This window comes from Corynebacterium meridianum (genome assembly GCF_016342265.1).
GTDB classification, from domain to species: domain Bacteria; phylum Actinomycetota; class Actinomycetes; order Mycobacteriales; family Mycobacteriaceae; genus Corynebacterium; species Corynebacterium meridianum.
This window is the reverse complement of record NZ_JAEIOS010000015.1, coordinates 345,101-394,946: the sequence shown is the minus strand read 5'-3', so window position 1 is coordinate 394,946 and position 49,846 is coordinate 345,101. Positions and strand designations below refer to the sequence as shown.

The 49,846-nt window shown below is 67.0% G+C and carries 40 protein-coding genes and 1 pseudogene (1 of these 41 only partly in view); 11 read left to right on the top strand and 30 right to left on the bottom strand.

All coding sequences use genetic code 11. The features are described 5' to 3' along the window. Positions 1-560: pseudogene (locus JDV75_RS12060) on the bottom strand (hypothetical protein); the annotation flags it as partial. Between JDV75_RS12060 and JDV75_RS11730 the strand changes: the two are divergent. Next, on the top strand, positions 553-819 hold the full coding sequence (locus tag JDV75_RS11730; protein WP_198739415.1) for a hypothetical protein: 267 nt from the start codon (positions 553-555) through the stop codon (positions 817-819). The pseudogene JDV75_RS12060 and the gene JDV75_RS11730 overlap by 8 nt on opposite strands. 6 nt (positions 820-825) lie before the next feature. Further along, positions 826-1,728, top strand: a complete 903-nt coding sequence (locus JDV75_RS11725) for a hypothetical protein (RefSeq protein ID WP_198739414.1) — start codon at positions 826-828, stop codon at positions 1,726-1,728. A 1,531-nt stretch (positions 1,729-3,259) separates the two neighbouring features. On the opposite strand, the gene JDV75_RS11720 is transcribed toward JDV75_RS11725, so the two are convergent. Beyond that, the gene (locus tag JDV75_RS11720) at positions 3,260-4,786 is read right to left on the bottom strand and encodes an acetyl-CoA hydrolase/transferase family protein (protein ID WP_198739413.1); all 1,527 of its coding nucleotides are present in this window, start codon (positions 4,784-4,786) and stop codon (positions 3,260-3,262) included. Positions 4,787-5,116: 330 nt separating this feature from the next. On the opposite strand from JDV75_RS11720, the gene dusB reads away from it, so the two are divergent. After that, on the top strand, positions 5,117-6,280 hold the full coding sequence (gene dusB, locus JDV75_RS11715; protein WP_336244339.1) for a tRNA dihydrouridine synthase DusB: 1,164 nt from the start codon (positions 5,117-5,119) through the stop codon (positions 6,278-6,280). An 85-nt stretch (positions 6,281-6,365) separates the two neighbouring features. Then, a complete protein-coding gene (gene phoU, locus JDV75_RS11710) occupies positions 6,366-7,103 on the top strand; it encodes a phosphate signaling complex protein PhoU (RefSeq protein WP_198739412.1) in 738 nt (245 codons plus the stop codon). Between the two features lie 91 nt (positions 7,104-7,194). Here the strand turns inward: phoU and pstB are convergent, their stop codons facing one another. From pstB to mshD, 5 genes are all read right to left on the bottom strand, one after another. Further along, complete coding sequence (gene pstB / locus JDV75_RS11705; RefSeq protein ID WP_198739411.1) at positions 7,195-7,971, bottom strand: phosphate ABC transporter ATP-binding protein PstB; 777 nt, start codon at positions 7,969-7,971, stop codon at positions 7,195-7,197. 60 nt (positions 7,972-8,031) lie between these two features. Further along, positions 8,032-8,967 (bottom strand): phosphate ABC transporter permease PstA, encoded by a 936-nt coding sequence (pstA, locus tag JDV75_RS11700; RefSeq protein ID WP_198739410.1) that lies wholly within the window; start codon positions 8,965-8,967, stop codon positions 8,032-8,034. Continuing rightward, a complete protein-coding gene (pstC, locus tag JDV75_RS11695) occupies positions 8,967-10,034 on the bottom strand; it encodes a phosphate ABC transporter permease subunit PstC (RefSeq protein WP_198739409.1) in 1,068 nt (355 codons plus the stop codon). Before pstC ends, pstA begins: the two co-directional genes overlap by 1 nt. Positions 10,035-10,110: 76 nt before the next feature. Next, the gene (gene pstS / locus JDV75_RS11690) at positions 10,111-11,223 is read right to left on the bottom strand and encodes a phosphate ABC transporter substrate-binding protein PstS (protein WP_198739461.1); all 1,113 of its coding nucleotides are present in this window, start codon (positions 11,221-11,223) and stop codon (positions 10,111-10,113) included. A gap of 276 nt (positions 11,224-11,499) precedes the next feature. Beyond that, a complete protein-coding gene (gene mshD, locus JDV75_RS11685; RefSeq protein ID WP_198739408.1) occupies positions 11,500-12,441 on the bottom strand; it encodes a mycothiol synthase in 942 nt (313 codons plus the stop codon). A gap of 55 nt (positions 12,442-12,496) precedes the next feature. Here mshD and JDV75_RS11680 point away from each other — a divergent pair, with 55 nt between their 5' ends. Next, positions 12,497-13,276, top strand: a complete 780-nt coding sequence (locus JDV75_RS11680; RefSeq protein ID WP_198739407.1) for an LmeA family phospholipid-binding protein — start codon at positions 12,497-12,499, stop codon at positions 13,274-13,276. A 52-nt stretch (positions 13,277-13,328) separates the two neighbouring features. Further along, the gene (locus JDV75_RS11675; protein WP_198739406.1) at positions 13,329-14,030 is read left to right on the top strand and encodes a heme-binding beta-barrel domain-containing protein; all 702 of its coding nucleotides are present in this window, start codon (positions 13,329-13,331) and stop codon (positions 14,028-14,030) included. 7 nt (positions 14,031-14,037) lie between these two features. On the opposite strand, the gene JDV75_RS11670 is transcribed toward JDV75_RS11675, so the two are convergent. After that, entirely contained in the window at positions 14,038-14,940 is a 903-nt protein-coding gene (locus JDV75_RS11670; RefSeq protein WP_198739405.1) for an aminodeoxychorismate lyase, read from the bottom strand. Between the two features lie 75 nt (positions 14,941-15,015). Here JDV75_RS11670 and ygfZ point away from each other — a divergent pair, with 75 nt between their 5' ends. Further along, positions 15,016-16,119 carry a CAF17-like 4Fe-4S cluster assembly/insertion protein YgfZ gene (gene ygfZ, locus JDV75_RS11665; RefSeq protein WP_248097552.1) on the top strand — a complete coding sequence of 368 codons (1,104 nt, stop codon included), beginning with the start codon at positions 15,016-15,018 and terminating at the stop codon, positions 16,117-16,119. A 227-nt stretch (positions 16,120-16,346) separates the two neighbouring features. Further along, the gene (locus JDV75_RS11660) at positions 16,347-16,568 is read left to right on the top strand and encodes a DUF3073 domain-containing protein (protein ID WP_198739403.1); all 222 of its coding nucleotides are present in this window, start codon (positions 16,347-16,349) and stop codon (positions 16,566-16,568) included. A gap of 246 nt (positions 16,569-16,814) precedes the next feature. Here JDV75_RS11660 and purM read toward each other — a convergent pair whose 3' ends face one another. From purM to JDV75_RS11645, 3 genes are all read right to left on the bottom strand, one after another. Next, positions 16,815-17,879: a phosphoribosylformylglycinamidine cyclo-ligase gene (gene purM, locus JDV75_RS11655; protein WP_198739402.1), complete on the bottom strand. Its 1,065-nt coding sequence runs from the start codon at positions 17,877-17,879 to the stop codon at positions 16,815-16,817. A 146-nt stretch (positions 17,880-18,025) separates the two neighbouring features. Then, the gene (purF, locus tag JDV75_RS11650; protein WP_198739460.1) at positions 18,026-19,543 is read right to left on the bottom strand and encodes an amidophosphoribosyltransferase; all 1,518 of its coding nucleotides are present in this window, start codon (positions 19,541-19,543) and stop codon (positions 18,026-18,028) included. An 88-nt stretch (positions 19,544-19,631) separates the two neighbouring features. Then, positions 19,632-20,039, bottom strand: a complete 408-nt coding sequence (locus JDV75_RS11645; protein ID WP_198739401.1) for a sterol carrier family protein — start codon at positions 20,037-20,039, stop codon at positions 19,632-19,634. A gap of 141 nt (positions 20,040-20,180) precedes the next feature. Here JDV75_RS11645 and JDV75_RS11640 point away from each other — a divergent pair, with 141 nt between their 5' ends. Next, positions 20,181-21,146 (top strand): acyl-CoA thioesterase, encoded by a 966-nt coding sequence (locus JDV75_RS11640; RefSeq protein WP_198739400.1) that lies wholly within the window; start codon positions 20,181-20,183, stop codon positions 21,144-21,146. 16 nt (positions 21,147-21,162) lie between these two features. Here JDV75_RS11640 and trhA read toward each other — a convergent pair whose 3' ends face one another. Together trhA and JDV75_RS11630 are read right to left on the bottom strand one after the other, a co-directional pair. After that, on the bottom strand, positions 21,163-21,846 hold the full coding sequence (gene trhA, locus JDV75_RS11635; RefSeq protein WP_232958534.1) for a PAQR family membrane homeostasis protein TrhA: 684 nt from the start codon (positions 21,844-21,846) through the stop codon (positions 21,163-21,165). A 267-nt stretch (positions 21,847-22,113) separates the two neighbouring features. After that, entirely contained in the window at positions 22,114-22,824 is a 711-nt protein-coding gene (locus JDV75_RS11630) for a DUF2334 domain-containing protein (protein WP_198739398.1), read from the bottom strand. Between the two features lie 146 nt (positions 22,825-22,970). On the opposite strand from JDV75_RS11630, the gene JDV75_RS11625 reads away from it, so the two are divergent. Beyond that, entirely contained in the window at positions 22,971-23,258 is a 288-nt protein-coding gene (locus JDV75_RS11625; protein ID WP_198739397.1) for a hypothetical protein, read from the top strand. On the opposite strand, the gene JDV75_RS11620 is transcribed toward JDV75_RS11625, so the two are convergent. The 10 genes from JDV75_RS11620 to JDV75_RS11575 form a co-directional block, all read right to left on the bottom strand. After that, positions 23,255-24,568 (bottom strand): DUF2254 domain-containing protein, encoded by a 1,314-nt coding sequence (locus JDV75_RS11620; RefSeq protein WP_198739396.1) that lies wholly within the window; start codon positions 24,566-24,568, stop codon positions 23,255-23,257. The genes JDV75_RS11625 and JDV75_RS11620 overlap by 4 nt on opposite strands. A 152-nt stretch (positions 24,569-24,720) precedes the next feature. Next, complete coding sequence (purL, locus tag JDV75_RS11615; protein ID WP_198739395.1) at positions 24,721-27,054, bottom strand: phosphoribosylformylglycinamidine synthase subunit PurL; 2,334 nt, start codon at positions 27,052-27,054, stop codon at positions 24,721-24,723. Between the two features lie 37 nt (positions 27,055-27,091). Next, positions 27,092-27,763 carry a phosphoribosylformylglycinamidine synthase subunit PurQ gene (gene purQ / locus JDV75_RS11610; RefSeq protein ID WP_198739394.1) on the bottom strand — a complete coding sequence of 224 codons (672 nt, stop codon included), beginning with the start codon at positions 27,761-27,763 and terminating at the stop codon, positions 27,092-27,094. Positions 27,764-27,768: 5 nt separating this feature from the next. Continuing rightward, the gene (gene purS, locus JDV75_RS11605) at positions 27,769-28,008 is read right to left on the bottom strand and encodes a phosphoribosylformylglycinamidine synthase subunit PurS (RefSeq protein WP_198739393.1); all 240 of its coding nucleotides are present in this window, start codon (positions 28,006-28,008) and stop codon (positions 27,769-27,771) included. A gap of 243 nt (positions 28,009-28,251) precedes the next feature. Beyond that, positions 28,252-32,877 (bottom strand): hypothetical protein, encoded by a 4,626-nt coding sequence (locus tag JDV75_RS11600; RefSeq protein WP_198739392.1) that lies wholly within the window; start codon positions 32,875-32,877, stop codon positions 28,252-28,254. Positions 32,878-32,881: 4 nt separating this feature from the next. Further along, positions 32,882-33,754 carry a DUF4132 domain-containing protein gene (locus tag JDV75_RS11595; protein WP_198739391.1) on the bottom strand — a complete coding sequence of 291 codons (873 nt, stop codon included), beginning with the start codon at positions 33,752-33,754 and terminating at the stop codon, positions 32,882-32,884. Between the two features lie 146 nt (positions 33,755-33,900). Beyond that, entirely contained in the window at positions 33,901-35,691 is a 1,791-nt protein-coding gene (locus JDV75_RS11590) for an alkaline phosphatase D family protein (protein ID WP_198739390.1), read from the bottom strand. Positions 35,692-35,968: 277 nt separating this feature from the next. Continuing rightward, on the bottom strand, positions 35,969-36,448 hold the full coding sequence (locus tag JDV75_RS11585; protein WP_198739389.1) for a glutathione peroxidase: 480 nt from the start codon (positions 36,446-36,448) through the stop codon (positions 35,969-35,971). Between the two features lie 11 nt (positions 36,449-36,459). After that, positions 36,460-37,905 carry a cation:dicarboxylate symporter family transporter gene (locus JDV75_RS11580; protein WP_198739388.1) on the bottom strand — a complete coding sequence of 482 codons (1,446 nt, stop codon included), beginning with the start codon at positions 37,903-37,905 and terminating at the stop codon, positions 36,460-36,462. 324 nt (positions 37,906-38,229) lie between these two features. Beyond that, entirely contained in the window at positions 38,230-40,389 is a 2,160-nt protein-coding gene (locus tag JDV75_RS11575) for a S9 family peptidase (protein WP_198739387.1), read from the bottom strand. Between the two features lie 412 nt (positions 40,390-40,801). Between JDV75_RS11575 and JDV75_RS11570 the strand changes: the two genes are divergently transcribed. After that, entirely contained in the window at positions 40,802-42,496 is a 1,695-nt protein-coding gene (locus tag JDV75_RS11570) for an SLC13 family permease (RefSeq protein ID WP_198739386.1), read from the top strand. Positions 42,497-42,584: 88 nt separating this feature from the next. On the opposite strand, the gene JDV75_RS12055 is transcribed toward JDV75_RS11570, so the two are convergent. From JDV75_RS12055 to purB, 7 genes are all read right to left on the bottom strand, one after another. Further along, the gene (locus JDV75_RS12055; protein ID WP_232958474.1) at positions 42,585-42,800 is read right to left on the bottom strand and encodes an ABC transporter ATP-binding protein; all 216 of its coding nucleotides are present in this window, start codon (positions 42,798-42,800) and stop codon (positions 42,585-42,587) included. A gap of 87 nt (positions 42,801-42,887) precedes the next feature. After that, a complete protein-coding gene (locus JDV75_RS12050) occupies positions 42,888-43,091 on the bottom strand; it encodes a hypothetical protein (protein ID WP_232958473.1) in 204 nt (67 codons plus the stop codon). A 2-nt stretch (positions 43,092-43,093) separates the two neighbouring features. Beyond that, positions 43,094-43,387 (bottom strand): ATP-binding cassette domain-containing protein, encoded by a 294-nt coding sequence (locus JDV75_RS12045; RefSeq protein WP_232958472.1) that lies wholly within the window; start codon positions 43,385-43,387, stop codon positions 43,094-43,096. A gap of 384 nt (positions 43,388-43,771) precedes the next feature. Continuing rightward, positions 43,772-44,665, bottom strand: coding sequence for a phosphoribosylaminoimidazolesuccinocarboxamide synthase (locus tag JDV75_RS11560; RefSeq protein WP_198739385.1), 894 nt, complete (start codon positions 44,663-44,665; stop codon positions 43,772-43,774). Positions 44,666-44,676: 11 nt separating this feature from the next. Next, positions 44,677-47,127: a phosphatidylglycerol lysyltransferase domain-containing protein gene (locus JDV75_RS12265; protein ID WP_198739384.1), complete on the bottom strand. Its 2,451-nt coding sequence runs from the start codon at positions 47,125-47,127 to the stop codon at positions 44,677-44,679. 44 nt (positions 47,128-47,171) lie between these two features. Next, complete coding sequence (locus JDV75_RS11550) at positions 47,172-48,437, bottom strand: alpha/beta hydrolase (protein ID WP_198739383.1); 1,266 nt, start codon at positions 48,435-48,437, stop codon at positions 47,172-47,174. A gap of 81 nt (positions 48,438-48,518) precedes the next feature. Beyond that, positions 48,519-49,846, bottom strand: partial view of an adenylosuccinate lyase gene (gene purB / locus JDV75_RS11545; RefSeq protein ID WP_198739382.1) — the 3' portion only. It continues 103 nt past the right edge of the window; only the last 1,328 of its 1,431 coding nucleotides appear in the window; its start codon lies beyond the right edge, outside the window; it ends in the stop codon at positions 48,519-48,521.

The window sequence follows — 49,846 nt, the reverse complement described above, 5'->3', positions numbered from 1 at the left end:
CCGTAATCACAATCAACCGTGGAACCGTTGTCGTTACCGGAACCATTCGAACCATCCTGACCCGAAGAACCACCCGGCAGGCAATCACTCGAACCATTCGAACCATTGGAACCGTTACCGGAACCATTCGAACCATTGGAACCGCTCGCACCGTTGCCGGAACCAGTCACACCGGACAGACCCGACGAACCAAACACACCGGTCGAACCGTAGTCACAATCAACCGCGGAACCGTTGTCGTTACCGGAACCATTCGAACCATCCTGACCCGAAGAACCACCCGGCAGGCAATCACTCGAGCTACTTCCGAACAATCCACCCAGCCCGAGGGAGCCGAGAATGTTCGAGGACCCGTAGACACACCTGTCAGAGCTACCGGAGTTGGAACCAAACGCACCCGAAAGTCCTGAAGAACCAAGCGCGGCAGAACCGAGTCCGGCAGAGCCAGCTGCACCAGCTGAACCGGCGTTATCAGAGGAACCGAGCCCGTTCGAGGACCCGGAGGAACCGACAACCTGAGTCGTAGTCGCCTCAGTGGTCGTTCCACTGGTGATGGTCACCGTTGCACCCGGCACCGTCGTCGTAGCCGACGTAGCCGGAGCCGTGGTCGTCACAGTCTCGGAAGGAACCGTGGTGACCTCAGTGGTACCCGGGGCCGTAGTCGTCACGGTTGTACCAGGCGCCGTCGTGATGTTGGTCGCCGTAGTGGTCTCCGTCGTAGACGCGGTGACAGTCGTCGCCGTACCTTCCGTGGTCGTTTCCGTCTCAGTCTCCGTAGCCGGAGTCTCCGTGACGGTCGTCTTCACAATGACGGTCTGAGTGCCGGTGGTCGGGGTGACAGTCGTGGTCTCGGTCATCGTCGCAGTCGTCGGAGTAACCGGAGTGGTCGTAACCGTCATCGTCGCCGGAGGCGCCGTCGTGGTTTCAGTCACCGTGGTGACGGGAGCCGTCGTACCCGGAGCCGTCGTCGTCTCAGTCTCCGTCGCAGTCGTACCCGGAGCCGTCGTCGTCTCAGTCTCCGTCGCAGTCGTACCCGGAGCCGTCGTCGTCTCAGTCTCCGTCGCAGTCGTACCCGAAGCCGTCGTCGTCTCAGTCTCCGTCGCAGTCGTACCCGAAGCCGTCGTCGTCTCAGTCTCCGTCGCAGTCGTACCCGAAGCCGTCGTCGTCGCAGTCGTGGTAGCAGTCACCGTGGTCGAAGGAACCGTGGTCGTTGCCGTCGTACCCGGAGCAGTCGTCGTCACGGTGGTACCCGGAGCAGTCGTCGTCTCAGTGGCAGTCGTACCCGGAGCAGTCGTCGTCTCCGTGGCAGTCGTACCCGGAGCGGTCGTCGTCACCGTCGTACCAGGAACAGTGCTACCCGGAACAGTGGTCGTCACAGTCGTACCGGGAGCGGTCGTACCGGGGGCGGTACTGGTTTCAGTAACCGTCGTACCCGGCAACGTCGTCTTCTCAGTCGAGGTCAACGTCGTCGTCGCAACAGGGGTCACCGTCGTCGTCGCCGTCGGCGGAACCGACGTCGTCGTCTCAGTCACCGTCTCAGTCGTCGCAGACGGAGTCGTCGTCGCAGTCACCGTCACCGTCGACGGAGTCGTCGTCTCAGTCACCGTCACCGTCGACGCCGGCGGCGTCGTGGTCACGGTCTTCGTCTCCGTCGCAGTCGTCGTCGTACCACTGTGCTCAGTCGTCGTCGAACCAGTACTAGCAGTCGACGTCGTAGTGGTGCTCTGAGTCGTCGTCGTCGGAGTTACCACAGTCGACGTCGTCGGAGGACCCTCAAACCAAACTACTATGAAGTTCTGCCATCCGGGCCCCGTTGTCGTACCGTTTTGATTGTTTCCCGATCCATTCGTCGGCGACCAAACAAAATACTGAATCTTAATGTTCGTTGGCTCGTTCCCACTTGCGATCGCGTTATTGACAATCTTACGAAGCTTGTTCTCAATATCTCTTGCAGCACTATATTGAGGCCCATCGAGATGGTCGTCTTTCAGAGTCTTCTCGTAAGTGCCGTCTTTCAGCTCACCAAAACGCCATACCACAAGCTGGGTGCCAATCTCTTTCTGCTTTAGATCACCCGGAAACGTCTCCTCATCTAGGAGCGGATGGGACTGACCCTCCTGAAGAGCTTTACCGAGAGCGGCTGCTAGGGCCACCTTACGCATCTGTTCAGACGAAATCCGACCAAGAGGAACGTCTGACCCAATGTCGGCATAGTCAAAAACTGAACTGACGTAGTTGTTTTTGTTCCGAGTAATCTCGTCATGTGGATTCGCGGGGAAGCTGTAGTCTGTATCGACACAGTAAACGATTTTATTTTCTGAACCACTCTTCTCCACAGCACGGAACTTAATCCTCGCATTATCGTCCTGGAGGACGCTGAACTGGCTACCGCCACCACCTTGCGCTCTCGCGGTTGCCGGTGCGACGACGACAGCTGTCGCGATAAGGAATATCGCGAACAGCACCGCCCCCGCCCGGCTCAGTTGTCTTATCATTGGTTCCTCTCGATTCATGAACGGTTGAGCCGTAGGGCTCCTGTTTACGTCGACCCACCAGGTACGGGCCCGACAGGCCAGCCACGAGACAGATCTATGTGATGATCGTAACCGCACCGATACCTGATTGAAACCGACTACCCCCTGATTCCTTAAGGTTTATCACATCTTTCAACCCTTCACCGGATCCACCGCCCGCCACCAGCGGCTTCGTCCGACAGACCCTACCGAGCCGCACATCAGCGTATCTACCCCCCACCCCCGTACATGCTCTACCGACACCATCCCGACATCGACGGGGCACCACCCCGACCGGCCAATAATCAGCCTTCACCTGCGGGCATGGTGCGAAATCTGAAATAGAACTTCCCCACCCGACACTGCCTCTTTTAAACTAGCTCGACTATACCGTCGCAAGTTTCGTCAGCAATCAAAATTACCGTATGTGAATTGCTTTATTTTTAGCCTAGACATCTTCAGATCTACTTCCTAAAAAGATCATTCTTTACGACGGCTGGTAGCCGATCACATTTTTATTACTCCCTTAAGCTTCGGTCGTGACATCTGTTGCCTGCGCACGCCCCGAATTCAAGTCGTCGGTCCGTTGAGGACCTGACCATCCACGGTCCTCGGTAGGCCCCACAGGCACGCGAAAGCGCCCCCTGTGCCCATCAGATGATCGATGGGGCCCGGAGGACGCTTAGGTTTTCCCCGTCTGCGGCAGCCGGAGAGCCTGAACCGGCCCTACGCCCGCGGATGGGGTGCTACTTCTTGGAGGTCTTCTTCATGGAGCCGGTTTCCAGGAAACGCTGGTGGAAGCTCAGAGCCTCGGAGAGGACGTGCGGGGTGTGCATCATCTTCTTCTCCTTGGCCAGGTGCAGCGCCTTGTCGTAGTACTCCTGGAGGAGCGGACGGTAGTCCGGGTGCGCCAGGGCGATCATCTTATCCACACGCTGACGCGGTGCGAGGCCGCGGAGATCGGCGTAGCCGTACTCGGTGATGATGACCTTGACATCCTGCTCGGTGTGGTCGATGTGGGAGGCGAACGGCACGATGGCGGAGATGTCGCCGCCCTTTGCCTCAGACGGGGTGATGAAGGAGGAGATGTAGCCGTTACGCGTGAAGTCCGCGGAACCACCGACACCGTTCATCATGCGGGAGCCCGTGACGTTGGTGGAGTTGACGTTGCCGTAGATGTCGGCCTCGACCAGTCCGTTGGTGCAGATGAGGCCGAGTCGACGGACGACCTCGGGGTGGTTGGAGACCGACTGCGGACGCAGGATGATGGTGTTGCGGTAGCGCTTGGCGTCCTCATTCATCTTTTCGGCGTACTCGGGGGAGAGCGAGAACGACGTCGCAGAGGCGACGGTCATCTTGCCTGCGTCGATCAGGTCGACCATGCCGTCCTGGATGACCTCGGTGTAGGCCTTGATGTTCTCGAACTTCGAGTCGAGCAGACCGGCCATCACAGCGTTGGGGACGTTGCCGACGCCGGACTGCATGACGTAACCGTCGTAGGTCAGGCGGCCGGCCCGGACCTCACCCTCGAGGAAGTCGAGGAAGTTGCCGGCGATCTTCTGCGAGATCTCGTCGGCGGGCTTGAAGGGGGCGTTGCGGTCGGGAGCGTCGGTCTCGACGACAGCTACGACCTTGTTCGGGTCGATGTCGATGTAGGTCTTGCCGATGCGCTGGCCGGCCTCGGTCAGCGGGATCGGGACGCGGTTCGGCAGGGAAGGCATCCGCCAGATGTCGGCCATGCCCTCGAGCTCCACGGACTGCCAGGAGTTGACCTCGATGATGATCTTCTCGGCGGCGTCCAGGTACTCGACGTTGTTGCCGACGGAGGAGGACGGCACGATGTGGCCCTCATCGGTGATGCGGGTGGCTTCGACGATGGCCACGTTCATCTGACCGAAGAACCCCTGCTCGACGTACATGCCCGACTCGGACAGGTGGTAGTCGGCGTAGAAGGTCGTGCCGTCGTTGATCTTGTTCCGCAGGGTCGGGTCGGACTGGTAGGGGGTGCGGAACCGGATTGCGTCGGCCTCAGCCAGGATCCCGTCGCAGTCATCGGCGGTGGAGGCGCCGGTGAACAGATCGATCATGTAGCTGTTCCCCTTGGCGTGCTCCTCCTTGGCACGCTCAGCGATGGCCTTGGGGAGGGCCTTCGGGTAGCCGGCGCCGGTGAAGCCGGAGATACCAACCTTGTCTCCGTCGTTGACGAACTGGGCGGCCTCTTCGGCCGACATGATCTTGCCCTTGAGCTGAGCGTTTGCGATCCGGTCAGACATTAATTTCCTCCTGGGTGTCTGGCAGCCGACGAGCGGCATCCAGAGATGCGGTCTGCCGTACGAACAGGGTGAAAGCTTGTGATCTCCCCGCTCCGCCGGCGTTTTAGTTACGTGGCCCACGATACATCGCCGCCCCCCACGTCGCCCCCATACTCCACTACTTTCCTGCTACAACCTGGATGATTGCACCCCCAAACCCCCCTCTTATGGTGTCGGACGGTGGCTCAGATCACTCCCGGCTGCCGCTCCGGGACACTCCCGTTCCGCTGTCCCGGGGTTCGGGGCGATTCCGGTTTGTCCCCAAGGGGTTCGACCGTCGACAATGGGCGCGTGACTGACGCTTCCTCCCCCGCCCTGACCATCGGCACCCTGTCCCTCGGTTCCCCGGTGGTGCTCGCCCCGATGGCCGGGGTCACCAACGTCGCCTTCCGGACGCTGTGCCGGGAGCAGGAACGGTCGAAGATGGGCAGCGTCGCAGGTCTCTACGTGTGTGAGATGGTCACCGCCAGGGCGCTCGTGGAGGGTAACGAGAAGACCCTCCACATGACGACGTTCGCCCCGGACGAGAACCCGCGGTCCCTGCAGCTGTTCACCACGGCCCCCGAATACACCTACCGGGCGGCCCGGATGATCGTGGACCGTGACATGGCGGACCACATCGACCTCAACTTCGGGTGCCCGGTACCGAAGGTCACCCGGCGGGGCGGAGGTGCCGCACTCCCCTACAAACGACGGCTCTTCGGCAACATCGTCTCCGCGGCAGTGCGTGCGACCGAGGGCACGGACATACCCGTGACAGTCAAGTTCCGGGTCGGCATCGACGCCGAGCACCTCACGCACCTCGACGCCGGTCGGATCGCCGTGGATTCCGGTGCCCGGGCCGTCGCACTCCACGGCAGGACAGCGGCCGAACGCTATTCCGGGCACGCGGACTGGTCGCGTATCGCCGAGCTCAAGGAGCACCTCTCCGACACCGACGTACCCGTGTTGGGCAACGGTGACATCTTCGCGGCGTCCGATGCGCGGAGGATGATGGACGCGACCGGCTGTGACGGCGTCGTCATCGGCCGGGGTTGTCTCGGCCGGCCCTGGTTGTTCGCGGAGTTGTCCGCCGAGTTGACCGGGCGTCAGCTCCCCCCGCAACCGACGCTCGGCGAGGTCGCGACGATCATCCGCAGGCACGCGGAGCTCCTCGTGGAGCACGACGGGGAGACCAAGGGATGCCGCGACCTGCGCAAGCACGTCGGCTGGTACTTCCGCGGCTATCCCGTCGGCGGTGACGTCCGACGGGCACTGGCCGGGGTGGCGTCCCTTGCGGAGCTGGACTCCCATCTCGAACCACTCTTCGGCTCGGACGCGCTGCCGGATGACGCGGACGGACCCCGCGGTCGGCAGGGTTCACCCGGCAAGGTGGTTCTTCCCGAGGGCTGGCTCGATGATCCCGAGGATGAGACCGTTCCGGTCGGTGCCGACATCGACAACTCCGGCGGATAGCTTCTCCGCAGCGCACGGTTGACCGCGTTGGATCGGCCCACCGGTCGGCGGGCGGACCGGTGTCGATACCTCTATAGTTGCAGTTATGCGCACCTCATACCGGGAACACCTCGACGCCTTCGCCCATGACCTCATCATCATGTGTGACCAGGTTCATTCTGTCATGAGCAATGCGTCCGACGCCCTGCTCAAACAGGATCTGCAGTCCGCCGAGAAGGCTCTGTCCCTCATCGACGATCTCGAGGTGGTCCGGCTCCGCTGCGAGGAACGCGCGGTGCAGCTGCTCGCCCTCGAGGGCCCCCTGGCGCGGGATCTACGCCAGGTGGTCTCATCCATCTACATCGTCGAGGACATGTACCGGATGGGTGTCCTGGCGAAGCACGTCGCCCGGACAGCCCGCCGTCGGCACCCGGAACCTGCGGTACCCCGTCCCCTGACCGGCTACTTCGAGGAGATGTCCCGCGTCACGTTGGAGATGAGCGCCAAGGTACGTGAGATCCTGATCGACCCGGACGTCGATGTCGCCCTCGTCTTCGGTGCCGATGACGATGCCGTCGATGATCTCCACGAGCACCTGTTCACGGTTCTGACGAAGCGGGAATGGCCGTACTCCACCACCGAGGCGGTGGACGTCACCCTGTTGAGCCGCTACTACGAGCGCTACGCGGACCACGCGGTGAATGTCGCCAGCCGCATCGTCTACCTGTCCACCGGTCTGATGCCGCGGGACTACATGGCGAAGCGCCGCGAGGATGAGGCGGAGGCCGACATCGAGCGGCGTTTCGAGGAACTGGAGCGGCGTTTCTCCCGGGGCGGTCACTGACGGTCCACGCTCCCGGTCGACGCTGTACGACGAGAGACCCGGGTCCACTCACCATCACGGTGGGCGGACCCGGGTCTCTCGTCGGTCGGAGCTATCCGAAACGACCGGAGATGTAGTCCTCGGTCTCCTTCTCCTGCGGGTTCTCGAAGATCCGGTTGGTCGGACCGACCTCGACGAGACGACCCGGCTTACCGGTGGCCTCGAGGGAGAAGAACGCCGTCTGGTCGGACACACGTGCGGCCTGCTGCATGTTGTGGGTCACGATGACGATGGTGTAGTCCTGCTTCAACTCGTCGATGAGCTCCTCTACCGCGAGGGTGGAGATGGGGTCGAGGGCGGAGCAGGGCTCGTCCATCAGCAGGACGGCGGGTTCGACGGCGATGGCGCGGGCGATGCACAGGCGCTGCTGCTGTCCACCGGAGAGGCCGGAACCGGGCTTGTCCAGGCGGTCCTTGACCTCCTCCCAGAGGTTCGCACCGCGCAGGGAGCGCTCCGCGACCTCCTTGAGCTTGGTCTTGTTGCGCTCACCGGCGAGCTTGAGGCCGGCGACCACGTTCTCCTCGATGCTCATCGTCGGGAACGGGTTCGGCTTCTGGAAGACCATGCCGATGGTGCTGCGGACGGCGACCGGGTCGACGTTCGGTGCGTAGATGTCCTCACCGTCGAGGAGGATCTCACCCTTGACCGTCGCGCCCGGGGTGACTTCGTGCATCCGGTTGAGCGTGCGGAGCACCGTGGACTTGCCGCACCCGGAGGGGCCGATGAACGCGGTGACGGCGTTCGGCGGCACTTTGAGGGAGACATTCTGCACGGCGTGGAAATCGCCGTAGTAGATGTTGACGTCCTTGAGATCGAGGCGCTTGGCCATTTTGTTGTGTGTCCTTCTGTTCCAGGATGTGCGGATCTGGGTGCGGGGCCGGAGGCCGGGTTACTTCTTCTTTCCGGTGACCCGGATGGAGAGGATGCGGGCGGTGATGGTGAGTACCGCGATGAGGAGGACGAGGGTGAGGGCGGCTCCCCACATCTTGTCGACGACGGCCGGGGAGGTGCCGGCGCGATACATGTCGAGCATCATCAGGGGGAGGGAGGACTGCGAGTTCCCGGTCGGGTCCCAGTTGATGCCCTGCGTCGATCCGACGAGGATCAGGACCGGGGCGGACTCGCCCATGATCCGGGCGATGGCGAGCATGATGCCGGTGACGATGCCGGACCACGCGGTCGGCAGCACGATCTTGACGATGGTCTTCCACCGCGGGACACCCAGTGCGTAGGACGCCTCGCGGAGGTCCTGGGGGACGATGCGGAGCATTTCCTCGGTCGTCCTCACGACGACGGGCACCATGAGGAGCACGAGGGCGAGGGACACGGCGAAACCGGACCGGTTGAACCCGAACAGGGCGATCCACACCGAGTAGATGAACAGTGCGGCGACGATCGAGGGGACACCGGTGAGGATGTCGACCATGAACGTGGTGATCCTCGAGAGCCTGTTGTTCGCGCCGTACTCGACGAGGTAGACGGCGGTGAACACGCCGATCGGGATGGAGAACACGGAGGCGACGCCGCACTGCACCAGGGTGCCGATGATGGCGTGGACCATGCCGCCGCCCGGCTCGGTGTAGAGCACACCGAGCTGCGACTTCGTCCACCAGTCGAGGGTGAGGGTGACCTTCAGGCCCTTGATGAGGACGTCGGCGAGGATCCAGACGAGGGGGATCAGGGCGGTGACCATGCAGACCCGGATGATCCACTTGGAGATCGCGTTGGCGTTGCGGCGCGAGGACGAGAGCTTGGGGAAGGTGGGCGTGGTGCCGATGACGTCGTGCCCGGCCGCGTTGTCCTGGGAGAGGGAGGTTGCATTCATCAGGACATGCTCCTGTTCTTGATCACGGCGCGCGCACCTGCGTTGACCACGAAGGTCAGGAGGAACAGCACCAGGCCGGCCGCGATGTAGGCGCCCGCCTTGAGGTTGTCGTTGAATTCCGGTGCGGCGTTCGCGATGGCGGTGGCGAAGGTCGTACCGCCGTCGAACAGGGAGGCACGGAAGGCGGAGGACGGTGAGACCACGAGATAGAGGGCCATGGTCTCACCGAGTGCCCGGCCGAGACCGAGCATGGATCCGGAGATGTAGCCCGAGAACCCGAAGGGCAGAACCGTCATCTTGACGACCTCCCAGCGGGTGGCCCCCAGGGCGAGGGCGGATTCCTTGTGCCCGGCCGGGGTCTGGACGAACACCTCACGGGCGGTGGCTGCGATGACCGGGAGGATCATGATGGCGAGCACGACACCACCGGTGAGCACGTTGCGGGAGGTCGAGAATGCCGGGGAGTTGGCGTAGTGCCGGAAGAGGAAGAAGCTGTCGGCGTGTGCGTTGATCCACTCGAACACCCCACCGAGTGCCGGGCCGAGAACCGCGGCACCCCAGAGGCCGTAGACGATGGACGGGACCGCAGCGAGGAGATCGACGAGGAACCCGAGGGGCTTCCGCAGGCGTTCGGGCGCATAGGCGGAGAGGTAGAGGGCGACACCGAGGGCGATCGGCATCGCGAGGGCCAGTGCGACGAGCGAGACGGTCACCGTGACGGCGAGGAGGTTCGGGATGCCGAACAGCATCGCGCTCGTGTCGCTGGTGTTCCAGTCCCCGCCGTAGGTGAAGAATCCGGTGAGGCCGTCGGCGTTGTTCATCAGCGCGGGGACCGCACGCCAGAGCAGGAAGAAGCCGATGGCCGCGATCAGGACCGTGATGGTGGCCGCCGAGGTGGTGGCGATCCCCTTGAAGATCCGGTCGTTGCGCCGGTGTGCCGTACCTGCTGCGTGTATTTTGTCGTTACCGGATCCGACCGGGGTGTCGGCGATGGTCGGTTCGACCGTGTCCGCGTCTCCTTGGGTACCCGGTCGGCTACGCCCCGATGTGGAGAGTGGCTTCGTCATGTCTGATGTGTGTCCTCGTGAGATGTGGAGAAAAGGGGCTCGTGCCCCGGGGCGACCGGGGCACGAGGTGGGGGTCTTACTGGATCGCGTCGACGGCGTCCTGGAGCTTGTTGGCGTAGTCACCGGACACCGGGATGTAGCCCTGCTTCTCGAGGCGCTCGTTCTGGGTGTTGAGGGCGACGTGGAGGAAGTCCTTGACCATCTTGGAGGTCTCCTCGTCGTAGCCCGCGGAGCAGACGATCTCGTAGGTGGTCAGGACGAGCGGGTAGGCGCCCTCCTTCTTCATCTCGAACAGCTTCGTGGAGTCGACGACCATGTTGTGGCCCTCGGTCTTGTAGCTGAGGTTGTCGAGAGCCTTGCCGACGCTCTTGTCGTTGAGCTCGACGGCGCCCTCACCGAAGTTGATCTGGGCGATGTTCAGGCCCTGCTCGGTAGCGAAGCCGGCCTCGACGTAGGTGATGCCGCCGTCGGTCTTGGAGACCTCGGTCACGACACCGTTGGAGCCGTTGGCGCCGGCGCCGGTGGCGGAGGGGAAGGACTTGCCGGTGGTGTCCCACTCGCCCGGGGCGGAGGCCTTCAGGAACTTCTGGAAGTTGTCGGAGGTACCGGACTCCTCGGAGCGGTAGACGACGTTGATGGAGGTGTCGGGCAGGTCGACACCGTCGTTCAGCTCGGCGATGGCCGGATCGTTCCAGGAGCTGATCTTGCCGCTGAAGATCTTGGCGATGACCTCGGGGGAAAGGACGATGTCATCGCTGACACCCTCCAGGTGGTAGGCGACGGCCACGGGGCCGATGACCAGGGGAAGGTGCCATGCTTCGTTGCCACCACAGCGCTTCGCGGCCTCGGGGACCTGCTCGTCGGAGAGCGGGGAGTCGGATCCGCCGAAGGCGACCTGACCGGCGATGAACTGCTTCTGACCCGAGCCCGAGCCGGAGGCGGTGTAGTTGAACTGGGTGCCGGGGACCTGCTGCTGGTAGACGGTGCCGAAGAGGTCCATGGCCTTCTGCTGCGAAGATGCACCCTCGGCGGACAGCGTTCCGGTGGTACCGGACAGGCCCTCGACTGCTGCGGAGCCTTCTCCGCCACCGGTGGCGGTGGTGTCAGCGGACTCGGAGCAGGCGGTCGCTGCGAGTGAGACTACGGCGATGCCACCGAGAAGGGCGGCGCGACGGGAACGGTTGCGGATCACTGTGGAATTCCTCCATGGGTGTGGTTGGGCTGTTCGCGGCAGCTTTCCCTGGTGATGCCGCGAAAAGGAACTTCACGGCGGAAAAATGAACCACACCGACCGGCCGGGGCAGGGGTGTGGTCCGCTTGCCTCATCCATCAAGCTAGAGGGCGCAGGTGTCCCGGTCGGGCACTGTCGGTGAACAGCAGGTTAATTCGGACGGAAAGCTGCGGGAACTACCGCGGGGATCCCCCATTGTTCCCTGCTCACCACTAAGATCGTCACCCACGCGCACTACTCCGGCGAGCCGTAGGCGGCATGACGTTCGCGCACGTCGAAACCGAGTCGTTCATACGCGGCCACGGCGACGGTGTTGTCCGTCTCCACGTAGAGGATCACCTCGTCGGCTCCCCTGCCCGCCAGGTGGCGGAGCCCGGAGGCGATCAGCGGCCCGCCGAGGCCCCGCCCGCGGAACCCGTCGGCGAGCCCGACGACGTAGACCTCGCCGATCTTCCGCCCCGCCCCGTCGTCCCCGTGCCATTTGGTCCAGTGGAACCCCGCCAACTCAGGGGCCGGACCTCCGTCGTCGCAATCGTCCGTACCACTCCAGAACAACAGGACACCCGCCGGGTCGAACCAGTCGGTGTCCTGGCCGCGGGCGAGCCGGTCGGCGTCCCATCCACCCTGCTCGGGGTGCCAGTTGAACGCCTCGTTGTTCACGCGCAGCCATTCTCCGTCGACGTGGTCCACACCGTACCGCCGGCGGGAGCTGTCCAGATCCATGACGTGGAAGCCCTCCCGCTCCACGGACTCGGCGGCGACGGCGAGATTCCGACCCCCGACCCCCATCACCAGCAGCTCCCGGACCGGTTCGAGTCCCTGTTTCCGGCACCATGCGACGGCCGGGGGAAGGTTCCCGTGGGCCCAGACCGTGTCAGTCCCGGAAGAGAGCGCCCCGTACAGGGAGGTACCCACCCCGTCCCGGCGGTATTCCGGAGCCACCGCCAGCTCGATGGTTGAGCCGTCGGAGGCCGCGGCGCCGACGAGTTCACCCGTGCCGGTCCGGGCGGTCGCGTGGCGGTGCTGCCGGTCACCGCCATCATCGAGGCCGAGGAGGAACTGCTCCGAGAACGGTTCGATGCCGTCGTGTGCGGCGGCGGTGGCGTTGAGGCGCCGGATCTCCGCGGCGGGGGTGGGGGCGGCTGAATCGGTGGGTGTCGTCGTACGGATCTCCATGGGTTCCCAGGCTAGTGAAAACCCGTCGGGACCACGTGCGGTAAACCTTGGAGGTGTGAAACCATCCCCGCTCCGCCGACTGCTGCTGTCCGCGGTGGTCCTGCTCGCCGTCCTATGGACCGTCGACACCGCCGCGGCCGTGCACACCGAACGGAGGATCTCCGCGGAGGTCCGCGCCGACGAGGACATCGACCAGAGCCCGCGGGTGACGGTCGGCGGTCTCCCCCATCTCGGAGCACTGGTGACGCACGTGGTGCCGACCGTCGTCGTCGAGGCGGGGGACGTACAGGTCGACGGGATAGGGACGGCCAACCTGCGCACCGAGATCCGTGATCTCGAGCTCACCCGCGACCGGGTTCTCAGCGGGGAGATCATCGGTGCGCCGGCATCGGTCATAGCCCGGACGGTACGGCTCGACGGCGTCGCCCTCGGGACACGGATCGGGGTCACGGACCTCGACATCGCCCACCCGACCGACATCTCGCCCGCGGCACAACCGGCGACCGAGGCGCGCCTGACCGGCACACCACCCGGGTTCGACCGACCGGTGACGGTCTACGTGCGGCTGCGGATCAAGGGACCCGATCTGACGATGACCCCGTACCGGCTCGTGGGCGTGCCCGAGGATCGCACGGACGAGGTCCGCTCGATCTTCACCTGGCGGCTCCGGACAGAGGACCTACCGCTGCCCACCCGGGTGGACAAGGTGTTCTGCTCCGGTGGCTCCATCTACCTGGAGTCCCGGCAACGCAACGTCGTGGTCGGCGAGACCCCGATTCTTCCGGTCGGCCCGGGACCGGGGGCGCTCCCGGGGGCCGGTGCGCCGCCCAGCTGACCGGGGACACCGGCGGGACACGACGGTGGCCTGACCGCTAGGCTTGTAGCCCATGGATGACTCGACGAACCCCAGCCCGGAAAGCCCCCGTCCCGACACCCCCGCCGACGCCGCCGCAGCGGGCCAGACCGGCCCAGGCGCGCCGCTGAACGGAAGCGACGCGGTGAACCTGGCCGCGGAGCAGGCGCAGCAGACCGCGGGCCGGAACATCCCGGGGCTCGGTGATCTCCCGGTGCCGGACGACACAGCCAACCTGCGTCAGGGGCCGAGTCTGCACGATGGCCTCCTGGCGTTGCTGCCGTTGATCGGGGTGTGGCGCGGTGAGGGCCAGGCGGACACCGCCACGGACGGCCAGTACAACTTCGGTCAGCAGCTCACCTTCGCGCACGACGGCGAGAACTACATCTCCTATGAGTCGAGGATCTGGAAGCTCGACGATGAGGGGAAGCCCGCCGGTGCCGATCAGCGGGAGACCGGTTTCCTGCGGATCAGCGAGAAGGACGAGATCGAGCTGATCTGCTGCCACTCCACCGGCGTCGTGGAGATCCTCTACGGCGAGCCGATCACCGAGCGGGCCTGGCAGCTGGAGAGCGCCTCGACGATGGTGACGGCGACGGGTCCGTCGACCCTCGGGCCGGGAAAGCGGCTCTACGGACTGCTGCCCAACAACGATCTGGGATGGGTTGACGAGCGCCTCGTCGACGGCGCCCTGCACCCCAGGATGTCGGCCCAGCTCAAGCGCTTCATGGGCTGACTCCCGCTCAGCTGAGCGCAGCCGTCAACAGCTCCCGGATCCCGGCCACCGCGGCCGTCTCCGGGAGCTGTCTGTCGTTGATGCGGACCACCCTCACCGCGAGGCGCACGGAGCTGCACAGCCACACGCTGTCGGCGGACAGCAGATCGGTGACGTCCACGGGCTCCTCGAGGCAGGTCCACCCGTGGGTCCCGGCGTAGCTGAAGAGCGCGGCCTGCGTGGTTCCGGGCAGCAGGTCCCGCCCCGGGGGTGGGGTCCGCAGCGTCTTCCCGGTCACAGTGACCACCGTCGAGGTCGCCCCCTCCAGGACCCGCCCGTCGTCGGTGAATATGACGTCATCGAAACCTTTGGCCGCGGCGTACCGGAGGGCCGCCATGTTCGCCGCGTAATTCAGTGTCTTGGCGCCGGTGACCAACCAGGGTGGCGTCTCCCCGCCACCGGCGCCCCGCTCCGGGAGCGTCGGGGTGATCGAGTACCCGCGTGGGGTCGTCAGCACGGACACCCCCTCGCGCCGCTGGCGGAGGACCTTCTCGGAGACGGGTTTCACGGTGATCCAGCCGGTCGGCCGGCCCGTGGATTCCCGCCCGCGGGTGTACGTCCAGACGCACGCCGCCTCGTCGCCACCGGAGTCCACCCAATCGGCGACGGCCTCGGCCGTCGTCTTCGCCCACTGCGCGGCGTTCGGCTCGGGGAGGCTCAGCATCCGTGCGGAAGCGGCGAACCGCTCGAGGTGGCGTTCCAGGTTCCGGGCTGAGCCGTCCCGAACCAGGAGGGTCTCGAAGATTCCGTCTCCTCTGGTCACCCCCAGGTCGTCGGCGTAGAGCATCGCGAGTTCCGGGTTGTGGCGCCGGCTCGACCCCCCGGAGGGTTCCACGATGAGGATGACAGGGCCGGGGCGAGTGCTGCTCATGCACACAGCCTATCGCTGAAGCGGCGACCTCCGGCGGCGGGCACCCGACCGGGTGCAGCGACTAGCATGCGTGGTGTGGACTCCGACAACAGCAGCTACCGTTCCGTTCTCCTCGATCACCCGGGGGCGCAACCTGCTCTCGGTCCCGATGCTGCGGCCGACACCGCCGGCGTCGCGTGGCACTACGGCGGTCCGCTGGTGGAACAACGCGCGGTGGAGGGCCCCGGTGTCGTGATAGACCGGTCCCACCGCACCGTCGTCACCGTCAGCGGCCCCGACGCCGCCGACTACCTGAACAAACTGCTCTCCCAGAAGCTCGACGACGTCGCGGACGGCTACAGCGCCGCGGCGCTCAATCTCGACGCGCAGGGCCGGATCCTCCACCACGCGGACCTGACCGTCTCCGACGGCGGTGTCTTCCGTCTGGACCTCCCCGCAGCCTCCGCGGAGACACTCGTCGACTACCTGGAACGGATGAAGTTCTGGTCCGAGGTCGAGATTGAGACGACCGATCTCGCGATCCTCACGGTCCTCGGCGCGACTCCCCCGCCGCCCCCGGAGGCGTCTTTCGTCCGCGGCGTCGACTGGCGCGGCCCCGTCCGGACGGACATCGCCGTCCCGCATGATCGGATCGGTGCCGTCGTCGACGCTCTCTGCGCCCCGGGGAACGGGGAGAATGGGCTGCGGCTCGCGGGGCTCATGGCCTGGACGGCGGAGCGGGTCAAGGCTCTCGAACCGGAGGTCGCGGCAGATCTCGATCCACGGTCAATCCCCCACGAGGTACCGCACTGGATCGGTACGGAGGGACACCCGGGCGCCGTCCACCTGGAGAAGGGGTGCTACCGGGGGCAGGAGACCGTCTCCCGGGTGCACAACCTCGGCCGCTCGCCCCGGTCCCTGGTGCTGCTCCACCTGGACGGCTCCGCCCCCGAGCTCCCGGCCACCGGGGACCCGGTGGTCGACCGCGGCCGCACCGTCGGCAGGATCGGAACCGTCGTCCACGACTGCGACTACGGCCCCATCGCGCTCGCGCTGGTCAAGCGCAGTGCACAGCATTCCGGGAGCCTCAGCGCCGGTGACGGGGTTGCCGTGTCCGTGGACCCCGACTCCATCGAGCGAGAACGGGGCGTGCAGCCCGGGCGGGCTGCGATCAACCGGCTCAAGGGGATCACGGACTGACCCCTCCGTCCGGGGCGGTACCGCGGACGGCCCCCACGATCGGGCGCCACGCGGACGTCGCACTGACGCCACTGTGAACGGGGTTGGGCAGAAACCGAGGTCACGGGCCAAAAGCGGAAAATTCCCCCGGTTCCGGCTATCCTGTCTAACAGGAATACACTGAACTAGAAACACGCCCCGGGGCGACGCGTACGCGTGCGCCCCGATCACTCCAAGGGGGTCAGACCATGGGTCGCGGCCGTGCCAAGGCAAAACAAGCCAAGGTTGCTCGTCAACTGAAGTACAACATCCCGGACATGGACCTGGACTCGCTCCAGCGCGAACTGTCCGGACGGGATGAGGGGAGCCACCACTCCGAGGAGGACCGGGCCGAAGACCCTTATGACCAGTGGGCAGACTGGTCCGAGGACGACGGCGCTGACGATGACAGCGCCTCCAGATGGCGCTGACCGGATGATGCGGGACCACTCCGGTGGTCCCCCTCTTTTTCTTTTCCGCACCCGGGCGTTGTCGCACCTGAACCCGCCCTCCCGCACCGGCAGGTGACGTGGAGGGCGGTTTTCGGCGATTCACACACCTCCCCACGACGCACCGCCGGTGGCGATCCTCATCGACCCGCACGCGAAAAGACGCCCCCGGGGTCTCCCTCCGTGACGGAAGGGCCCCGGGGGCGCCGGTTCACCGCTGCCGTGAAGCTACTGGTAACTGCCCTTCAGGAGCACCGCTTCGGTGTCCGCCTCGGTGCGGGAGCGGACGGTGCCGAGCTCCCAGCAGTCGATGTGGCGGGCCGTGAGCATCGCCAGTGCCCGGTCCCGGTCCTGCGGAGCGACGACGGCGACCATGCCGACGCCCATGTTGAAGGTCTTCTCCATCTCGTCCTGCGACACCTTGCCGAGGTCCGCGATGGTGCGGAAGATCTGCGGCGGAGCCCACGTTCCGCGGGACAGCTCGGCGGTGAGCCCCTCGGGGATGACGCGCGCCAGGTTGCCCGCCAGCCCACCACCGGTGACGTGGCAGAACGTGTGCACGTCACACTCCGCGGCGAGCGCCAGACAGTCACGGGCGTAGATGCGGGTGGGCTCCAGCAGTTCCTCGCCCAGGGTCCGGCCGAGCTCCTCGATGTGCCCGTCGAGCGGCAGCGCGGCCTTCTCCAGCAGGACGTGACGCGCCAGGGAGTAACCGTTGGAGTGCAGCCCCGAGGATGCCATGGCGATGACGACGTCGCCGGTCCGGACCCGCTCGGGCCCGAGCACCCGGTCGGCCTCGACGACGCCGACGGCGGTCGCTGAGACATCGTAGTGACCGGGCTCCATCACGCCGGGGTGCTCCGCGGTCTCGCCGCCGAGCAGTGCGCACCCGGCCTGTACGCAGCCCTCGGCGATGCCCGACACGATCTGTGCGACGTGCTCCGGGACGACCTTGCCGATCGCGATGTAGTCCTGGAGGAACAGCGGCTCGGCACCGCAGACGACGAGATCATCGACGCACATGGCGACGAGATCGATGCCGATGGTGTCGTGGACGTCCATGGCCTGGGCCACCGCGAGCTTGGTGCCCACGCCGTCGGATCCGGCCGCGAGGAGGGGGTTCTCGTACTTGCCTAGGGCGAACAGTCCGGCGAAACCGCCGATTCCCCCGCGCACCTCGGGCCTGCTGGCTCGACGGGCCAGCGGGGCGATGAGCTCCACCGCCCGGTCGCCGGCGGCGATGTTGACACCGGCTGCGACATAGGAGGCGCCTTGCTCGTCGTGTGGGCTCATGGTGTTTCGTCTCTCCTGGACTAGGTGCGTACTCGGTGGAAGTGTGTGGACCCGGGCGGTGCGCGGGGCGTCGTTGTCCGGCAGGTCGCGCATCACGGTTCCGGAGCCGATCGTAGAGGACGCGACCCCGGTCGTGGGCACGTGGATCAATTCAGCGCCGGTTCACCCGCCGGGTTCTGCAGTCTGCGGACCAGATCCGCGTTGGGGTTCCCCTCGGGCATGCCGAGCGGATAGTCGCCGTCGAAGCAGGCGCAGCAGAGCTGGGTGTAGTCCTGCCGGGAGGCCTCCACCATGCGCTCGACGGAGACATATCCGAGGGAATCCGCGCCGATCGCGGTGCGCACGGCGTCGATCATCTGTTCCTCGTTGTCACCCTCGACACAATTCGCGAGGAGTTCACCCGGGCTGGCGAAGTCGATGCCGTAGAAGCAGGGCCACTTGACGGGCGGGGACGCGATCCGGACGTGGACCTCGCGGGCCCCGGCCTCACGCAGCATGCGGAGCAGCGCGCGCTGCGTGTTGCCGCGGACGATGGAGTCGTCGACGACGACGAGCGAACGTCCGGCGATGACCTCGCGCAGGGGGTTGAGCTTCAACCGGATGCCGAGCTGCCGGATCGTCTGAGAGGGCTGGATGAAGGTCCTGCCGACGTAGGCGTTCTTCATCAGTCCCTGGGCGAACGGGATGCCGGACGCCTCCGCGTACCCGACCGCCGCCGGTGTGCCGGATTCGGGCACGGGCATGACGATGTCCGCACCATCGGCCGGGTGGTCGGCGGCCAGCAGTCGGCCGATCTCGACCCGGGTGGCGTTGACGTTGCGGCCCCGGATCGTGGAATCGGGGCGGGCGAGGTAGACGTACTCGAACACGCAACCCTTGTGATTCACCGGGGCGAAGCGCTCGCTGCGGACGCCTGAGGCGTCGATGGTGACCAGCTCGCCCGGCTCGATGTCGCGGACGAAGGAGGCGCCGACGATGTCGAGGGCCGCGGTCTCACTGGCGACGACCCAGCCGTTGTCCAGCCGCCCGAGCGAAAGCGGCCGGACGCCGTTGCGGTCGCGGGCCGCGTAGAGGGTGTTGCCGTCGGTGAACACGAGGCAGAAGGCGCCCTCGATACGGGGCAGCAGCTCCCGCGCGGAGTCGAGCATGCTGCGTCCCGAGCCGATGCGGTGTGCGAGCAGCGCGGTCATGACGTCGGAGTCACTCGGTGCGGTGTCCGGGTTGACCAGCTTCTTCCCCGCAGCCTCGTCGAGGAGCTGAAGGTAGTTGACGATGTTGCCGTTGTGTCCGAGGGCGACGTCGGTGTCGTCCGGGGCCATGCGGAACATGGGCTGGGCGTTCTCCCAGCAGGCGCCGCCCGCCGTGGAGTACCGGGTGTGTCCGATCGCCAGATCGCCCTTGAGTGCCTCGAGGGACTGCTCATCGAACACCTGCGAGACGAGCCCGAGATCCTTGAACACGACGATCTGGTCGCCGTCGCCCACGGCGATGCCCGCGGCTTCCTGGCCGCGGTGCTGCAATGCGTAGAGACCGTAGTACGTGAGTTTCGCGACGTCCTCGCCGGGCGCCCACACCCCGAATACGCCGCATTCCTCGCGGGGTGGATTCTCCCCGTGATCATCGAGATCGACCCGACGGTTTCCGCTGGGCCGTTCGTCCGTCATCTCCGGCTTTTCACTGGCTGCCACATCGCATCATGCTAGCCGCCGCGCCGTGGAACCCCCAATAATCGGGGGGCGGCGGTGCGGCCGCTCATTCCCCCGCGCGGGGAAGGTGGAGCACCGGCAGCCACCGGGTTATCTCGTGTGCCCTGGTTCCGGAGACCTCGATGCCGGGGCAGCCACGCAGTTCATCGAGGGTGACCAGGCCGCAGGCGAGCCGGAGCCAGCTGTGCGGATCGCACTCGACGACATTCGGCGGGGTGCCCCGCGTGTGCCGCAGGCCCTCGACGCACTGCACGGCGACGAACGGAGGGACCCGGACCTCCACACTCTTGCCCGGCGCGTCCGCGGCGAGCGCCCGTGCGGTAAGTCGGACGGCATCGGCGAGTGCACCGCGCGACGGGCGGGGGACACCGGCATCGGGGTCACCGGCCCGGATCCAGTCGGCGACGGCGGTCGCGGCCGCGTGGACCTCCGCCGGGTCGGGTGTCTTGGTCATGGTTCCCGACTCTATCCCGCGGGACCTGACACCCGCACCGTGCCCCGGCGGTGGAAGCACGTCCGTTCCCGCCCGGCGACGCCGGGTGACTAGAGTTCCAGATAGCTCACCCGTCACCCGATCCGAGGACGAACACACCCCATGCCGAACCCCTCCCCCGCCGTCACGCTCCGTTTCCTGGCCAGCCCCACGGACATCATCACCGCCGGTGCCCACGGTGTGGACGGCGGCCGGGTCCTGGAGTGGATCGACAAGGCCGCATACGCGTGTGCGACCGCATGGTCCGGAACGTACTGTGTGACCGCGTATGTCGGGCACATCCACTTCTCCCGTCCGATCCCCTCCGGCCACATGGTCGAGGTTCGCTCCCGGATCGCGATGACGGGCCGGAGTTCGATGCACATCATCAACGAGGTGTTCTCCGCCGATCCCCGCGAGGGCGTCTACACCCGTGCGTGCGACTGCCTGGTCATCTTCGTCGCACGGGACGCGGCGACAGGGCGTTCGCAGAAGGTCCCGGAATTCGTGCCGGGTACCGAGCACGAGGAGCAGGTGCACGCCGCGGCGTTGTCCCGCATCGAGCTGCGCAAGGCCATCGAGGAGGAGATGACCAAGCAGACGTACGACGGCCCGAGCGAGGCACCGAGGATGATCACGCGGTTCCTGGCGAAGCCCACCGACGTGAACTGGGGTGGCAAGGTGCACGGCGGCACAGCGATGGAGTGGATCAACGAGTCGGCGACCGCCTGCACGATGGAGTGGTCCGGTGAGTCCACCGTCGCGGTCTACGCGGGCGGGATCCGGTTCTACCGCCCGATCAACATCGGCGATCTCATCGAGGTGGACACCCGGCTGATGCGCACCGATGCCCGTTCCATGCAGACGTCGGTGCACCTGCGCGCCGGCTCACCGCGTGGGGGCCGGGACAACCTGGAGACGGCGATCCACGCCACGGTGACCTACATCGGTGTCGACATCGACGGCAACCCCCTGCCCGCACGCCAGTTCACGCCGCGCACGACGGAGGACATCAGGCTCGCTGAACACGCGGCGACCCTGCGGGACCTGCGGGCGAAGTACCGCCCGCTGCCGCTGATCAGGCGGTGACTCCGGGGCGCGTCGGTCAGGGAGCGGCCTGGGTGACGACGATCCACACGGCGACGAGATGCGCTACCGCGGCGATGACGGTCGCGAGATGGAACCACTCGTGGTACCCCATCCACCGCGCATCGCGGCCGGGCCACTGAAAGGCGTAGATCAGCGCGCCGATGGTGTACACGATTCCGCCGGCGAACAGCAGCCACACCACCGCCGCACCGGCTGATGTCCACAGCTGCGGTACGAGCGGGACGATCAGCCAACCGAGGGCGAGATACACCAGAACACCGAGCCACCGGGGGTGGTGGATCCAGGCGAGGTTCATCACGACGGAGACGCCCGCGCCGCCCCAGGCGACGGCGAGAATCCACCTGGCGGTCTCCGGGGGCAGTGTGATCAGACAGAACGGGGTGTAGGTCGCGGCGATGAACACCGCGATGGTGGAGTGGTCCGCACGGCGCCACCAGAGGACGGTGGAGGCCCGTTTCCAGGGACCGAGATGGTACGCGGCGGAGACTCCGAAGAGGATGACGACGCCGACGGCGTACACCATCACTCCGAGCGCCTGCCACCACGGTAGACGGATCCAGGAGTAGGTGGCGAGGACGGAACCGGAGAACACGGCGAGGATCGCCGCGAAGAAGTGGATCCAGCCACGACTGCCCGGGCGGGGGCCCCTGTCAGTGCGCCAGACCGTGCGTGCGATCATCCCGTCGGCCCTGACGGAGGCTGTGTTCTGCTCGATGATCTCTTCTTCGGTGATGATCTCTTCTTCGGTGGTGCTGTTCTCCCCGTGCAGTGTGGAACGGCGTCCGCCCCGGTGCATGTGAGTGCTCCTCGTGTTCGTTTCTTCATCGTGTGCAGGAAACGGCATCCTCCCGCGCCGGACGCACGCCGACCATCCGAGAGGTATCGGTCCGGGATCAACGCTACGCCGGCCGGGTGGGTGGGCGCCAAACGTGCTGTTCCACGGTTCTCAGACCTTCGGCCCGTCTGCCAGAACATCCGAGATCCGGTTCGCCGGAGCGTACCCGGCGGCGAGCGCGGAGTGGACCACGGTCAGCAGACTGTCCCGGACGTCGTCCTCCGCCAGCCTGCACGCCGCGGTGGACAACCGGATGCTGTGACCGGTGGCTATCTGACGCGCACCGACCTTCCGGACGCTTCTGCGCCACCACCGCGCCGCGCCGAACCCCTCGCCGAACGCGAGAACCGGTACGGCCGCGACGTTCCCGCTACGCAGATCCTGCACCCCGTTGAGGTCCGACAGGACGGCGAAGCCGAGTTCCGGGAGAACGCTCCGGGTCCCCTCGGACAGGATCCACTTGGGGGGAGAGAACACGTCCGTCGTCAGGTCCATCGCGGCCATCTGACGGCATGCCGCGGTCAACCGGAGCCGGGCCTCGTGGGCGGGTAGCTCGGCGAACTCGGAACGCCGTCCCCGGACGGACTCGTCGAAGCCGGCGAGCACGATCTCCGTCCCCTCGTCCCGGCAGGCGTGGATGAAATCGAGCACCTCCGGATGGCGGCGCAGGGCCCAGTCGCGGGAGCAGTGCGGTGCGACCCGCAGCGCCGGTCGCACCCCGTGCGGGGCGAGCTCGGCCATCAGGGCCCGGGCGTCGTCGAGGTTCTCCGACCGGAGGGAGGAAAGAGACAGGGAGATCATCGGCCGGTTCATGTCGGCCATCGTCGCACACCGGGATGAACCCCGGGTGAGACCGGAATGAACAACACGTTCCCTTTCCCCGCTGCCCGGGCTCGGGCGCGGTGGGGGTGAGGTATGGTCGGCTCCGACCGGAAAGAAGAAACACACACCGACACGGGGACGGGACGATGACCCAGAGCACCTACGCGATGAGCCTCCTGCGGGATGCCGGGGGCCTCGGGCTCTCCGGTCTGATCCTGATGCTGCTGTTCATCGCGATGCCTGTGACGGCCGTCCGGCTGGAGCTGCGGCGCAACTCGGACCCGTTCCGCCTGATCCTGGTCTTCTCCCTGGTCACCCTGCTTCCGGGCCTCGGTTTCCTGATCTGGTACGTGATATACCGGCGGGAGCAGCTGCGGGACCTCCGGGATGCCGCGGCCACCGGGGACGGGCCCGACGCCGGGGACACTGACTAGTCCCCGAGGCTCTCCGCTCCGCGGGTACGGCACGCACAGGCCTTCTGTGCCCGGCGGTACCGCAGCCGGATGTCGTCCAGGTCCGCGGCGTTGGCCACGGTCCGCCGGGCGTCCTCCCACACCAGGTCGGCATGGTGCCGGAGGTGGTCCAGGCGTTTCCGCGCGGTGACGATACCCGCTACGTCCCCCAGCCGGTCGAGCAACCGGATGTACACCGCGGTACAGCCGGACGCGTTCTGCCGGAGCTGGTGGAACATCGTGTCGACGAGGCCCTCGAACGTGGTGACGGCGAACTCGACGCGCAGCATGTCGTTCCGGGCGATGACGCCCCGCGGGAGTTCGCGGTTCTCCAGGCGGGCGAGCGACTCCGCGAACCGGTCGATGACGCCCATCGCCGTGAACGGATCGTTCGTGCCCGGGCTGAGCGCCCGGACCCCGACCTCTAGTAGCTGGTTCACCGAGAACTCGAGGTCCTGCGAATCATCCCTGTTGGCACCGAGCAGCAGGCAGCCGGTGATGCCCTCGGGGGCCTCTCCCCCGTGCACCACACGGGCTATCTCCGATCCTGTGAGGAGGTAGTCACCCGGCCGGACGAGAAGCTGCACCACGCAGTCGTTCTCCTCGGCGATGTCCGCGAGCCGGGAGTAGTCGATCTGCTGGACGTACCCGCCACGGTCGGTGAACACCGCCGTCGCATCGTCGAAGAACCCGTCGACGGCCCGTGGGAAATCACCCTGTTCCTCGGCCAGCTCGGTCCCCCGCCGCAGTGCGCGGGAGAGGTCCCCGCTGAGGAGGTTGACCACCCGGGTCATGTTGATGGACTGCGCCATGTGGTTGATGTAGTAGACGAGGAACCCGATGCAGAGCGCGGCGTAGACCATCGCGACGCTGACGTTGTAGTGCGGAATGAACACCATGTCGCCGTTGCCGGCCGAGACCGCCCGGAGACTGAACAGCGAGAACGCGAACGTGGCGAGGAAGATACCCAAGGTGGCCTGGATCCCGCGGTCCGAGAGGAAACTGTGCAGCAGTCGGGGCCCCATCGTGGAGATCACGGATGAAAGGGCGGCGATGGTGATGGAGAACAACGTGCCCGCCACACCGATGGACATTCCCGTCATCGCGGACAACAGGCCCCGGGCACCTGACTCGCCGCCGGCGTACACGAACTCCAGGGAACCCGGGACACCGAGGTGACGTTCCAGCACGATCAGGGACTGCGCCAGCGCCACCGATAACAGCACCATGACGGCGGGCAGGAACCAGAACAGACCGAACGCACGGACGAGGCGGTGCCGGAGGAAGCTCATGGGGTGAGTGTATCGGTCACGGCCACCCCGGCTCTCCGCGGTCGGCGCGGGGCGCACCGGCGCCGGCTCCGCTCCGTGGGCGGGGCGGAAATGGTGGAGGGCCCGGTACCTCGCCAGCTGCGGTACCGGGCCCTCCACGGGGTCTCCCTGGCCTACTCCACCACGGAGTTCGCTCCGACGGCGTGGCCGAAGATTCCGGGCAGGGTGGCCTGCCAGGCCTCGCGCAGTTCGGTGACCGAGACCTCGAGGTCAACCCCACCGCTGACGCGGATGAGTGCGGCGTCACCGAGTTCGGTGGTTGTGCCGAGCTTGGTGAACGGAACACCCTTGACGCCGGCGCGGCGCTCGAGTTCCTCGGCGTCCTCCGGGGCACAGGCGACGAGGACGCGGGACGCGGACTCGGAGAACAGCGCCACGAAGGGGTTGTCGTGGACGCCGGAGAGGTCGATGTCCAGGCCGATGCCGGTGTCCCGGCGGGCGATCATCGCGAGCTCGGCCAGTCCCTGGGCGAGCCCGCCCTCGGAGAGGTCGTGCGTTGCGGTGATGACCGGAGATTCTCCGCCGTCGACGGTCTGCGCGGAGAAGAGATCCGCCAGCGCGGCCTCGTCGGCGAGATCCACGGTCGGGGGCATGCCGGCGAGCTGGTCGTGGTTGACCTGCTGCCAGATGGAACCGCCGAACTCGTCGCGGGTCGCACCGAGGAGGTAGAGCATCTCGCCGCCGTCGACGGTGCCGAGCTCGTGCCCGATGCGACGTTCCACGTCGTCGATGACGCCGAGAACGCCGACGACGGGCGTCGGGAGGATCGGCTCGGTGCCGGTCTGGTTGTAGAAACTGACGTTGCCGCCGGAGACCGGGATGCCGAGTTCGACGCAGCCGTCGGCCAGGCCGTGGACGGCCTCGCGGAACTGCCACATGACGTCGGGGTTCTCGGGGGAACCGAAGTTGAGGCAGTTCGTCACGGCGACAGGGCGGGCACCGGTGACGGCGACGTTGCGGTACGCCTCGGCGAGTGCGAGGCGGGCACCGGTCTCCGGGTCGAGCTTGGTGTAGCGCCCGGAGGCGTCCGCGGAGACCGCGACACCACGCCCGGTGCTTTCGTCGATGCGCAGCACGCCGGAGTCCGCGTTGCGGGCGAGCACCGTGTTGCCGCGGACGTAGCGGTCGTACTGCTCGGTGATGAACGCCCGGGAGCACAGCGCCGGGGAGGAGATCATCCGCATCCAGGCGTCGTGGATCGCGGCGGCGTCGGTGGGCCTGTCCACCTCGACGGGCCGTTGGAGGTCGTCCTGCCATTCCGGGCGGGCGAAGGGGCGCTCGTAGACGGGGCCCTGGTGGGCGATGGTGTGCGCGGGGGCGTCGACGACGGTCTCCCCACGGTGGGTGATCACGAGGTGGTCGTTGTCGGTGACCTCACCGATTTCGGCGCAGGCGACGTCCCAGTGGGCGCAGATCTCGAGGAAGCGGTCGACGTTCTCGGGTGCGACGACGGCGCACATGCGTTCCTGCGACTCGGAGGCGAGGATCTCGGCTGCGGTCATGTTCCCGGCGCGCAGGGGCACGGCGTCGAGGTTGACGAGCATGCCGCCGTCGCCCGCGGCGGCGAGTTCACTGGTGGCGCAGGACAGGCCCGCGCCGCCGAGGTCCTGGATGCCGACGACGACACCGGCGCGGTAGAGGTCGAGGCAGCACTCGATGAGGACCTTCTCGGCGAAGGGGTCGCCGACCTGCACGGCGGGGAGCTTGCGCTCGGCGCCCTCCTCGAAGGTGTCGGAGGCCAGCACGCTGACGCCGCCGATGCCGTCGAGGCCCGTGCGGGAGCCGAACAGCATGACCTTGTTGCCCAGCCCGGAGGCGAAGGCGAGTTTGAGGTCCTCGGTCTTCAGGGTTCCCACGCACAGGGCGTTGACGAGGGGGTTGCCGGCGTAGGAGGCGTCGAATACGGTCTCGCCGCCGATGTTCGGCAGGCCGAGGCAGTTGCCGTAGAAGCTGATGCCGTCGACGACACCGGGCAGGACACGGGCGGTGTCGGGGGCGTCGGCCGGGCCGAAGCGCAGCTGGTCCATGACGGCGATGGGGCGGGCCCCCATGGCCATGATGTCGCGGACGATGCCGCCGACGCCGGTGGCCGCGCCCTGGTGGGGCTCGACATAGGAGGGGTGGTTGTGGGATTCGACGCGGAACGTGACGGCGTGACCGTCTCCGATGTCGACGACGCCGGCGTTCTCACCGATGCCGGCGAGGATCTTCGAGTTCATCTCGTCGGTGGTGGTCTCCCCGAAGTAGCGGAGGTGCACCTTGGAGGATTTGTAGGAGCAGTGTTCCGACCACATGACGGAGTACATGGCGAGTTCGGCGTCGGTGGGGCGGCGGCCGAGGATCTCCTTGATCCGGGCGTACTCGTCGTCCTTGAGCCCGAGGCTGGCGTAGGGCTGTTCGGCGTTCGGGTCGGCGGTGGCGGCGTCGACGGTGTCGTTGAAAGTCATGGTGTTTTTCTCCGGTGTCCTTCTCGTGGTGGCGCGGTCAGGCACCGATGTGGCTGATGGCGGACAGGAACAGTTCCAGGCCGTCGGTGGATGGTCCGGTGAGCTTCTCGACGGCGTGCTCCGGGTGCGGCATCAGGCCGACGACGCGACCGTCGGCGCTGCTGACGCCGGCGATGGCGTTGACGGAGCCGTTGAAGTTGTCGGTGTAGCGGAACACCACGCGGCCCTCATCCTCCAGCATCTTCACGGTCTCGGCGTCGGCCTGGAAGCGACCCTCGCCGTGCTTGGCGGGGATGAGGATCTTCTGCCCCTGTGCCAGCGTGTTGGTCCACGCAGTGTCCGCGTTGGCGACCTCGAGATAGGTGTCCACGCAGTGGAAGTGCAGACCCTCGTTGCGGGTCAGTGCCCCGGGGAGGAGGTGGGCCTCGGTGAGGATCTGGAAGCCGTTGCAGATCCCGAGCACCGGCATGCCCTTGTGCGCGGCGTCGACGACCGCGCGCATGACGGGGGCCAGCGCGGAGATGGCACCGCTGCGCAGGTAGTCACCGTAGGAGAATCCGCCGGGGACGACGACCGCGTCGACGCCCTTCAGGTCCTCGTCAGCGTGCCAGAGTTCGTGGACCTCGGCGCCGGCGATGCGGGCCGCGCGGGCGGCGTCCACGTCGTCGAGGGTGCCGGGGAAGGTGATGACACCGATTTTCGCAGCCACCGGGTTCACGCCTCCCCGCGGACGATGGTGAACGTCTCGATGACGGTGTTCGCGAGCAGGGTCTCCGCGAGGTGGTTCAGCTGCTCATCGGTGACGGTGTCGTCCACCTCGAGTTCGAAGCGCTTGCCCTGTCGGACGTCCGTGACGCCGTCGATTCCGATTCGCCCCAGGGCACGGTGCACGGCCTGCCCCTGGGGATCGAGGATCTCTGCCTTCGGCATCACATTCACAACTACACGGGCCACGGTGTGTCAGCTCCCTATTTCACTGGTGTCAGGGGTGGTTCCGGCCCACGTGCCGTGGGCCGGGGTTAACGGCACCAAGACTACCGGTTGACGGGGGCATTCACACAGCTGCCAGGGGGTATTCGCGAAACGGCGTTACACCACCTCTGCCGTTGTCGTGGCGGTTCCACGGAGGGGGCGACCGCAGCCCGTGAAATAGGCCGGGGCCGGTTCGCCGGGGCGCGGGGTGACCTGCCCCGGCGCCTACCGGCGCTTCCGGAGGTAGGCGCCGGTGCGGAGCTCGGTGTAACCGGGTTCATCGCCACCCCGGATGCGCTCCCAGACGTCGAGGTAGAGCTCAGCCGGGGGAACGACCTGCGGACAACCGGGGATCATGCCGTGCACGCAGTCGTCTTCCCACAGCAGGTGGTGGGGGGCCTTCCACACCTCCATCGGGCGGTCGGGGCCGGACGCCTCCAGCCAGCCCCCGGGGAGGAACCTCGCCCGGTTGGCACCCTTCCGCTTGGCCTCGATCACCAGTCCCCGCTGCAGCAGCTCGGTGGCGGCTGCGTCGAGGTCCTTCCCGGTCCACCCGTTGAGTTCCCGGATGAGCCTGTCGTCGGGGGCGGTCAACGCGAGGAGCTCGAGCCAGTAGCGGGCCGCGTCCGTGCCCAGTCCCTTGGTCTCCGCCACCTCCTGCACCAGGTGCGGGACAGCCACCACCGGATCCCACCGGCGCGGGTCCGGTGGGAACCCGCCGGATTCAAGCCAGCTGATGAGATCGTCCATGCCGCCGGCGGCGATGATCCGGGCGAGAACGGGAACTGGCTGGTCGTCCACCAGCTCCCAGCTGTTGTCGGGCCCGGGGACGGGGACCAGTTGGTCCCATTCCCTCCGCCGCGTATCGGGGCACCGCCGCACCCAGTCCGCGGCCGCCCTCATCTGCCGCGCGATCCAGGCTGCCTCGTCGACGGTGATGGAGCACTCCACCGCTATGGTGATCAGCAGGCCGAGATAGCTGTCGCGGACACCGGTGTCGTCGACGACCTCCCCGCCCCGCAGCAGCCGTCGGATGTTCCGCTCCTCGGGGTCGGTCTGCCTCCCGACGAGAAGGTCCAGGTCCGCATCGGTCAGTCGGACCGCGGGTTCGCCGAGGACCCGGCCGATCGCGGCGACCACAGCATCGGTGTCCGGGTTTCCGGCGGTGAATGCCGTGGGGTCGTCGGGGTCGACCGCGGCGGCGAGGATCGCCGCGCACTCCTCGGGCTCGAACTGGTCGATGATCTCGCGCGCCGTCTTCGACTGCTGCACGGTCAGCCCCAGCAGGGCGCGTTCCTCCTTCGTCTCCCGGTGGGTGGAGGGAAGGGGTGCAACGAGGAGCCGGAGCAGGACCCGGGCGGGTACGCCGGTCGCCCGGGCGATGGTGTCGACGCCGGCCCGGAGCTCCTCCAGACGCTCGGCCGCCTGGGGTTCCCGGGCATCGACGGCGTCGAGCACCGCGGTGAGTGCCGGAGCGCTCAGGGAGGTGTCCACACTGTCCCCGAGGTCGACCCCCATCCAGTGCCGCTTGTCCTCCGGCGCGAGCAGCACGATCCGGTCTCCGCGTCCGGTGGATCCGGTGCAGTCGTGGTCGTACCTGTAGCTGATGACGACGCAGTCGTCGTGCCAGCCCTCGTACAGGGTCCCGGTGGACTCCACGGCGTCGGCCGGAACCTCGACGTAGCGCCAGCCGTTGCACACCAGACCGGCCTTCAGCAGCGAGCGGACGAACCCCACGGCCTCGCGACGCAGCTCCGGCGACAGGCACGGAGCGGCGACGAGGGCGGCGAGCGCCCGCTCGTTGCCGATGAAGCCGATGCCCCAGTTGATGCGGTCCCATTCCTCGTAGCCGTAGCTGTGCAGCTCACTCCGCCGGATGGCGAGCCCCAGCTTGGTGAGAAGTGCCCCGTAGTTGTTGAGCCCGCCACCACCGGTCCCCAGGTACCCGTGGATGTAGGCGTCGAGGTCCTCGCTGATGTCGGGAACCCGGACCTGTTTGTCGACCGGGGGGTGGATCTCGTTCATCTTCCGCGCCACTTCCGCGCTGCGCCGCACGAGTCCGTCGATGGCGTCGATGACCACCGCGTCCCGGGTTCCGAGGCGCTCGGCGATGAGTTCGCGCCGGTGACCGGGGGTGAGACCGTCGTCGAGCAGCGGGGCGACATCGCCCGCGGTGACGGTGCGCAACCTGGTGCTGAGGGTCTCATCGCGGGCGGAGAGGAAGTGGAGACAGGTGTCCGGAAGATGGTCGAGGTAGCTGTGGCGGCCGTCCCCCTCGAGACTCAGTGGGAGCCTGCGTCCGGTGTCCGCGTCGATGAATCCGTCGGCGCAGTTGACGACGACTCCCCCGCCCGGGCGGGCGATCGCCGTGGTCGGGCTGAGCCGCCGGTCCCGGGGAATACGGAATGTCCCCAGCGGGCCGATGATGTGGTGGAACGGGCCGTGATCCACCGGGAAGTTCAGGTGCCAGCCGCCGCAGTGCCCGGTGAGGCTGTCCGCCGTGGTGCCGGTGATGACGGGCAGACAGGTGGCATACTCCATCCTGTGCACCGTGTCCCGGTCCGCGTCGGGGTCGGCGGGGAACTCCCACACCGCGGGCGGAAGAACACCCAGGTCGAGGTCGCCGACGGGGACGCCGAGTTCGGTGAGGCGTTCGGGCCAGAGCCGCAGGTCGATCTCCCCGAGACTCTCGCCGGTCCGGGGATCGAAGCGCGGGCAGGCGTGGTGCACCAGGGACCGCACGCCGACGACGGCCGACGGGGTGACCAGCACGGGTGACTGCCAACGGTTCGCGGTGACATCGCCGTCGGTGATCAGCCCGTTCGCGGTGATCCTGCCGGCGTCGATCTCCCAGCTGGCCGAACCCTCCACCGACGTGACGAGCTCCCCGGTGTCGTGCCCCGCATCGTCGCCGCTCCAGAAGACACTCTCCTCGTGGGCGTGGCGGGCTTTGTAGCTGACCCGGACACGGTTGCCCACCGTCCGCACACCGACGAACTCGCCGACCTCCCCGGGGACCTGCAACTCGCACACGATGCCGTCGCCGTCGAACACCACGACGAATCCGCCGCAGCTGACGGCGTGCAGCGGCCAGCTCTCGTGGATCTTCAGGGGATCGAACTCCCAGCCACCGGGCACGGTGCGGCGGGTGTCGGTGTCGGCGGCGAGGGTACGCACGCGCTCCACCGCCTCCTCCAGGGCGGGGAAGGTGTACTCCACCGCCATTCCGGAGCGGAGCGCCGCCGCGAGCTCCTCGGCCCGATCGAAGGCGAAGATGCGCTCGATCGCACCGGGGTTGGACTCGTCGATCCTGGGGTCCCGCAGTCGTTTGACCGGCCCGTCGAGGAATCGCTCGAGCGCCTCGAAGCTCCCCGTGGCGGCCGCGCGCTCCGCGGCGAAGTCGGTCAACCGCATGTTCAGCAGCGCGGTCGCGCCGGGGTGGCCGAGCACGGTGTCGGCGTGGTGCGTTAGGAAACCGGGGTCGAGGCTCCGGGCGGCGACGGGCCCGAGGACCGGGTCGGCGGCGAGGTGGCCCAGATCTCTGCGGGGTTGCCCGGCGTCCTCATGCTCACCCTCCAGCCAGCACAGCCACGGTTCGTCCAGGGAATCGGCCCGGACCGGGTCGCGGAAGGACCGGGGCGCGAAAACCACTCCGGCGGCGCACAGCGCGTCGAGAAGGTCGAGGCTGAGGCTCCGGAGGTCGCGGGAACCGCTTCGCCTGCCCGCCAGTGCGTCGTGGCAGGCGTCGATGACCTCGATCAGGTGCGGGGTGGCGGGTACCTCCCCGGCCGCACCGCCGCGAAGCTCGTCGACCAGGCGGAGGAGCAGGTCACCGGTGGCTCGGGGATCGGCGGTGACGGACCGCCAGATCCCGCTGTCCCGGAGCAGGAGGAGGTAGTCGTCGACCCCGAGTTCGCGGGGGCGCACCTCGAGGAACCACGACGCCGTCTCCGGGTGCCGTCCGATGTGGCGGATCAGGGAGTCCCGTACGGAGTCGAAGAACTCCGCCGGCGCCCGGCGAACGGCCGCGAGTCCGATCACGTTCCCGAGGAGCAGCTCATCCACCCGGTCGGGGTCAAGCCCCGCGGCGGCGCCGACGTCGCGGAGATCACGGGCGAGATCGGCGTAGGGGGGCCGGCCGCCCACGGCGATCCGGGCCGTGTTGAGCTCGAGGAGGTAGTCGAAGGCGTCCCCGGGGTCCGCGAAACGCCGGACGGCGGACTCGGCTTCGGCGGTCATTTCTCCGGCACCCACGATGCCCAGGGACGAGAATTCGGTGAATACGGCGCGGTGGCGGTCGGGGTCGACGGGAACGTCGTGGGCGCGTTCGATCTCGCGGGCACGGCCGAAGAACTGCAGGGCCAGCGCGTCGTTGCCGACGTCGTGGAGGATCCGCGCGATCTCCTCGAAGAGCGGCGGGACGAGGTGTGGGGCCGAGGCCATGAGTTCGGCGGCGAGTTTCTCGAAGCGTTTCTTCACGTCCCCGGGGCGCGAGTGCGCCACCCGGCGCGCCCATTCAACGTCGCCCACGAGGTTCAGGGTCTGGCGGGCGTTGCCCGGGTCCACCAGGATCGGCCAGGCCGGGAAACCGATCGCCGTCGGACGTATCTGTCCGACTCCGGCCGTGCGGGTGCGGGTGAACCCCTGGGTTGCGAGGGCAGTGTCCTCGGCCACCAGCAGGGGCTCCGCGACGAGCCGCACGATGGTGTGCGCGGGAGAAGTGTAGGTCGCGGCCATCAGGGGGACAGACCGGGTGTTGACTGGTGCTTCCGTTTCCGGGGGTAGGATCGCGCCGCGGTCAAGCTCCGGGTCGACGGCGTGCGGGGTGGACATCGTTTCTCTGTCGGCCATGGCGCTACCATCCGTCTGTTTCGGTTTCCGGGGTGCTGCCGGCGTGGATGTACTCCCCCATGCGGATCGCCTCGGAGTAGGCGACGGGGCCGACGTACTCCGGGCTGATCGTCCGCCCGTCGCGTTCGAAGTACAGGTGGTCGAGGTCCGCACCGTCGTCGGGTCCGTAGGTCCTCAACTCGAGGACCGCTGTGGTCAGCTCACCTGATTCCCGTACCGTGACGCGGATACCGTCGAGGCCGGCGACGAACCCGGCGTCGCGGGCGCGTTCGAGGAGCTCGGAGGTTTCCTCGTAGGTGCCGTCCGCGTAGGCGCCGAGGGAGGCACGCAGCGTCTCCTCGTTCCCGGGCCTGGGGTGTGTCTCGCGGAACAGCTGTTCGGTGTGCTGGTGGATTCCCGCTCCGGTGGCGAGCTCGCGCCAGGCGGCGATTCCGGGTATCTCGGCCGGGTGCGGGAAGTTCAGCGTCCCGGTGCCGGTGACGGCCAGGGTGGTGATCGCGCCGTCCGGGCCGATCAGGTGCAGCCCGCGGCCATCGATTTCGTGCAGCAGACCGGTGACGGTGCCGGAGTGGATGAGGAGACCGGCCAGCCAGTGGCGCCAGGCGCTGTCCTCCCAGACGGCCGCGATCAGGGCGAGGGGGACCTCGTCGCCGTTCAGGAACCACCCGAGGACCGTGGAACGGCATCTCTCGTCGTGACGGATGAGCAGTTCGCGGGTGGCGGTGAGGGAGTCGAAGGCCTCCGTCTTCCGCACTTTGGCGGGGATTGTCTTCAGCGGTTTTCCGCGGGCGTTGCGGCAGCGGATCTCCCCGCCATCCAGCGCCAGCTGATAGCCGTCGACGTCGATCCACTGCAGTGCGGGGGCACTGTCTGTCATGGGGATCTCCCAATCCGGGAAGGTGCGGGGACCGCACCGTGGTTACACGGTCCCGGTACCGGGTCCGTGAATGTTCCTCTGCGAAAAAACACTACAACGACAGCGCACCTGCGGTCACCGTTGTTTTGTCGGCAGGCGCCCCCTCCTCACCCGAACGCGGAGCGGACCACGTCGACGGGGGCGTCCACCCGGTGGGTCCCGGGGTGTCCCGCCGCGGTGGCGTAGCTCTGCGCCCAGTAGGAGGGGGCGTCCGGATCGAGGACCGTGGCCGTGTGGAACCAGTCGGCCTGGGTGCGTTCGGGCGTGACGTCGATGCAGAGATACCCGTGGTAGCGCAGGTCGATCCACTTGAACCAGGGGTCGAGGTCCCGCAGGGTCAGCTGCGCGGAGACCATCGCGGGTGCCGTGACCGCCTCGTACGCGCGGTTGTCCGTGACGGCGTCGAAGACGGAGGCACCCGTGATCGACGGAGCGACGAACTCCGTGGCTGCCGCCTCCCCGCCGCGCATCCGGCGGTAGGTGAAGGCGTCGCGGGGGATGTTGGCGGCCCACGAGGTGTGGATGTCACCGGTGAGGAACACCACGTCATTCCGCCCGGCGGCGACGATCGCGTCGATGAGGCGTTGCCGTTCGGCCATGTAGCCGTCCCACTGGTCCGTGTTCACGGCCAGCCCGTTGGTCGGGATCCCGAGTTGGTTGACCAGCCAGTCGTGGATGACGGGGTCGAGGGTGTCGGGGATGGTCAGCGGCGCGAACATCACCTCGTTGCCGATCATCTGCCACTGGGCGGTCGAGGTGGTCACCGCGTCGGTGAGCCAGTCGAACTGGGTCTGCCCGAGCATGGAACGGGAGTCCCGTCCGACCGCTCGGAGGAAGTCCGGATCGGTGACGTTCGCCGGCCCCTGTTCGATCTGGACGTCCCGGTAGCTGCGCAGATCGGGGATGATCAGTTCCATGAGCCTGCCCCACCGCAGGGTGCGGTAGAGGTGCCGGTCGTCCGCGGCACCCTGGGTACGTACCGGCATCCACTCGAAGTAGGCGCGGGTCGCGGCCGACTTGAGCGCGGCGAACTCGGCGCCGGACCACTCGTTGTCGCCCGTGGCCCCCGCCCGCCAGGTGTTGTCGGCGAACTCGTGATCGTCCCAGATGCAGACCATCGGTTTCGCGGCGTGCAGATCCGCGAGGTGCGGGTCCCGGTGGTAGCAGCCCTGCCGGATCCGGTAGTCCGCGAGACTCACCGTCCGGTGCGGTGGCTGCACGGGCCGGGCGACGGTGCCGTATGTCCCGGTGTAGCCACCGGTCTCGTACTCGTAGGTGTAGTCGCCGAGGTGCAGCACGAACTCGATGTCGTCGCGGGCGGCCATGTCCCGGTAGCCGAGGAAGAAGCCGGCCTCGTAGTTGGCGCAGCTGGTGACACCGAAGCGGACGTTCGCGGTGTGGTCGAAGCGTCCCGGCGCTGTCCGGGTGCGGCCCGTCCGGGACACGGAACCGGCGGAGGGACCGTCGAGGACGGTGAAGCGGTAGAAGTAGGTCGTCGCGGGGGCCAGTCCGGTGACGTCGATCTTCACCGTGTGGTCGAACGCGGCGCTCGTGTGTTCGCTGCCGCCGCGCACGATGCGGCTGAACCCGGGGTCGAGTGCAACCTCCCATCGCACGGTGGTGTTGTCGCCGAGTCCGGAGCCGGGGGTCGCCTCCGGCGTGGGGGTGACGCGGGTCCAGATGATGACGGCGTCCGGGAGTGGGTCACCGGACGCGACGGAGTGCAGGAAGGCGGAGCCGTCCGGGGTGGCCGGATCGGCGTACGCGACCGGCATCGTGGACGCAATGCGGGTTCCCGCGAGTGCCGCGCCGGCGAGGGCGGTGCTCCGGAGGAAGGTGCGGCGGTCGAGACCACGGATCTCGGCTCGACCGGGCGAAGGACGTGCGGCGTGCGGCATTCTCGGGTCCCCTGGGCTGGTCCGGTGGGTGGCTGCCTCCGGGGGAGCTGTTCCGCCCGGGGGTACCGCAGCACGGTATCAATGCCCGGGGAGCGTGGCCGGCGCCATTTCCGCAGTTCAGAGCCATCCGCCGGGTGATGTCACCGGGGAGTCCGCGGCATTTCACCGGGTTTTCACCGGGCGGCCGGGCCGGAGTCACCGTACGGGGGTGGGGTGGGTGCGGTGCACCCGGCGCGTGCGGCGACGATGCCCTTCGCCTGCCGAAGACCCCGCACGGTCAGATCGGGAGGTTCGCCTCGATCAGTTCGATGATCTCGTCGTCCTCCGGATCGGTCCGGGGGTCGAAGCGCCCGAGGACCTCTCCCGCCTCATCGACGACGAACTTCTCGAAGTTCCAGGAGATGTCCTCCCCACCGGTCTCCTTCTTGAGGAAGGTGTAGAGGGGGTGCTCGTTCTCCCCGTTGACGTCCGTCTTGGCGAGCAGCGGGAAAGACACTCCGTACGTCGAGGAGCAGAACTCGGCGATCTCCCCCGCGTCGCCCGGCTCCTGCGCGCCGAACTGGTTGCAGGGGACACCGATGACGAAGAAGCCGCGCATGCGGAACTCGTCGTAGACGTCCTGCAGCCCCTCGTACTGTCCGGTCAGACCGCACTCGCTGGCGGTGTTGACGATGAGCAGGACGTGGCCGGCCCAGTCGGCCATGGTGGTGTCACGGCCGTCGAGCGTGGTCACGGGAATGTGGTGGAGGGAACTCATACCGTCCGAGTCTAGTGGCTCCGGTATGCGTCCAGGTCCACCTGCGGGGTGGGCTGGAGCCGTTCCGTGGCGGGGTTGACCACGGTCGGGTTCTTCAGGTCGACGGTGTCGTCCACCTCGGACTCGATGTAGGGGATCTTTCCGTCGAGGACGTCATGGACACGCTGGCTGTCGATCGTCCCGGTCCAGCGGCCGACCAGCAGGGTGGCCACGGCGTTTCCGGAGAAGTTGGTCAGCGCGCGGGCCTCGGACATGAACCGGTCGATGCCCACGATGATGCCGACGCCGTCGAGGAGCTCGGGGCGGTGGGACTGCAGGCCGGCGGCGAGGGTGGCGATACCCGCACCGGAGACGCCCGCGGCGCCCTTGGACGCGATGATCATGAAGACGAGCAGGCTGATCTGCTCACCCATGGCGAGCGGCTTGTTCATTGCGTCGGAGATGAAGATCGAGGCCATGGTGAGGTAGATCGCGGTGCCGTCGAGGTTGAAGGAGTAGCCGGTCGGGACGACGATGCCGACGGTGGGCTTCTCGACGCCGATGTGCTCCATCTTGCGCATGAGGTTCGGCAGGGCGGACTCGGAGGACGACGTAGCGACGATGAGCAGGTACTCGCGGGCCAGGTACTTCGCCAGCTTGAAGATGTTGAATCCGCCGAAGACACGGAGCACGGCGCCGAGGACACCGAAGATGAAGATCACACAGGTGATGTAGAACGCGATCATGAGGATCGCGAGCTGCTTGACCGCGTCGATTCCGGTCGCGCCGACGACGCCGGCGATGGCGCCGAACGCGCCGATCGGGGCGAGCCACAGGATCATCGTCAGCATCTTGAACACGAGCTTCTGCAGGTGCGCGATGCCGGCGAGAATCGGTTCCCCGGTGCGCCCGAGCGACTGGAGCGCGAACCCGACGAGGAGGGCGATGAAGAGGGTCTGCAGGACGGAGCCGGAGGTCAGCGCGGAGAAGATCGTCTCGGGGATGATCGACTGGATGAAGCCGATGGTGCCGCCGCCGTGCTCGGCCTTGGACGCGAAGCTCTGTCCCGCGTCCCGGGTGGCCTCGATGTTCAGGCCGTCACCGGGCTGGATCAGGTTTCCGACGACCAGGCCGATGCCGAGGGCGAAGGTGGACATCGTGATGAAGTAGGTGAGCGCGATGCCGCCGGCCTTGCCGACGGAGGCCGCCGCCCGGACGGAGCCGATGCCGAGGACGATGGTGCAGAAGATCACCGGGGAGATCATCATCTTGATCAGGGACACGAACATCGTGCCGACGACCTTGAAACCGGCGGCGGCCTCGGGCGCGATCAGACCGAACGCGATGCCTGCGACGACGGCGACGATGACCGCGATGTAGAGCCAGTGGGTGCTGTCCTTCTTCGTCTTCGGCTCGGCGATCCGCGGACCGGAGGCGGTGGGACCCTGCGCGACGGGCAGGGAACCGGATTGCGTCATGGGAAGTCCATTCATGAGCGGGGCCGGAGACTGGCTCCGGCCCGTGGTGGGTTGGTACGTGGCCGGAGTTCGCCCGGCGATGTGGTGACAGTACGCCCACGGACACCCCGGAGCAACGCCCCCGGAACCGAATCTCCTACGCCACGAAGGTGACAGTCGACCACCCCGCGCTACGTCCTGCTCAGACGCGGCAGCAAAAACGCTGTAATCAGGGGGTATGCCAGAAAATACCCCTGCCCTGCAGCCCCCTCAATCACCCCCATGCGGGGCCGGCACCATCACGCCACCCGGGCACGACCGGACGCCGGCACGCGTCACTCCGGACTAGTCGGTGCGGCCCGTCGCCTGGTTGATCAACCAGGCGTACTCGAACGCGGTCTGCCGCCAGCGCTCGTAGCGACCGGAGACCCCACCGTGTCCGGCCGACATCTCCGTGCGCAGCAGGAATTCGCCCGCCGTCGCGGTGGTACGGAGCTTCGCGATCCACTTCGCCGGTTCGACGTAGAGCACCCGGGTGTCGTTCAGCGAGGTCACGGCAAGGATGTTCGGGTACGGCTTCGCCCCGATGTTCTCGTAGGGGGCGTAGGAGGCCATGTACTCGTACGCGGCCTTGTCGTGCAGCGGGTCCCCCCATTCCTCCCATTCGGTGACGGTGAGCGGCAGTTCCGGCATCAGCATGCTGGTCAGGGGGTCGACGAAGGGCACCACGGCCTCGATCGCCCGGAACCTGTCGCCGCCCATGTTCGCGACCGCGCCCATGAGCAGACCACCGGCGGATCCACCGAGGGCGACGAGCTGGTCGCGGGTGGTCACGCGGCGGTCGAGGAGATCATCGGCGACGTCGATGAAGTCGGTGAAGGTGTTCTTCTTCGACATCGTCTTGCCGTTGTCGTACCAGAGGCGGCCCATCTCCCCGCCGCCGCGGATGTGGGCGAAGGCGGTGATCATGCCGCGGTCGAGCATCGACAGCCAGGAGACCGAGAAACCCGGGTCCATGGAGGATTCGTAGGACCCGTAGCCGTAGAGCAGCGTCGGGTTCGGGCGGGTCAGGTCGAGATCGGTGCGGTGCAGGAGGGACACGGGGATCCGGGCGCCGTCGCGGGCGGTGACCCACAGGCGGGTCGCCGTGTAGTCCCGGGGATCGTAGCCGCCGCGCACCTCCTGCTCCTTCAGCAGCACCCGCTCGCCGGTGGCGACGGTGTAGTTGTACAGCTGGGCCGGGGTGACGAAGGAGGTGTAGCTGAGCCGGATGACGGGGGCGTCCCACTCGGGCTGTCCGCCGGCGCCGACACTGCTCAGTTCCTCGTCGAAGCGGATCTCCTCGAAGGTGCCGTACCCGTCGGCGTCATCCAGCCGCATGACCGCGACCCGGCCGATGGCCCCGGCGCGGTAGGCCAGGACGATGAAGTCCCTGTAGGTGTCCACGCCCTCGACCCGGACGTCGTCACGGTGCGGCACCAGCTGGCGCAGCGAACGCAGGTCCGTGAGCTCGCCGACGGCACACTCCCCGACGGCGAAGTTCGGACCGTCGGCGTTGTGGGTGACCAACCAGCGGTCCTCGCCGTCGATGACGGCGTGGTCGACGTCATACTCGATGCCGTTCTCGCGCGGGAGCAGACACCGGAACTCTCCCGTCGGGTCGTCCATGTCCAGTACCCAGGTCTCGCTCGTGGTCTTGGATCCGGTGCTGATGAGCACGAACTTCTCGCTCCGGGAGGTTCCGACACCGGTCCAGAACCGCTCGTCCGGCTCGTGGAACACGCGCACGTCCCCTTCCGGCGGGGTGCCGACCCGGTGCCGCCAGACGGAGTCCGGCCGCCAGGCATCGTCGACGCGCTGGTAGAAGATGTAGTCCTCGCCCACCCAGGTCGCACCGTAGGAGATGCCCTCCAACTGGTCGTCGAGGAGCTGACCGGTCTGCAGGTCCTTGATCCGGAGGGTGAAGCGCTCGTCGCCGGCGGTGTCCACCGAGTAGGCGAGGTAACGGCCCGAACGGGTCACGCTCGATGCCCCGAGGGCGAAGAACTCGTGCCCCTCGGCGAGTTCGTTGCAGTCGAGGATGACCGTCTCCCCCTCGAGCGTGCCGTCCTCCGGGATGACCGGTGGCACCCAGGCGTCGGCCCCGGGTTCGGCGGGCACCCGGCAGGAGATGCCGTAGCTCGACCCCTCGACGGTCCGACCGAAGTACCACCAGCCGCCGGCACGGGTGGGGACGGACATGTCCGTTTCCTTAACCCGGGACCTGATCTCGGCGAAGATGTTCTCCCGCAGGTTCTCCAGGTCGGCGGTCATCGCGTCGGTGTAGGCGTTCTCCGCGCGCAGGTGGTCGAGAGTCTCCTGCGATTCCTTGTCCCGAAGCCACTCGTAGTCGTCCACGAGACGATAGCCGTGGTGCTCCCGGATGACGGGATGTCTGGCCGCCAACGGCGGGGTGACGGTGTTCGGTTCGTTGCTTTCTCGTGCTCCGGAATCAGCGGTGTCCATTGTGCCGATGCTACCCGCCGACTCCTCCGGACGCCGGCCCGGAGCCGGCCGACCCAACGGTGGGCACGGAGGTTCACACCGGACCCGGCTATCAGCTCATCAACAGCATCCACACAGGAAATATCACCCCCTTTCAACACCCCCGTTATTCCGGTTTTAGGCGGCACTGACCACCGGTTTCGCCACACCGCAGAGACCCGCGCCATACTGCAGAGTCGATTGTTAACTGTCAAACAGGCCCTCACGTTAGATTTAGGTTGCACACCGTCTCGCCCCGAAAGCAGACGGAGTACCTGCACCGCGCCTCGGAACCAGACTCCGATCCCGGTCCGGAGGTCCGGTTCCGCTGTCGCCGTGGAACGACAACCACCCGCAGGCACCCGCTGTGACGTACGCAGTTGAAAGAGGCACCATGTCCAAACCGATCGACAACATCGGCGACCACGAATCCATCGTGTCGCACCCCTATCTCTCAGCGAAGTCACATGGCGACGTCGACCCGTTCGAACATCACGACATCGGTCCCGGCGCACCCGAGAAATCCCCGGGACAGCTGGCCGAACCCGCCGAGCGCAAGGAGATGATCCGGCAGCGGACGGGTCTCGTCGCCGGTGTGATCCTGGCGGCGCTGATCTACTGGATCATGCCCCAGGACTCCACCACCCACGAGATGCGTGCCACCGCGGCCATCGCTGTCCTGATGGGCGCGTGGTGGATGACGGAGGCGATCCCGATCCCGATCACCGCGCTCCTGCCGCTGGTACTGTTCCCGGCCTTCAACGTGGCGAAGATCAAGGAGTTCTCCGGTGCCTACACCTCCTCGGTGATCTTCCTGTTCATGGGCGGGTTCATGCTGGCCCTCGCCATGCAGCGCTGGAACCTGCACCGGCGCATCTCCCTGCACATCGTCAAGGCCATGGGCACCTCCTCCGCGACGATCGTCCTCGGATTCATGGTCGCCACGGGGTTCCTCTCCATGTGGGTGTCCAACACCGCGACCGCCGTGATGATGCTGCCCATCGGTGTCTCCGTGCTCACCCTGATCAACAACAGCCTCGACGCCGACAGACGCCACGAACTGGGCGAGGATCCCGCCGCCCTGGACGATTCCGAGGGCGGTCCGGCGGAGCCGCCGAAGACGAACTTCGGCATCGCCCTGATGCTGGGCATCGCCTACGCCGCGTCCATCGGCTCACTGGGCACCATCATCGGTACCCCGCCGAACACACTGCTCGCCGGCTACATGGCGGATCAGGGACATCCCATCGGTTTCGGTCAGTGGATGCTCGTCGGTGTGCCGCTCGCCGTCGTCCTCATGCTCATCTGCTGGTTCGTTCTGGTGAAGATCCTGTTCAAGCCCGAGGTCGACCACATCCCGGGCGGCCGGGAGATGATGAACCGGGAGCTCAAGGCCATGGGGTCGATGTCCACCGGTGAGAAGCTCGTCGGCATCATCTTCGTTCTCGCCGCCGCCTCCTGGATCGGCATCCCGCTGCTGTTCAAGGGCACGACGTTCGCGGGCAACTTCAGCTCCGCCGTGATCGCCATGGTCGTCGGTATCCTGCTGTTCATCATCCCCGCGGACCTGAAGAAGGGCACGCCACTGCTCGACTGGCACACCGCCCTCGAGCTGCCCTGGGGCGTGCTGCTGCTCTTCGGCGGCGGACTCGCGCTGTCCAAGCAGTTCTCCGGCACCGGTCTCTCCGAGTGGATCGGAACCCGCGTCGGTTACCTGGACAATCTGCCGATCTTCCTGCTGATTCTCGTCGTCGCCGGTATCGTCCTGATACTCACGGAGTTCACGTCCAACACCGCGACCGCGGCCACCTTCCTTCCGGTCGTCGGCGGCGTCGCCGTCGGACTGGGCATGAACCAGATGTACCTGGCCATCCCGGTCGCACTGGCCGCGACCTCGGCCTTCATGCTGCCCGTGGCCACCCCTCCGAACGCCATCGCCTACGGTTCCGGGTACGTGTCCATGAACAACATGGTCAAGACGGGTATCTGGCTGAACCTCATCGCCCTGGTCCTGATCACGGTCCTCGTGATGACCATCGGCGTGGCGGTGTTCGACCTCAATGTGCCGCTGACGACGACCGCAGGCTGATCCATGGCCGGTGTACGCCGACCGTGCACCGGCCACCACGAGAACGGCGCCTTCCTCCCCCGGGCAGGGAGGGGGCGCCGTTCTCTCGCTATCCGGACGGTCCCGCTCTGACTGCGACCGGGGCCGGCCCGCGGACTCCACCGTGGTCGAGGATCCCCGCATCCACGCCGTACACCGCGGCCAGGAGCTCCGGGGTGAGAACCGCGCGGGGTTTCCCTTGTGCGACGACGTGACCGTCCTTCATCACGGGCAGCTCGCCGCAGAAGCGGGCCGCCGGGTCGATGTCGTGGATGGCCGTGAGCACAACTGCACCGCTCTCCGCGGCCCGGCCCGATCATCTCCAGCAGGAACAGCTGGCGGTGCAGATCGAGCGCGGACGTGGGCTCGTCGATCAGCATGCCGTGGGTTTGGCGCCGGGCGTCTGGGCCACCGCGGTGAGCTGACGCTGACCGCCGGACAGTTCGGAGATGAATCTGTCGGCGAGCTTTCCGCCCGAGAGTTCCGTCATCGCCCGACCCGCCGGTTCCACGGCGCGGATGTCGGTGCCCCGGACAATGCGGGCCCGACGTGCGGCGATCGGTACCGTCTTGAACACCGTCAGTTCCGCGATGTCAGGCAGACCCTGGAGTACCTAGCCGACGATCCGGCGCAGGGAACGCCCCCAGCGACTCGCCGTCCACCCGCGCGCGGCTGCCCCACCCCCGACACGTGGATGCCGACGATGGACTCGATCAGCGTCGACTTGCCGGACGCATTCGGACCGAGGAGCCCGACGACATGCCCACCGGCCCCGGTGGTCGCGGTGAAATCCTCGATGACGCGTCTGCGCCCGTACCCGACGGTGAAGCCGTACAGTTCGAGAACAACGCGGGAGCCACGGTTGTCGTTCACCACATCAACCTCCTCCGGGGCAGGATGCTGGCGATGAAGCTCGAGACACCCACGAGCGCGGTGACGATGCCGATGGGGACTCCGTGGACTTGTCCGCGGAGCCGACGGCCCGACCCTGGCGGAGTCATGGCCTGCGCTGCTGCATCCGGTGAGCACGAGGCTGCGACTGCCGGTGCCACGCCCACTGTCTCGATGCAACTCAGTGGTACTCCGGCTGGTGAAAGAAAACAGTCACCTCCCGCTCTCTGACGGAACTGGGCGGCAATTCTGTATCGGATAATTGTCACCGGCCGGTTCTCCCCTGAGGAAGATGCTACTCAACGAATCTGAAGCAATGTGGCGTAGTAAACAATATTGTGGGGGTGGGGCCGGAGCCCCGTCGGGTCAGACGCAGGATCCGATCCAGTTGCCGAACTTCTCACCGGACACCCGCTCGTACGCCTCTATGTAACGCTCCCGGGTGGCCTCGACGACGCCACCCGGCAGCGGCGGCGGCTGCGTGTTCGAGGACTTGTCCCACCCCGACTTCGGCCCGGTGAGCCAGTTGCGGACGAACTGCTTGTCGAAGCTGGGCTGGACCTTGCCCTCCTCGTATTCGTCCGCGGGCCAGTAGCGGGAGGAATCCGGGGTCAGCACCTCGTCGGCCAGGACGAGTCTCCCGTCCTCGTCGACCCCGAACTCGAATTTGGTGTCCGCGAGGATCAGGTCGTGTTCGAGCGCGAGCTCGGCCGCCCGGGTGTAGATGGCGAGCGTCGCATCACGGAGCTCCGTCGCGCGGGCCTCACCGAGACGCTCGGCGACCTCTTCGAAGGTGACGTTCTCGTCATGATCCCCGAGCTCGGCCTTGGTGGCCGGGGTGAAGATCGGGTGCGGGAGTCGGGAGGATTCCCGCAGTCCCTCCGGAAGCTCGATCCCGCAGACCGCCCCGGTCTCCTGGTACTCGGCCAGCGCCGAGCCGGTGAGGTAGCCGCGGGCCACACACTCGAAGGGGATCATCTCCAACTTCCTGCACACGAGGGCCCGGCCGAGAACCTCGTCCGGGATCCGCTCGTCGTCGATGGGACCCGCGAGGTGGTTCGGGAAGTCGATGGCGTCGAAGAACCAGACGCTCATCGCAGTCAGGATGCGGCCCTTGTCGGGGATCTCCGTGTCGAGGATGTGATCGTACGCGGAGATGCGGTCGGACACGACCATCAGCAGGTTGTCATCGTCGATCTCGTAGATCTCGCGGACTTTTCCCGCTGAGAGATGGTTGTACTGGGAGAGTTCAGGGCGCATGTGGACACAGTCTAGCCCCGTGCCCATACCCGCGCCACGTGAACGGCCTGGCTGACCTCCATCTGTGGTACATAGCACCGTCCGACCGCCACCGCGATCGACGGCAGAGCAAGTTCATCGCGGTAGCAGAGGTACCAGGACTCGTGCCGGGGATGGAACTTCGACTTGAATGCGGCCAGGGACTTGAACCCGTAGAGGGGTTCGAGGAACGCACCGACGCGGTCCAGCACGGCCGCGACCCCACCGGTGTCCGCTCCCCCAGTATGGGCGAGCGGGGCTCCCGACAATGAGATCCACTCCAATCCGTCGGACTGGGCCTGCAGCATGGTCTCGGCGATGAGGAACTCCACGACCGGACGGAAGCCCTCGGTGTCCCGACGCATGAAGTCCAGCATCCGCCCCACGACCTCACCTTCGCGGCGCACCGGCAGCCAGCTCGTCACCCCGTGCACCCGGTTCTCCCCATCCAGGGCGAGCATCAGTGCGACATCCGGTGCGACGATCTCATTGACGCCACCGAGGGTGAAACCCATCTCCGGCAGCGCCTTGTCCGCGACCCATTCCTCGCTCAGCTCGATGATCTGCTCCCGGACCCCGGGAGTGAGTTCATTCCACGATGTCCACTCCGCCCGGATCCCTTCTTTCCCGGCACGGTTCCGCGCCGTACGGACGTCCTGGAACTTCTTGCCGCGGAACTCGACCGTGGTGGTGTCACAGACGGCTTCCGTGGCCACCTGCACCGACTGGAAGTCCGCGGTAGCCCGGGCCAGGGCGAACCCGGCGCGGACCGAGTACCAGGCGACCCGGCGGCCACGGCTCGTCGCGAAGTCCTCGAAGCGGCGGGCGAGCTCCTGCGGATCCGTGTCTCCCGTCACGACCGGTTCCCCGACGGTGACGGCCACGTCGGCGTGCACCCGGTAGGCGACGTATCCGTCATCGGTGAGGAAGTACCGGTTGCCGGGCCACATCGTCATCGCGGAGAGGTGATCGCCGGTGCCCGACCCGAGCAACTCCGCTGCCCGGGCGCGACTACGCACATCTCCCGGGTTCTCCGCGGAGGTCATTGCGGCGTACAACGCGACGGTGACCCCGGCCCAGAAGATGACACCGATCCAGACAGACAGCATCCAGCTCAGTTCCCCGACCGGAATGAGATTGTGGTCGATGTTGTCGCCGAGCACCGGTGGTATGTAGTGCGACAGCCAGGAGCGGAGAATCGACGGCAGATCCGCGCGCGGGAGGAAGTCGTCCCGGAGGAGGAAGGCACCCAGGATCCACGCCATCCCGGTACCGAGGATGAGCAGCAGGATCCTGCGGATCAGGGCATGCACGGCACCCCGGTGCACGCGGACCCGGAAGAGCCGTCGGTAGCGGACCAGCAGTGCGAGTATGACCACCCACGGTAAAACGACACCGGCGAGACTCGACCAGGCGTACACGCCACCGCCGAACTCCTCGAAGAGCGCCAGCATCTCGAGGGTCAGGACAACGACGGTCGCGGACAGGGTGAGCAGGGCGACCCCGAACGCGAGCCGGCGTCCGCGGGAGATCCCGAGGGCGATGACGGCCATGAGAATGACCGGAAGCTGGTTGAGCAGGAACGGACCGAGTCCCGACTCCCGTAGTTCATTCGTCGCCTCGGCGCAGGCCATCGAGTTCGGCTGGGCACCACAGATTTCGAGGGCGTGACGTGGGCTTATACCCGGATCGAAGGTCAGGACCGCCACACCGGACAGGGGGCCAGCGGAATCGGGATTGAGCCCGGCGACGAGAGGGCCGACCGCGACGGCGAGCATCGTGATCGCGAGCAGTGTCCGCCCCTCACGGAAGGAGATGGATCCCAGCCGGAGGGAACGCTCCACCAGCCACTGCCCGATGATCAGCCCGATGATCACCGCCGCGAGCCGCACGAAGTCCGCGACGATGCCCGAGTAGAGGAACAGGGTCAGGGAGAACGCGAGGACGACGGCCCGGACCCTGCGCCGCCAGAGAGCCTTCATCCAGGCCGAGGCGAACGCCGCGGTTCCGAATGTCCAGGACACCGGCGTGAGGGTGTGCTGGCCGTCGAGGATCCCACCCCAGTGACTGCCGGTGGCGACGACCGCCTGCGTCGCGGTGAGCCCGACGATCACCGCGAACGCCTGGATGACGACCGCGGCGATGGCGTACCGGTAACTGCCCAGTCGCCTTTCGGCCAGCAGCCCCAGGGACACCAGCGCCAGTGAGCCGAGGACCACGGTCGACACCGTCGGTCCGGTCAGACCCGCGGTGAGTACCGCCCAGGGGTGGAGGCTCGGGGCGGCCGCGCCGAACGCGTCCTCCAACGCATTGCCGTCGCCTCTCCAGATGATGAACAGCAGCCAGTTGATGACGAGCGCGGTGAGGGTGACCGGTGCACCGACGAGGAGATCTCCCGCCCAGTGGATGCCGGTCGACACACCACGTACGGCACTGCGTCCCACAGTCCGTGGCGTGTTCCGTCGTCCTGTCTCCTGCGTCACTCCGGTCATCGATTCAGACCCCCCCGCTGGGCCGCGAAGTCAAGGGTCTCCCGGAAGGCGTTGCGCCAGGTCTTGTAGTCGTGGCTTCCGTGGACCGTGAGGAACTCGGTCTGCATCCCTGCGTCACTGGTCACCTTCCGCATCATCTTCAGGTCCTCTATCGCCTCGTGGTCGTCCTCACCGGCGACGAAACGTCCGGCGATCCCGGTGTATGCGGTGGATCCCTCCCTGATGGCTTCGGCCAGCTGATCCGCGGGGTTCGCCCGGATGAAGGAGAGTTCGCTGCCACCGAAGTACTCGTCGACGGTCTCCCTGTGGTTGCCGGTGCCGAGTTCAGCCTGCCCGGAGTAGTTGAGGAAGGCGCCGTAGGAGTCCGGATGGTTGACCAGAACCTGCAGCGAGCACGTCCCACCGTAGCTCAGTCCCCCGATCGTCCACCGGGACTGGTCGGGGTCGACCCGCAGTTTCTCCCGGATCCCCGCGGGGACGTCGACGGCGAGCCAGGTCTGGACCTGTCCCCGTTCACTGTTGATGCACAGCGGATTCGCACCGAAGCTCCCGGTGCCGTCCACGCTGATCACGATCGGGGTGACGCCGCCGTGCCGGGCCTGGTAGTCCGCGAGGGTGTCACTGGCACCACCGGCGTTGAACCACTGGTCCGGGGCCCCGGGGTTCCCGGCGAGCAGCACGATGACCGGAAGCTTCACTTCGGGGTCGGAGAAGTACACCGGGGGGATCCAGGCGATCGCGTCGCGGTGCGTGAACTTCGATTCCGTCGCATCCAGCGGGAGGGTGACGAGTGCGGCGGCGTCATGGCCCTTGATCTGCGGGGCCCGGGTCAGGTCCCGGAACTCCGGGTAGCTCATCTCCACCGCGACCGGGGACGGATCCAGGGACCGCAGCGTGGGATAGCTCTGGTAGATCTGGTTGACCACCGCGGCGGTGGACACCACCCCGAGAACCGCCGGGATGACCAGGATCAGCCGCCTTCCCTTCTGCAGCACCAGAGCAGCGATGACGAAGAACGCCACCGCTCCGGCGAGATAGATCCGGAACGGAAGCGAATCCGGGAACGGCCTCCAGACGTGCTCGATGATCAGCCAGGAGAGGACGGTGAGCGCGAGACCTGCACCGGCGGCCCACAGGGTCCGTCGCCTGAGTTCGGACCTGCGGGCACCCACGGCAGCGAGGACACCGGCTCCCGCGAGGATGAAAACGGTCACCACGACAGCGGCTGACCCCGTGAGCGGGATGGCGGGTAGTTCGATCATGCCGACGAATCTAGCGTGTCGAGCCACGAATGTGCTTGCAGGATCCTGTCAGTCAGCTGTGCGACAGCGTCCCGTGGGCTGTCAGAGGATCTCTCCCGGTCGGTATGCAGCCGCAGCGGGATACCGGTTGACCAGGTCCTGGATCCGGGTGAGGACCCTGGAGACCTGGCTCTCCGCGGCACCGATGAAAGCGTGCCGATCCGCCAGCGCCTCGGTGAGTTGCGTCCGGTCGAGTGGGAGCCTGTCGTCTGCGGCGAGCCTCTCGACCAGATCCTGCTCGCCACCGTTCTCCCGCATGTTCAGCGCGCAGGCCACGGCGTTGTCCTTGATCACCTCGTGGGCGGTCTCCCGGCCGACACCGGCGCGGACGGCGGCCATGAGGATGCGGGTGGTGGCCAGGAACGGCAGGTAACGCTCGAGCTCGCGGTCGATCATCGCCGGGAACGCACCGAACTCGTCGAGGACGGTGAGGAAGGTCTCGAACTGTCCGTCGAGAGCGAAGAAGGCGTCGGGCAGCGCGACCCGGCGCACGACGGAGCAGAACACATCGCCCTCATTCCACTGCTGGCCGGACAGGTCCGCGAGCATCGTGAGGTAACCGCGCAGGATGATCTGCAGCCCACCGACCCGCTCACAGGAGCGGGCGTTCATCTTGTGCGGCATGGCGGAGGAACCGACCTGCCCCTCCCTGAAGCCCTCGGTGACGGTCTCGTTGCCGGCCATCAGCCGGATGGTGTGCGCGAGGGATGAGGGGCCGGCGCCCAGCTGGACGAGTGCGGAGACCGCGTCGAAGTCGAGGGAACGCGGGTAGACCTGGCCGACCGAGTCGAACACCCGGGAGAAGCCGAGGTGATCGGCGATCCTGGTCTCCAGGGAGGCGAGTTTCGTCTCGTTGCCGCCCATGAGATCGAGCATGTCCTGGGCGGTGCCCATCGGTCCCTTGATGCCGCGCAGTGGGTAGCGGGCGAGCAGCCCCTCGGTACGTTCGACGGCGACGAGCATCTCGTCCGCGGCGGAGGCGAACCGCTTGCCCAGGGTCGTGGCCTGGGCCGCGACGTTGTGGGAGCGTCCGGCCATGACGACCGACTGGTACTCCGCGGCGCGTTCACCGATACGCGCGATGACGGCGACAGCCTTGTCCCGGACGAGTTCGAGGGAACGGTGGATCTGGAGCTGCTCGACGTTCTCGGTCAGGTCCCGGCTGGTCATGCCCTTGTGGATCTGCTCGTGCCCGGCGAGAGCGTTGAACTCCTCGATGCGGGCCTTGACGTCGTGGCGGGTGACGCGCTCTCGCTCGGCGATCGATTCCAGGTCGACCCGGTCGATGACCTTCTCGTACGCGGCGATGGCATCCGCCGGGATGTCCACCCCGAGGTCCTTCTGGGCCTTCATGACCGCGATCCAGAGCT

What these genes read in the sequence shown, in the direction of transcription:
- JDV75_RS11730 (WP_198739415.1), top strand. Translation starts at nt 553, where the DNA reads ATGGTCACCGTTGCACCCGGCACCGTCGTCGTAGCCGACGTAGCCGGA.
- JDV75_RS11720 (WP_198739413.1), bottom strand. Translation starts at nt 4,786, where the DNA reads ATGTCTGACCGGATCGCAAACGCTCAGCTCAAGGGCAAGATCATGTCG.
- phoU (WP_198739412.1), top strand. Translation starts at nt 6,366, where the DNA reads ATGCGCACCTCATACCGGGAACACCTCGACGCCTTCGCCCATGACCTC.
- pstB (WP_198739411.1), bottom strand. Translation starts at nt 7,971, where the DNA reads ATGGCCAAGCGCCTCGATCTCAAGGACGTCAACATCTACTACGGCGAT.
- pstA (WP_198739410.1), bottom strand. Translation starts at nt 8,967, where the DNA reads ATGAATGCAACCTCCCTCTCCCAGGACAACGCGGCCGGGCACGACGTC.
- pstC (WP_198739409.1), bottom strand. Translation starts at nt 10,034, where the DNA reads ATGACGAAGCCACTCTCCACATCGGGGCGTAGCCGACCGGGTACCCAA.
- mshD (WP_198739408.1), bottom strand. Translation starts at nt 12,441, where the DNA reads ATGGAGATCCGTACGACGACACCCACCGATTCAGCCGCCCCCACCCCC.
- JDV75_RS11675 (WP_198739406.1), top strand. Translation starts at nt 13,329, where the DNA reads ATGGATGACTCGACGAACCCCAGCCCGGAAAGCCCCCGTCCCGACACC.
- JDV75_RS11670 (WP_198739405.1), bottom strand. Translation starts at nt 14,940, where the DNA reads ATGAGCAGCACTCGCCCCGGCCCTGTCATCCTCATCGTGGAACCCTCC.
- JDV75_RS11660 (WP_198739403.1), top strand. Translation starts at nt 16,347, where the DNA reads ATGGGTCGCGGCCGTGCCAAGGCAAAACAAGCCAAGGTTGCTCGTCAA.
- purM (WP_198739402.1), bottom strand. Translation starts at nt 17,879, where the DNA reads ATGAGCCCACACGACGAGCAAGGCGCCTCCTATGTCGCAGCCGGTGTC.
- purF (WP_198739460.1), bottom strand. Translation starts at nt 19,543, where the DNA reads ATGACGGACGAACGGCCCAGCGGAAACCGTCGGGTCGATCTCGATGAT.
- JDV75_RS11645 (WP_198739401.1), bottom strand. Translation starts at nt 20,039, where the DNA reads ATGACCAAGACACCCGACCCGGCGGAGGTCCACGCGGCCGCGACCGCC.
- JDV75_RS11640 (WP_198739400.1), top strand. Translation starts at nt 20,181, where the DNA reads ATGCCGAACCCCTCCCCCGCCGTCACGCTCCGTTTCCTGGCCAGCCCC.
- trhA (WP_232958534.1), bottom strand. Translation starts at nt 21,846, where the DNA reads ATGATCGCACGCACGGTCTGGCGCACTGACAGGGGCCCCCGCCCGGGC.
- JDV75_RS11630 (WP_198739398.1), bottom strand. Translation starts at nt 22,824, where the DNA reads ATGGCCGACATGAACCGGCCGATGATCTCCCTGTCTCTTTCCTCCCTC.
- JDV75_RS11625 (WP_198739397.1), top strand. Translation starts at nt 22,971, where the DNA reads ATGACCCAGAGCACCTACGCGATGAGCCTCCTGCGGGATGCCGGGGGC.
- JDV75_RS11620 (WP_198739396.1), bottom strand. Translation starts at nt 24,568, where the DNA reads ATGAGCTTCCTCCGGCACCGCCTCGTCCGTGCGTTCGGTCTGTTCTGG.
- purL (WP_198739395.1), bottom strand. Translation starts at nt 27,054, where the DNA reads ATGACTTTCAACGACACCGTCGACGCCGCCACCGCCGACCCGAACGCC.
- JDV75_RS11600 (WP_198739392.1), bottom strand. Translation starts at nt 32,877, where the DNA reads ATGGCCGACAGAGAAACGATGTCCACCCCGCACGCCGTCGACCCGGAG.
- JDV75_RS11595 (WP_198739391.1), bottom strand. Translation starts at nt 33,754, where the DNA reads ATGACAGACAGTGCCCCCGCACTGCAGTGGATCGACGTCGACGGCTAT.
- JDV75_RS11590 (WP_198739390.1), bottom strand. Translation starts at nt 35,691, where the DNA reads ATGCCGCACGCCGCACGTCCTTCGCCCGGTCGAGCCGAGATCCGTGGT.
- JDV75_RS11585 (WP_198739389.1), bottom strand. Translation starts at nt 36,448, where the DNA reads ATGAGTTCCCTCCACCACATTCCCGTGACCACGCTCGACGGCCGTGAC.
- JDV75_RS11580 (WP_198739388.1), bottom strand. Translation starts at nt 37,905, where the DNA reads ATGACGCAATCCGGTTCCCTGCCCGTCGCGCAGGGTCCCACCGCCTCC.
- JDV75_RS11575 (WP_198739387.1), bottom strand. Translation starts at nt 40,389, where the DNA reads ATGGACACCGCTGATTCCGGAGCACGAGAAAGCAACGAACCGAACACC.
- JDV75_RS11570 (WP_198739386.1), top strand. Translation starts at nt 40,802, where the DNA reads ATGTCCAAACCGATCGACAACATCGGCGACCACGAATCCATCGTGTCG.
- JDV75_RS11560 (WP_198739385.1), bottom strand. Translation starts at nt 44,665, where the DNA reads ATGCGCCCTGAACTCTCCCAGTACAACCATCTCTCAGCGGGAAAAGTC.
- JDV75_RS11550 (WP_198739383.1), bottom strand. Translation starts at nt 48,437, where the DNA reads ATGATCGAACTACCCGCCATCCCGCTCACGGGGTCAGCCGCTGTCGTG.